The sequence below is a fragment of the Pleomorphovibrio marinus genome (assembly GCF_003347495.1).
Classification (GTDB): domain Bacteria; phylum Bacteroidota; class Bacteroidia; order Cytophagales; family Cyclobacteriaceae; genus Pleomorphovibrio; species Pleomorphovibrio marinus.
Map to the genome: position 1 here is coordinate 692057 of NZ_QCXY01000002.1, position 57671 is coordinate 749727.

The following is a 57671-nucleotide window of genomic DNA, read 5'->3' on the forward strand; positions in this document are numbered from 1 at the left end:
ATTATGGGGTGAAAAGTGCGGGAATTTTCAAGTTTTAAATAATTAATTGTAGCGTTTCGGCTAATGTTGACGTAATGGTGCTGAAAGCTAATCACAAACTAATGAAGTACTACAGCAATATGATGAATCAAAATCAGCAGAAATTTTCAGGTTATTTAGGTGCCTTCGCCATGGTAATCTTGTTGGGCTTGAGCGCCTGTTTCAATGACGACCAATACGCACAGGTCACTCCCATTGCCTATGTGTCTTTTTACCATGGCTCACCCCAAACCGAAAACCTGACCATCACTGTGGACAACAGGATCTATAATCACCAAACTTTCGAATTTGGGAGTTATTTGGATTATGGAAACTTCTACACCGGTAACCGTCAGTTTTCTTTTAAACCCGCACAGGCAGCCAACTCCTTGTTGGACACAGCATTAATGCTCAAGCCAGATATTGCCTATTCGGTGTTTTTGACGGATAGCGAACAGGAGGTGGCTCCATTGGTGGTGCAGGACAGCCTTTACCGACCTGGAGAAGGGAAGGCCTTGCTGCGTCTGGTCCATTTATCCCCGGATACGCCGACGGTGAATCTGGGACTCCATGAGGAGGATGATTTCTTGTTTGAGGAGTTGGGGTTTGGCGAAGTCACTTCCTATCAAAACGTGACCCCTGGCAACCTGCACCTAACCTTGAAAACCAGTGCCGAGGAGGAAGCTGTGGTTTCCGCCTCCAATGTAAGCCTTTCGGCAGGGCGAATCTATACCTTGGTGGTAAGAGGCTACCAAGAACCCGGCTCGGCAAACAACAAAAGCCTGAGCCTGCAACTGATAAGGAACTATCCCAACTTTTAATTTTGTACCGTAGAAAGGCCTTCCTAATTGGAGGGCTTTTTTTATTTTCATCCCTTATTCCCGATTTTTAGAGAATACCCTTAATTTTGCAGCTTCATTGTCACAAACAGGGAAAAAACTACACCCATGGAACTCAACCCTCTCACCGCTGTATCATCCATTGATGGCAGGTATGCCAACAAAACTTCAGAACTAAGACAGTACTATTCCGAATTCGCTCTTATAAAGTATAGGGTAAGGGTGGAGGTGGCCTATTTTATTGCACTGTGTAAACTACCCCTCCCCCAACTGAAGGGTTTGGATGCCAGTAAGTTTTTGGCCTTGGAAAGGCTGGTGACGGACTTTAGCGAGGCGGATGCCCAAAAGATCAAAGACATAGAAAAGATCACCAACCATGACGTAAAGGCGGTGGAATACTATATAAAAGAGGCTTTTGAGGGGTTTGGGTTGACCGAGTACCAGGAGTTTATCCATTTTGGGCTTACCTCCCAAGATATCAACAATACCTCAATTCCCCTGATGATGAAGGAATGCTGGCAGGAGGTGCTTGCACCAAGGCTGAACAAAGTAATTGATTTGCTGAGTGCCGATGCCGAAAAATGGGCTCAGGTACCCATGCTGGCTAAAACCCATGGTCAACCTGCTTCCCCCACTCGGCTGGGGAAGGAGATCCGGGTTTTCGCGAGCCGACTGCGAAAGCAGCTGGAATTGCTGGAACAAATACCCTTTGGGGCAAAGTTTGGAGGAGCCACTGGCAATATGAACGCGCATTACGTGGCTTACCCCTACCAAGACTGGCATGGCTTTGCCGATGCTTTTGTAAGCAAAGACCTGGGATTGAGCAGGAGTTTCCCTACTACACAGATAGAGCATTATGATTGCATGGCCGCCCAGTTTGATGCGCTTAAGCGCATCAATACCATACTTTTGGATTACTCCAGGGATATCTGGCAGTATGTATCTATGAATTATTTTAAGCAAAAGATCAAGGATGGGGAAATCGGATCTTCTGCAATGCCCCATAAGGTTAACCCCATTGACTTTGAGAATGCGGAGGGAAACCTGGGTATTGCCAATGCACTTTTTGAGCACCTTTCGGCCAAGCTGCCGATCAGTAGGTTGCAAAGGGACCTGACAGATAGCACGGTGTTGAGGGTAATAGGGGTGCCAATGGCACATACCCTTATAGCTCTGGACTCCTTAATTAAGGGCATAGGTAAATTGGAACTCAACGAGGCTGCATTACGCAAAGACTTGCAGGACAACTGGGCCGTTGTGGCGGAAGCCATCCAAACAGTGCTCAGAAGAGAAGGCTATCCGAAACCCTACGAGGCACTTAAATCCCTTACCCGGACTAACCAACCTATTACTGAGGACAGTATTAGGGAGTTTTTACAAAAACTGGAGGTTAAGGAAGAGCTTAGGCAGGAACTATTTGCTATCAGCCCGTTTAATTACACTGGAAAATAATTGGGTCATTGAACCCTGGAATACTTATAAAGTACGGGTTGAATTCTCATTCTCTTTTCACTAAGAGTGTAATAGTTGTGGCCATTACTGGAAAATGTGATGGCTTCTCCCTGTGGTTCTGGATTGTAGGGCAACAGAACAGGGTCCCTCCTCATGGCTGCGGGGATGGTTTCCCCTGGCATTCTGTTCCAGTGGTAAACCACCCAGTAATTTTTTACCAGGATTTCACTACCGTCTTTTGAAATATCTCCTCCAGTGGACATGGTGATTGGGTATTTCCCGATTTTTTCGAGGGTAACCTCGGTATCAGGGTTGATTTGCGCTGCATTTGCCCGGTAAAGGGTATTGCTGGAGTCCCTTTTGGTAAGGATGAACAGGTCCCCGCTTTGCGGATCCACCATCAGTGTTTCTGCATCCCTCGGACCGTCGGGGTAATTCAGGGTAATGATTTCCGGAGTGATGGAAATGTTCTGGGTAAGTTTTTTAGGCTCCTCAAAGCGATATAGAAAAATCTGCTCATGTTGGGCATAGTTGTCGCCGATTTCACCCACATATACATAGGAGGTGTTCTTATTCGGCCCAGGGCCCACGGCAATGTCTTCCCAGTCCCGGTTGTCCACGCCTTCCAACAGGATTTTACCCCTATAGTCACCCAAAGTATCTATCATATAGATAAAGGGCTCTCCACCACTGTCGTTGTGGGTATATAAGATATCTGGATGAAGCCAGGAATGAGCTAGTCCACTGGCCTCGTCGATTTCTTTGTTTTCCAGCTCTTTTACCGCAGCAGGGGAGGAGTACAGCGTGTCCACCACCTGTGGATGTACTTTTATGGCATACTTTTCATTAAACTTCTCCGAGATTAGGAAGGGTAGTATGGAAAGCAAGAAAAGTAGTTTGTAGAGAAACTCTATGTAAAAGCGCATGCCGGGGAAAGTTTCAAATAAATAAACATATTGTATGCCAGTAACGTAGCAAACGCTTTTTAAGTTTTATTTGGGTCTTAAATTCAATCCTTTAGGATTTATTTTTAGTGGTCATTCCGAAAGCTCGGGGCATCCCTGCCAATGAAAAACAATTCAAGCGTTGAGTAATCTCTGCGAGCCACCAAATGTCATTTCCTTTCAGTAAATGCCAATTTTTAGAACTAAATATGAGGATCCCGGCATGTTCGAATTCATGCCTATCGCCTAAAGATTAGTCACTTAGTGGACCTGGATAGTAAAAAAGAATTAAACCATTTAAGACATATTAAGGAATCAGCACCTTTTTTATGCCCTATATGGTTTAATTATTACCTCTTGGCGAAACCAAAATCTGCCGAAGCCCTACTTTGTCACCAAATACACTTTAATGGCCTGCGACTAAGTTGGGGTCAAATGCCAACCTTGCCAGGCGGTATTTCTTCTTGTGCATACCATACACCACCATTTCGTGATATCCGACCTGGGAGTTTACCGGGGTGATGGTCATCAAGTTGCGGTTGTTGTACATGGATAGCGCACTTCGGTTGATGTTTCCTTGGCTATCCACTTTCACAAAGGCCATGACTTGCTCCTTGGGCTTTTTCGGGTTAAAGCGCTCTACTTTTCCCTGGCCCTTATAAGCCACGTTTTTAATGTGGTCGTTATAAATAAAATACAGGTTGTTGTTGATCATGGAGACGGAATACGAAAAAAAGAAGCCTGCGTCATCGGCGGATTGTTGGTCCTTTACCACTTTTTTAGCCCATTTTCTATTACCGTTGCTGTCAAATTCTGCTACTATGATGTTTCCGTACCTGTATTGATGCTTAGGGGAACCTGATGGACCTGCTGTGCCACTTCCTATACCACTTCTTACGACATTTTCAAGGCGATCTTCACCTACAAAGGCAATAGCTCCGTCTTCTTTGAGAAGTATTTGATCCAGTTGAAAAAATGAGTCTTCCACCCCTTTGCCCTTGCTAAGTTTCTTGGAAGTTTTTCTTGCTTTGGCATTACTTAGCCCACTGGTGAGAAAGGCTGCATCAAACTCATCCATTTTCTGAACGATCACTTGTTGGTCATTTCCATTAAGTTTCAAGAAATAGGTCCCGCCTGCGCTTTTGTTCCCTTTTGCTTCCGTAAAAAAACCTCCAAAATAGACATGGCTATACTCGTCCGATTGGATCTTCGCCTGGTTGATTTGGTGATTTCCTAACTCCATTTTTTTATGAAGAGTTTTGTCGCCATTATTCACGACACTGGTGAGGGTGAACAGTGATTTTTCACGGTTAAATACCGATTTAGTGTTTTTTATTCTATCTTCACTGAGTAGATGCACATTGCCATTGGCATCCAATAGTGTGTTTACCATACTCAGGTTGTCGGAATTTGCCAATAACTTTTCTTCCTTTTTCCAAATAGGGTTGAACTGGGAGTCCATCACCAATACGTCGATGAGTTTTTGATTATTAGAGATGCCTGCGTGCTCATGTACAACCAGAATTTTTCCCTGATCCTCATAGGTGGTAATATGGTACTGTGACCTATTGGATTTTAAACCATAACCCATCGCGTAAAGAAGGGGTTTTCCATTTTTTTTGCCTGCGGCAATTACAAACTGGCTTTTTCCTTTTGGCTTAAGAGATTTGGGATCAATGGCTACCCGGTAAAGTCCTTCCCTCTCACCTTTACCTGGGTCCGTCATAAAAAAGAGCCATAACTCTCCTTCCCATACCAACAATTGCTCAAACATTGGCGTTCCGGGTAGGCCACCCCTGGAAAGGTCCACGGACCTGACGAAGTTGAGGTTATTGTCGTATTTCTCCAGAAATGGAAGTTTTGCCGAACCGCGCATTTCCTCCAATAATTTTCTTTTAAGGATATAGTGTCCTGTTTCATCGCTTGCTGCTAACTCAGTCAGCGTCATTTTTTTATTGAACTTTTGTTCTTGTCCCCACTTCACTTGGGTGTTGTCAGGAAGTTTTTGCCCAAACAAAAAGGAATGGGCCATAAGCAGACAAAAGAAAAATGTTGCCTTTTTCATAATTTAAAGATTTAGTAAATAAATGTGACAAATAGTATGACTAAAATATGTTGCTAAAAAACATGGTGCTTATTGCCAAATGGAGGCTAGGCTTAGATCCAACTTGGCCCATTTGTATTTCCTACGACCATGTTGGCCAAAAACCAAGAGTTCACATGCCCCGGTTTGGTTGACCTGTGAAGGCCTGATCAAAAAATGATTTGCGTCCATATAAAGGAGGCTTCTCTTTTGATTGGCATCCTGATCCAGTTGTACCAAGGTTACTGCCTGTTCCTCTTTGTTCATCAGGGCGTTGAAGGTATGACCATCCTCCTCCTCATGATTTTTGCGGTGGTCGTTAAAGATCAAAAATAGTTCCCCATCAAGAATAGATGCGGAGTAGGATGAATAGAGTCCCAAATCTACCTCGGATACCTGTTTTTTGGCGATCTCCCTGGTCCATTTCTGTTTTCCGTTAGGAGTATAAGAGGCTACCAGAATATCTCCATAATAAAAAGTGGGGACATAGTTGCCCCTTTTCTTGCCCATGGCTTTTATCAACTCAGGCTCCAATTGTTGTGGAGAGGAGAATTTCTCTCCTACAACCAGCATACTGCCATCCTCCTCTACAAAAACCTGATTAAGAGCTACTTGTTCGGGTATTTTCAGGCAAGAGGCTGGAAGAGCAGCAGCCTCATCAATTGTATTTGAACTGAGTTTAAAAGTGGAGGGGAAGTAATCCAAAGTGATGCTTTTTAGTTCCTTCTGTAATAGACACACTTGTAAAATAGATATGCCTACTTTGTTTTCCTCTGCCTCTTTATGAGAAAACATTCCCATTATGGATAAGGAAAATGGGTTCGGGAAAACCATTTTAAACTGATCCACATAAATGTCTTCTATATGCAAGGGAAGAAAATTGACCCCCTCATGTTTGGGAGACACACTGCAAAGTGTGAGGTGGGTAGCCCCAGAAAGGGAGGTTGTTGAGTGCTGCAATAAAAAATAGGCGTTCCCGGTTTCATCCAAGGCTAATGCACTCAGCTTTTGTACTTCCATTCCGGCAAGAAATGGTATGTCTTTTTCCCACTCATTTTCCAAGTTGGCATCGAAATACCATGCCTTAAGGGAAGAACGGTGCTGCCAGGCGTTGTTCTTGGGAGTTGTGATCAGGAGGGAGTTTTTACCTTCTGAGAGATGAAAATCAAACGAGGACAACTCTTCTTTTTTTCTCTTTTTTACTAGGGGCAACCAACTTTTGGATTCTGAGTTTACTTCTGCCACCTTTCTGAAATCCCCTTTGCCACCCAGGCTTTGCTTGTCTATTTCCACTCCGTATAAACTCACTTTTCCTTTTGGCTCCAATTGGGAAACAAACAAATAAATCCGCTGGTCCATAAATAGGAGTTTTTCGAAAACAAAGGGATCCGAAGTATTTGGTTTGGACAATTCCTTTCTGTCCTTTAGCCTTAGGGCTGAATCATATTTCTCTATAAATGGCCAACCGTTGTTTCTCTTGGGGTCTATTTGACTGATAAAAGTATTTTCTCCATCCGCTCCAATAATTTCTCCCATGGATTGATGACTTTCTAGTTTGAGATCTTCTCCCCAAGTAATAAAAGCTTGATTTTGTGCCCACCCCACATTTATTAAAGAGCTCAATACAACCACAAACAATAACCTTCCCATGCCCATCAGATTAAATAATAATTAATTCAAAAAACAATTTAAATGCAATAAAATGCATTTTATTGAATATAAAAAATTATTTAACAAAAAAATAGGGTCCTGAGACCCTATTGATAGCAATTGTTGTGTGTATTTTAGGCTTCCACCTGTCGATCGCCAGCCAAAATATAGTCCGGATCATCCTCGGTGTAATTGACGTGTATGATCTTGTTGGCTTTCTCCAATAGGGCCTTGCTGCTATTGCTTAGGTGCCGTACATATACGGTCTTGCCCAATTTATGGTACCGTTCTGTAACCTTATGAACCGCTTCCATTCCGGAGTGGTCCACGATTCTGCTCTCTCTGAAATCAATGACGATTTCCTCAGGATCATTGAGTGGGTCAAATTTCTCCCCGAAGGTAGTGGCAGAGGCGAAGAATAGGGGGCCGTAGATTTCATAGTGTTTTACGCCTTCCTTGTCCACGGTTTTTCTGGCCCGAATCATTTTGGAATTTTCCCAGGCAAATACCAGTGCAGCTACGATTACCCCCACCAATACAGCCAGTGCCAGATTGTGCAGGAAGACGGTGATCAAGGTGACCAGTACCATTACAAGTACATCTGACTTGGGCACCTTCCTAAACACCCTTAAGGAGGCCCATTCAAAGGTGCCAATGGCAACCATGAACATCAGCCCTACCAAAGCAGCCATGGGAACCATCTCTATATAAGTAGAAAAGAACAGGATAAAGGCCAGGAGCCCAAGTGCCGCAACTATACCCGAAATCCGGTTTCTTCCTCCTGCGTTTACGTTGATCAAACTTTGGCCTATCATGGCACAGCCTCCCATGCCGCCAAAAAAGCCGGTGGTGAGGTTGGCCACGCCTTGGGCCACACACTCCTTGTTTCCACTTCCCCTGGTTTCGGTAATCTCATCTACTAGAGTCAGGGTAAGCAGGCTTTCTATCAACCCTACTCCAGCCATAATGGCCGAATAGGGCAAAATGATCATTATTGTTTCCCAGTTGATGGGCACCATTGGAAGGTGAAACTCTGGTAGTCCTCCGGAAATGGAGGCCAGGTCTCCCACCGTCCTGGTGTCAATATTTCCAAAAATCACGATTAAAGAAACCGTAAGGATGGCCACCAACGCAGAGGGCACAGCCGTAGTTAGTTTAGGCAGAAACTTAATGATGACCATGGTAAGGACTACCAAACCCAACATGAGTAGAAGGGGAGTGCCACTCATCCAGGAGAGGCCACCATCTGGGGTGCTAACCTTAAACTGGTCAAATTGTGACATGAAAATAATTATGGCTAGGCCATTTACAAACCCAAACATGACGGGGTGTGGGACCAGCCGAATGAGTTTACCCAGCTTTAGGACACCCACGAGTATCTGAATCAAACCCATCAAGATTACCGCAGCAAAAAGGTATTCCACTCCATGATCGATCACCAAAGCAACTATTACCACTGCAATTGCACCGGTCGCTCCTGAAATCATTCCGGGCCTACCTCCCAAAATGGAAGTAATCAACCCAATAATAAAAGCGGTATATAATCCTACTAAAGGGCTCACACCCGCAATCAAGGAAAAAGCAACTGCCTCAGGAACTAAAGCCAAGGCAACGGTGAGTCCGGACAAGGCTTCATCCTTCAAGGTGGATTGTTTAGGCCTAAATAAGCTATAAAAGAGTTGTGTCATATTAAAAGGGTGTATTTTATTCCTGTTTTGGTGAATTATGCTTTAGGTACCTTCATTTTGATGGACTGAAAAAAAATGGAGGGTACGAGGATTTAGGGCATGTTATTGGCTTGATGCTCAAATAGCTGCAAAGGTAAAATTTTTTTAATTTAAAATAATGTTCTGAATTAAAAAAAATACAACCAGGAAATAAAATATTCTTTCACTTAGGTATAAAATGCTTCTATAGAGTCCTTTGTGGAGTGCTATTTTGGTTCTCCAAAACTTCTGGTGATGGAATATGCCATATAGGGTGACTAATCCTAAAAGATCCGATTGCCTAAGAACTCCAAATTTCTTTTGCACAGTAGGTTTACCAACAATCCAAAAAATATCACCCATAAAGTAGTAGTATGCCTTTCATACGATTCTTGGTTGTTGGGAATAAAATTTGGTAATAACTTTAATATACTCTCTTAACACTTACTTAACACATTAAAAACATGTTTCAGGGAAATAATATATTATTACTTTGGTTTTTGTTATTTTTTTCGACACCCCTGTTGACACTTGCCCAAGAGACTACCATATCCGGTAGGGTAAGGGATGTGGAAACGGGGAAAGGCCTTGAATTTGCCAATGTTGCCATCCTTGACCCATCCGATTCTTCCTTAGTAACTGGAGCCACCGCAGATTTTGATGGTAGGTTTTCTTTTGCCTCCAAAAATGGGGAGTTTTTGTTAAGGGTAGGCTATATTGGGTATTCCATGAAATTTGAGCAAATCCGCCTGGAGGGAGGTGAAAAAAACCTGGGTAACCTAAGGCTGACCTCCGAGGAGCAAACCCTGGATGAGGTTACCGTGACAGGGGTTACCTCCATGTTTGAAAGCGATATAGATAAAAGAACATATAACGTGGAGAACAGCATTTTGGCAGAGGGAGCCACAGCATCTGAGCTGCTGAACACCCTTCCCTCTATACAAATGGACGAAGACGGAGGCATATCCATGCGGGGAAGCGGAAATGTCTTGATCTATATCAACGGAAGACCCACCAACCTGAGCAGCGAGGAAACCGAAAATATCCTGGCGCAGTTTCCTGCAAACAGTATCAAAAGCGTAGAGCTGATCACCAATCCCTCTTCCAGGTATGACGCACAGGGGGTAGGAGGAATCATAAATATCGTCCTGAAAAAAGACGAGCGGATCGGCACAAATGGTCAGGTTAACCTATCGGCCGGTACCAGGGATAAGTACCAAGCAGGGTTCAATGTGAATTATGGAGGGGAGAAAGTAAACTATTTTGCCTCCTACAATTACCAATACAGGGATTTGTGGGAGGAAAGTGAAAGCTTAAGGCAAACCATTGACCCTGGTGTTTCCCCATTTTTAGATCAGGATTTCAATACCCGCAACTGGAACCAAGGTCATTTGGCAAGGGCAGGCTTCGATTATTATATCAACGAAAAGGTCACATGGGGAATGTACGGGCAATTTAATTATTCGCACAGGGACAGAAGAAGAATCTACAATCAAAGGCATCAAGATATCAACAGAAGCTTGGATAGCCTATTCGTCCGTACCCTAACCGAAGATCAGTTTGCCAGAAATATAGAGGTGGGCACCACCTTGGATTATGACATCGATTCACTGGGGCAAAAAATCTATTCCTCTGTAAGTTATGCCAACAATTTTCAACGTCGTGTGGAGTTTTTTGACCAACTGTACTTTGATGGCAACACCCAGGAAATCCCTGGGAAAAGACAGGATCAAATCTATGGTAGGCCCTTGGAATCCGAACTGTTTATTGCCCAGCTCGATTATACCAAACCCTTTGAGGATGGAGGACAATTGGAAACAGGTTTAAAGAGTACACTTTCTTATTTCCGGCCAGCCCAAACTTTTGACCAGCTCAATCTTGAGACCGGGGAATATGTACAAAACGATACCATTGCCAATCGGTTTGATTTTGATGAGCTGGTATATGCAGGATACGCAATATACCGCAACAGTTTAGGAAAAGTGGCCTTCCAGGCCGGGTTGAGGGCAGAACAAACCAACACTACTGGGTATGACCATAATTCGGACTCCACTTATATCAACAACTACTTCAATCTATTTCCCAGTCTGTACATCACCTATGAATTGGCGGATCAAGAAGAGTTTTTGGTCAATTACAGCAGAAGGATCAATCGCCCCAGCTGGGGGCAGATGGCACCCTTCTATAATGCACAGGACCTGCTGAACACCAGGTTTGGAAACCCCGTTTTGCAACCTGAGTTTACGGACTCCTATGAGTTGGGATATAACAAAGGGTGGGATAACCTGCTCTTTACGGGAACCGTTTATCACAGGAGGACCACGGATGCAATGACCCGTGTAATTAGCTTGTTGGAAAACAATGCGGCAGTGCAGTATTGGGAGAATGTAAATATAAGAAGGGATCTTGGACTGGAACTAATCAACCAGTTTGAAATTGGGTCCAATTTTGATGCTACCCTTTCGGGTAACTTCTTTTATTCGGAAGTGGATGGACGCAATCTAAGGGAGAATTTCTTCAACTCCAACTTCACCTGGACGGTGACCCTCTTGAGCAACTGGGTGATTCCGGACCTATTCAACGTGCAGTTGATGGCGGATTACAGGGGGCCTATCGTGCTTCCCCAGGGGGAGATAGATCCCATTTATGGTGTAAACCTCGGGATAAGGAAAGATTTATTTAATAACAGGGCCACAGTCAGTCTCAACGTCAGTGATATTTTCAATACCAGGGTATTTCGTATACAGACCGATGACCTGGAATTTTCGCAAATGCGGTTTTTCAACCGGGAAACGAGGATTGGCACCCTTTCCTTCACTTATAGGTTTGGAGGGTTTAAGTCCAAAGAGGAAAAACCATCCGTGAGGTATTCCGATGACCCGTTTTAAAAAAGAAAGATATTGTTGTCAGAAGCCTGAATATTGTAAAAGTTTTAGATGGCAGTTTTTCAATTCCCCAAAATAAAAGTAGGTGAAATTAGCCAATAGTACCGGAAAACTAAGGAGTAGGTCCCTTATTGTTCCCACGGGGTTTAGGATCCACTGAAATCATTGTTGGTATCCACAACGTTCACTTGATGAACCTGTTTTTATTTTTCTTCTACCATGTTGGTTTTGATTCAAGTCAAGGAAAGAAGCTCCGGATTGCGCACATTTCCAGGCTGAGTTGCCACAGTTTATGGGCATCCTCTTTGTCCTCGGCCTTTTTCGAAGGGGGCTTGGGTTTGCATTTGTCCCAATATTTTCCTGAAACACCCTTTACTTCTTCTGAAATAGCAAGGTAAACTGAGGTTGCAGCCCCTTTTTCCGGAGACACACCCAGCCAACGGCGGATTTTCCACATCAATCCATGAAAGGAAATGCTATGCTTTAACCCAATATCTGTTTTGACCAGTCCCGGCTGCACGGCATTGATGGATATATGTTCAAAACCACTTGGTTTTTTCCGTTCAAATTCAAGGGTAAACAGGACATTGGCCAACTTGGATTGTGCATAGGCACGGAGTCCATGGTAGTTTTTGCGAAGGCTTACATCCTTAAAATGGATCTTTCCCTGAAAATGGCTGTCGGAACTTACATTGATGATTCTGGGATCATCCGATTTTTGCAATGCCGTAAGCATTAAATGGGTAAAGAGAAAATAGGAGAGGTGGTTGATGGCCCACTGCCGCTCAAATCGGTCTTCGGTAAGGTCAAAATCAGAATACCAACTGCCTGCATTATTGATGAGTACATCTATTTTTGGGTAACGCTTCAAAAGGTCCCTGGCCATTGCCCCTATCTGTTTTTGGGAGGAAAGGTCAGCAATCGCAAATTCAGCTTTGGCATCTGGTATATCCTGCTTGATTCGTTCTATGGCTTTTTCGGCTTTTTCCTGAGAGCGGCAAACCAGTATGGTAGTGACACCCTCTGCACACATCAACTTAGTGGTTTCATAACCTATTCCGGAATTTGCTCCGGTGATGATGCAGATTTTTTCCGTTAAAGCTGAGTTTTTGTTTTCTATTTTCATTTATCCCTTTTTTTTGGGATGCTACCCCTTTGAAAATATGTTTTTTAATTTTTCCCAGGTAAAGGAATATTTTTCCGTGCCTCGGTCGCTTAAAAGAAATCCTATAGGTTTAAGGGAGCTTATGTTTTCACAACATATTTTAAGCATGGCAATGATAGGAATAATTAAAAGCATTCCTGCTACGCCCCAAACCATACTTCCAAAAATAAGGCTTATTATGGTAATAAATGGATTCAAGTTGACATATCCTCCAGTGATATTGGGTGTAAGGATATTGTTTTCGATAAACTGAATAACAATAAAATAAATCAACACAGCTACTACATAACTGGACCCTTCCATGCCTAAAAAAGCATAGGACAAAGGCAATATGGCACCGATAAGGGTGCCAAAATAAGGAATGAAATTGAAAAAGGCAGCGGTAACCCCAAAAAAGACAGGATAATCCAGCCCGATAATGGTAAAGGTAACAGAATGGACTATGGAAAGGATCGTCACCACTATGACCACCCCTGTCATGTACTTTCTGGTGACAAGGTTTATCTCGGCAAGAATATGTACTGCTTTTTCTTTGTTGCCATTGGGGGTCATCATGATGATAAAATCATGAAATTTATTTCTGTAGTATAAAAAGCAAAAAATAAAGACGGGCATCAAGCCAATATTCACCAGGGTACTGGTAGTGGCTGAGAATAAAGTCTTGACCTGGGAAGAAGCTTCAAATAAATTTTCGGTGAATTCTTCTTCCCAATCTGTGAATTGTTCGGTGGAGATCCCAATCGCCGAGGACACTTGCTCCCTCATGCTCTGCATGTTTTTACTTGCCTGTTCCTGAATTTCAGGGAGATCTTCTATAAAAACCCCGAATTGCTTGGACAAAAAATTAACAGCTAGGACTATTACTCCAGCAGCTATGATTATGGCGACCAAATTGGCAATAATTCGGGGAACCTTGTGCGCTTCCAGAAACCTTCCGATAGGGTACAATAGATAAGACAAAAGTATACCTAAAAATAACGGGACGACAAATTCCCTTGACTCAATAAGACCTAGTATCAATAAAATTAGGAAAAGGAGAACAAAGGTGATTTTTTCCAGAATACCATAACGTGCCCGTATTTTCATAATTAGCCCCTTTTTTCTATAATTATAGTCATTTTTTCTCTTTTACATTTCAATACTTTCCTTTCATGCACAATGATCATGCAAATTTGAAGATAACTGGTGAAATATGGGAATTATTTAGGGAGGATCTAAAAGGGGGTCAAAGTTTCGATGAATAGGTTTCCCGAACCTTTTAATTTAGCAGGTTCATTTGTTCAAATGCCTTAAAAGTTACATCTATTCTTTGCTGGATAAATGTTGCATAGTCAAAATTCAATTTTGGTTCTAGGTTTGTCGCAAAAATATAGCTGGATGTTTCCAATTCAATATACCCAACAAACCATCCATTGTATATTCCTTTTACTATGGATAGTCCAGTCTTACCACTTAGTTTATATCTGTCATTTTCCTCTATCACCATAATCCCTTTCATTATTTTTTCGGTTTGTTCCGAGATCGGAAGTTGGGACCTGTAGAGCCTAAGTAAAAAATTAATCTGCTGCATTTGACTAATCTGAGAATCCCCTTCTAACCAGAAGGTATCAATGTTTGCCGAATCCACTTTCATGTCTCCATAACTCAGATTACGGAGATAGTCATTCATCCTTTTAGCACCAATTTTTCTGGCCACCTCCTGAAAACAGGGGACACAAGAATAGTGAAATGCATCCTTGAACACTAAATCTTGTTCCCAGCTTTTTAGTCCCCTTTTTTTTCCATCCCATTTGAAAATAGCACTATCCCTTTCAATTACCCCAATTTCCAGCCCAATAATGGAATTGGCGATTTTAAAGGTGGATGCAGGCAATTGTCCCTTCTTGACCCAAGTAAAGTCATTGGAGTAATAGGTGTTTTCTTGAGGGTCGTAAACCAAAATAGCTCCTTCAACATTAGCAGCATCCAGGATGCTTTGAAAATTGGGAGCTATGATTTCCTGATCTTCATAGCTATCCCCTTTATTTTCAGCGTTTTTTGTTCTTTCTGAGCAGGAATATAGCGGCATCAGTATCACTAAAGTTAAGATAGAAATTTCTTTCATGTGTTTATATTTTCTTTTCAATGGCCACATAGCTTGCCCCGAACTCGATTCGGGGGAATCTCGCAACGATAATCACCCCGGTGTGTGACGTGCTCGTCATGCCCTGACTGCCGTCAGGACAGGCTCGATTTCATAGGTTGTATGGGTTAAGTGGTTATAAGATGAGGTAGTGGGGATTTTGGTCTGTTTTTCCTTAGTGGATTTGATCTCCTCTGACCCTTCACTTTTTTGCCCGAAAGTACCTTGGTGAAGGCATGCTACGGATGAAGCACTGTCCGCGAGCTAATGAAATCGCTGATCGGAAAACTCAACTTGGGGTTCTTATTTTCACTCAAAGATAATTTGCCTGGTTTTTTGGGATGGTGAAATGAAACACAGTACCCTTACCGAGAGTGGATTCCAGCCAAATTCGCCCACCCCAGAATTCCACATGCTTTTTAACAATTGCAAGGCCGATCCCTGTTCCATCATAGTCATCCCTGTTATGCAGACGCTGGAAGATAATGAAAATCTTTTCATAGAATTTGGGATCAATCCCAATTCCGTTGTCAGCGATGGAAATCTTCCAAGCATCCTCTAATGCTTCTGAGGATATGTCTATACGGGGAGACTGACCTTCTTTGGAATATTTCATGGCATTGTCAAGCAGACAATGCATGGTTTGGATAAGCGCAGCTTTGTATGCGGGTACTACAGGAAGTTTGTCACAGTTTATTTTGACGGATTTTTCAGCAATCACTTTCCTTCTCAATAATTTGTACTCTGCCAATACTTGATTGATATCCACCTCTTCTATAGCCTCTGCTAATCTTCCGGCCCTTGAATATTCCAAAAGGTCCAGAATAATTTGCTTCATTCTCCTTGCACCGTCGGTGGCAAAATGGATATACTGAAGTGCTTTTTTGTCCAATTGGTCACCGTATTTCCTTTTCAGTTGATCCAGAAAACTGGTTATCATTCTCAGAGGCTCCTGTAAATCATGGGAAGCGATGAAGGCAAACTGCTCAAGTTCTTCATTGGTAAGTTCTAGTTCGTGGGCGTGATGCTTTAAAGAATCATTGAGATCTATCAGTTGTTGCTCAAAATGTTTTCGCTCCGTAATATCATTCATGGCACCTATTACCCGTACTACTTTTCCTTTGCTATCTCGTATAAATATGGCACGATCAATTACTTCGGCAAATGAACCATCGGCTTTCAGGAAGCGGTATTCCTCAAACCAGTTTTTTAGTTTTGGGTCTGCCATATACCGATTCACCTGATGGATAATACCCTCTCTGTCATTTTCATGAATGAGGGATATCAATAAATCGAAAGAGGGTTTAGTTTCTTCTGCATCATACCCAAACAAGGTGTAAAACCCCTTGCCCCAAAAAAGGCGTTTGTTCAGCGCATCGTAATCCCAGATGGCGTCGTTGGTAGCTTCTGTTACTTTTTCGAAGCGTTCGTTGGCTTCTAGGACTTTTTGTTCCGCTAATTTTTTATCGGTGATATCTCTAAAAAACACACTGATACCTTCGGGTGAGGGATAACCATTGGCTTCATACCATTGATCCAACGGCTGGAAATATTCTTCAAAATGAACAGGTTCCTGCTTTTTAAACGCCTTTTCGTATTGTCTGAAAAAATCTAGATCCTTGGCTAATGGAAATTTTTCCCATAAATTATATCCAATAAGGTCCTCCCTTGAAATGCCAATGATTTCCTCTGCCCGCTTGTTCCAATAGGTAACTTTCCAATCTTTGTCCAGCGCAAAAAATGCGTCACCAATTCGCTCCAATATATTGTTCTTTTCTTTATATGCTTCCAATAATTTTTTGTCTGCTTCTTTCTTTTCCGTTATATCTTTAAAATAGATGGATAAGCCCTCCTTGGACGGGAAGGCCGATACATCTAACCACAGTTCCAGTCCTGACTCATATTTATAGAATTCCTCAAAGCGTACGGTATCCCCAGTTTTCATGGCCTTTTGATATTGTCGTCCAAACTCCATGTCGATGGCATCCGGATATACGTCCCAAATGTTTTTGCCTATGATATCCTCTCTTTTGAGGCCCACCAATTGCTCAGCTTGCTTGTTCCAATAAGTGACGATCCAATCCCTATCTACTGCATAAAATGCATCACCAATACTTTCGAGTATGCTGTTTTTTTCCTGATAGGCCTTTTCAAGATTTTCTGCTGCTCTTTTGCGTTCATCAATATCCTTAAAGTAGGCAGATACCCCACCGTTAAAAGGGTAAGCATTCACTTCATACCACTTTCCATCCCCTCGTCTCAAATACTCAAATGATTCAGGATTCCCATCTTTAGCAACCCGATAATAGATTTTTTCCAATGGAGTATCCAAAACTGAAGGAAATATTTCCCATATGTTTTTTCCGATAACCTCGGTTGCACTGCGGTTAAGCAGTTTCTCCGCCTCCATATTGAAGTAAGTAAACTCCCAATTACTGTTCAGGGCATAAAAGGCATCAGATATACTCCCTAAAATCTCCCGGATCTGAATTTCAAGCGATTTTGAGGCATCAATATCCTGAAAACTACCGTAAATTTTGATGCATTTGTCTTGAACACGTTCGCTTTTTCCTATGCACCGGATCCATTTTTCTTTTCCGGGTGCTGTTACGATTAGCAGTTCTTCATCAAATTCTTTCCCTTCATGTATCAGGGTATCTACCGCTTTCTTAATACGCTGCTTGCTTTCTTCTTTATAAAATTCAAAGCCCCCTGTAAGAGAGGGGTCGTATGACTCATCCACTTCCAATATTTCCCTGGTCATGGGTGACCAATACATGGCATCCCCGTTCTGATTGATCAGGTCCAGTTCCCAACTGCCGATTTTGGCCATTTCAGTGGCCTGTGTCAAAAGGGCCTCATTTTTGGCCTCTTGGGTAATATCAAAGATCACGGCATTAAAAAGCACACTGCCATCAGGCAATAGTGAGGGCGTACCGAAATTGACTTGGGTTTTTAGTTCTCCATTTGGCATTAGGTACCTCCAACGTGTTGAAAACTTCGACTGGGACTGAATGGCCTTTTCCATAACAGCCCTAAGCTTATCAAAATCACCTCCTGCTTTCACCTGATGCCACACCAAATCAAGCTTACCCATTACCTGTTCTGCTGTATATCCCCATAATTGTTCAGCACCTTCGGTGACGTATAATACCGAATCGGTTCCGTCAGGATATATCATATATTGAAGTGCAACCCCAGGTAGGTTATCGGCTAGGGAACGCAGTCGCACTTCAGCTTCTTTTCTTTCATGAATATCCTGAAAACTTCCATAAATGCGGTGGCACTTTCCATTAATCATCTCCGCTTCACCAATGGCCCGTATCCACCTTTCCTGCTTTTTGGCGGTCACCAAAACTGCCTCGAAATCGAAAGGGGTACCCGTTTCCACACATTTGTTTACTTCCTCTCTTACCCTCTGGCGAAAATCTTCCCGGTAAAAGTTAATGGCGGTTTCCAAATCAGGTACGAATGTTTGCGGTTCAGTTTCGTGAAGCTCATAGAGCATTTCCGACCAAAATAACTTATTCCTTACCAGATCGATTTCCCAACTCCCTATCCTGGACAGTTTGGAGGCCAATCGGTTGAGATCACGTAATTTCTTCTCCGCTGTAATATTTCTGGCAGTAGCATAGATTAGACCTTCTTGCAGACTGGAATTACTGGTCCAACTGAGCCAGATAATTTCACCGCTTTTTGTGATGTAGCGGTTTTCAAAACCAATTGTTTTTCCACCCTTTTTCAGTTTTTTCAAATCATCATTTGAGGGTTTCTGGTCTTCCGGATGAACAAACTTCTCAAACTTATGATAGAGAATTTCGAATTCACTACACCCGATCAACTCACATCCAGCCTTGTTTATCTTTAGGAATCTACCTTGTAAATCGGTGATACAGACTAAATCGGGTATGGCATCGTACAAGTGTTCCAGGTCATTTACAAGCTTTTTACGGTTGATTTCAGACCCGATAAATTGCTTGAGCTGCTCAAACAAATTTACATGTTTATTTAAATAGCTGCTTTCCTGTTGCGTTCCAATAAGCAATACCCCCACCACTTCTTGATTGAAAAAAAGAGGCATACCCAATACCGATCTAATTCCTGCTTTTTCAGCCGCTTCGCTTCTTGTAAAACCTGTCTTTTTACTAACATCCTCCCAAAGGACAGAGGATTTTTTTTGCCATATAATACCCGGTAAACCCTCGGCTAAAGAAAATGAATCGGCTTTTTTACTCCACTCATAAAAGATTTCAGCATTGGAAGTTAATGCCTGATAGGCAAACAATTTAATTTCTGTGTTTTCAAGGTTGGGCATCCATAATTCGACCCAGTCAAATTTACCGAAGTCGCAGATGGAATTGCAGAGGCGCTTGGTAGAGGATGCTAAATCTTGTTCGATATTAAAATCCAGGTTGATTTTACTCAACAACTCCTTTTCAAATTCCTTTTGCTTAAGTTCGGTTATATCCCTTTCTATGGCAATAAAGTGAGTAAAACACCCCTTTTCATTGGCAACAGGGGACAACGAAATGTTTATCCAAAATTCCTCCCCATTCTTCTTGTAGTTGATGGTAGTGATTTCACAGTCCTCCCAATTTTGCATGGCCCTTTTTAATCTTGCCAGTTCAGTCCTGTCAGAATTAGGACCTTGAAGTATTCTGGGAGTTTTGCCTATCACCTCATCGGCTGTATATCCAGTCATTTTGGTAAAGGCCTTATTAACATAAATTATTTTGGGTCCCGGTTTTTCAATCAACTCTGCTTCAGTGATCATCACGGCATCATTAGTATTAGTAATGACGCTTTCCAAAAGTTTCAATCGCTGTTCTTCTTCTTTGCGCTTCGTAATATCTTCGCAGATGGCCACAGTGCGTATGGGATTGCCATTATCGTCCCTGATAAACGCAACATGAATACGAACCCAAACAATGGTGCCGTCTTTTTTTACATAGCGCTTTTCATTTCTATACTCTCCTTCACCACGCGCTGCCTTGCTGAATATTTCCCAATCTTTTTTTCTGTCATCGGGGTGGGTAAGTTCACCAAAAGTCATTTTCAGGAGTTCATCAGTCTTATAACCGGTAATGGACTCATAATAGGAATTAACCAAAATTATTTTGCCATTAGAGGGGTCCACCTGTGCAATTCCCAGAGAAGCAATCTCAAAAATGGTCCTGAACCTGGCTTCACTTTCCCGCAACGCTTCTTCAGCCAATTTACGTTCCGTTATCTCCTGGGTAAGAATGGCAATATCATCACCCATAGGCACAATCACGAGCCGGAGCCATTTAGGCACTAAAACGATCTCCCCCACATAGACTTCTTCTAAAATCTTAGTTTTACCCGTATTCGCCACATGGATATAGGAATCAAAAAGTGCTGTATCACGATGGGTGGGAAACAGCTCAAGAAGCCGCTTTCCTAGGACATCATTTGGATCAGTTCCATTAATATCCGCAATGGCTTGATTTTCAAAAACCCATGTAAAGTCAACTATCTCGCCCTCCTCGTTTCGTAATGGATGCAATATGGTAAATCCATCGGGAGACATTTCCTGAGAAATCCTAAACCGACTCTCACTTTCCCTAAGTTTTTCGCTGATTCTGTTAAGGCGCTGCTCGGCATCTTTCCGTTCGCTGATATCCTGGACCGTTCCCTCAAAAGCTATTTTCTTTCCATTTTCATCCTTAACCAATCTTCCCAATTCATGTACCCACTTAATGCTCTTATCCGGCAGGATGATCCTGTGAATGAAATTTAGCTCCTTTTCGCCTGCAAACGCTGCGTTTTGCTCCTTCTTGAAGGCTTCCTGATCATCAGGGTGGATGGATTGAAAAAAATTCTCAAAATTTACCTTAAACCTATTTTTATCCTCTCCCCAGATGGTATAAACCTCATCGGTCCAGGAAAGGGTATTGGCATCCAACTCCAACCTCCAATATCCCAGTTTTGCGATTTCTGAAGCCGCCTTTAATCTTTTTTCTGAAGTTTGGTGTAGCTTAAGCTGATGCTCTTCTTCAGTGACATCCTGTCCTACCAGCATCATACTTTCTATGGCCAGATAGTCCTGTTTGTGCCCGTTGATTTTCATTCGGATAAGGTCACCGTTCTTTTTTTGATGGGAAAAAACCCCAAAATAAATATTCCCCTCCCGGTTTTCTACGTTCAAATGGAGTTCATCTAATTCGGGGATTTCTTGTTTGAGGCGAATGTTATTAATGGTCATCCCTAAAAATTCCCCTTTGGAGTATCCGTAATGATCTATCGCAGCTTGATTGACATCCAGGATTTGAAAAGTATGCAGATCATATACCCATGAGGGCAGGGGGTTGAAGTAGAAAAAGCTGCTGAAATCGGGTTTATTTTTATTCATCTGCCATCTATAAAAACTTTGATCAACTGGTTTTTGGAAAGGGGTGATAGGCTATTAAAATCAATTTAAAAAAAAGCTATAACAAAGTGAATTTTTAGAAAATAAATGTTGATGAATGGGCCTTTTTTAAGCATTTAAGTCCAAGCTTCCGGCTTGTTGGACAAATAAGCACTGGGGGTTGAGCCAACGGAGTATAGTATCCACAAGCTGTTGGGTACCCATAAGATTGGTAGTATCATATCAGGGTTTCAACCCTATATGTTTACTTATCTGATCAAAGTCAGCATCGGTATCACCAACAATCAAGGGAATTTCAACGCATAGTAGGTGATATGGCAGTGCTTACTTTTCCTGATGGTGACCCCGATTTTTCGTAAAAGCCAATCGGTAGTTTCGAAATCCTTAATCTAAAATCTAAAATCCAACCTAATTCTTTTCAAGCCCAACAATACCTGCTAACTTGTATAAAATTAAAAAAAACTATGAAATTTCAAATAAGAATTAATTCCTTCAAAACATTGGAAGAGGTTGTCGATTATTGGTCCAAAGAAGACTATGTTGAACTTTTAGCCCTATTTGGTTTTCCGGATGGAGAAAGTGCCAAGGAGGACACGCTGAAGGAATTGTTGATGATGGCCATAACCGACCATGAACCTAATGAAGCTGCTGCAATAGTATTGGAGTATAAACTGAGTGATCAATTGAACAGTGGCCAGATCGATCAGATTTCCAATGACATGCTAATGGATAAAATAGCGGAAGAATACCCGGAAATCAACCTTCACAGCACCCTTTTTCACGTGAACCAACTATTGTATAAGGCTTTTAACGGCAAATTCCCTAACATAAAGGCAAGTCAATTTGAATGTACCATTACCCCACTTGAAAAAAACGGGAATATTGAACTGACCAAGGAGGTCACCCTTAAATTACTGAAAGAGGGGCTTTCGGATAGCAACCTGATCAAAAGATTGTTTGGGGAAAAGATGAGCGGAAATATCCCTTTTCCGGAAGCAGAGGATATCCTTTGGGACTTGGAAACCAAGGATGGACAAAACTTTAAAATCCTGACTTCAGCATATTGGTTAAGCCAAGAGGATTTAATAGCCGAGGAATTTGAAGGGGAATATGAAGAGCCTGAAGAGATTGACGAAGATTAATTTCATTTATTTGGTAATTTCACTGTGTTCGTCCAATAATTTTTAAGTGTTTCGGCAATAGTGTCCAATTCAAAAATATCATCTGGCTTCACGATATAAGAACTTGATTGTCCTTTGTAGGCCTTTAAAATGTCCTCCTTCCTTGATGAGGTGGTCAGCATAATGATTGGGATATGTTTAAGCCTTTCCAAGGACTTAATTTTCTTTAAGGCCTCATGACCATCCATTACGGGCATGTTTATATCCATCAGAATAAGGTTGGGTTCTTCCACCTCCTCATAAGGCTTTTCCTTTTTCAAAAAACTGACTGCCTTAGCGCCATTTGGCACATGATGGATTTTTTTCACAAATCCTTGATCTTCCAGTGCTTCTTTTATAAGATAAACATCTTGATCATTATCTTCAACCAATAAAATTATCAATCTGTCCATCAATTTGTGTATCTCTTTTTATTTTGGTAATGTAAATTTAAAGATAGTTCCGTTAGGTTTGTTAGCCTCATACCATATTTTTCCACCTAAAGCTGTTACTATTTTTTTACAATTTGCCAATCCAATGCCAGTCCCGGGGTATTCAGAATCAGCGTGTAAACGCTTAAAAACCTCAAACACCCTATTCTGATGCTCTGGAGCAATACCAATTCCGTTATCAGCCACACATATGGTAGTCCAGTTTGTCTCATCTTCTTCGGCATCAATTATAACTTCCGCAATATTCCCTTTAGGCTGATACTTAATGGCATTGTCAATAAGATTGGTGAATAACTGGATTAAGGAGTTAGCGTCACCGGTAATTACAGGTAAATTGGATTTGGTGAGTTTAGCTGGGGCGTTGGTATTTTCCTTTTTGTAATTGGAAAAAACGGCATCCAATAATTCATTGAGGTTTACTGGATCATGGCCTACAGTGCCGGTCATGGAAAATTCCAGAATATCGGTGATTAATATTTTCATTCTTTGGGCACTTTGGTAGGCATTATCAATATAGAAATGGGCTTTTTTATCTAATCGTTCACTGTATTTTTTTTTAAAAATAGATAAATAGTTGGTGATTCCCCTTAGCGGCTCTTTCAAGTCGTGTGCTGCAACGTAAGCGAACTGCTCCAAACCTTCATTTGCCTCCTTTAGTTCTATCTGACTTCTTCTGAGCTCCAAGAGCTTTACAGTTTGTCTTGCCAGGTGTTTAAGTTTCAGCAATTGCTCATCGTCCAACTTCCCGGGCTTATCATCTATTACACAAAGTGATCCTAAGGGAAAACCATTGCTATTGACCAAAGGAATTCCTACATAAAAAATCACATGGGGATATCCAGTGGTATATGGATTGTCAAAGAAGCGAACATCGGTCCTGGCATCCTCGACGATAAAAGGTTCTTCAGGGTTATTAATTGCATGTGCACAGAAGGAGTAATCTTTAGAGGATTCTTTGATCTCCAGACCATGGTGAGAAAGAAAGTATTGCTTATCAACTGTCACCAAGGTGATGAGAGAAATTTTTGTCCCACAAATTTGGGCAGCCATGGCAGTAAGAAAATCAAAATCGTCTTCTTTAGCTGCCTCGATAATATTGTAGGCATCCAATTCCCTAAGCCTTGCCTTTTCGTTCTTTGGAATTTCTGGTTTCTGCATTTCGTGTAATTAGTATTAGTCTGGGATTAAGGGCGGGGGCAATTACAAGGCTGTTTTCTCCTTCCTTTTGTCAAACTTACTTAAATAACCCAACATACATTTTAATCGGCTCCGTTTATTTTCTAAAACCAATTTTTCCCAATCTCCTGTTAGGCTGCCTTTCTTTGGTAGGTGTCTTCGTCTGAAAAATAGTTACCAATACTGTCCTTCTTTTCTTTGGGAATGTCAGCCAGAAGGTCCCTGTTGATTTTACCAACAAGTTGAAGAAGTTGCTTTTTATTGAGGTCGAAGAATCCTATTTTTTATTTTCCCCTACTTCACTTTCTTAAACGCACAAATTGCAAAAATAAATCCTAGGTTTCTTCGCATTTCAATACCCGTATCCATTGAACGGAAATGAGGTCAATTCCCCTCCACAAAATACTGGTGAATCTCAAAGAGATTGGGATTGGAAGGGTTGACATGGATGTTTACCGCATGCATGTCCCTGTCCCCAAATACCTGCACCTGGGTGAAGTTGGTCATTACCCTTCTTTCCCCGTCCATCAAGGGTTTGTCCACCTGGAAACGGTGAAAATCACCATATACCAGTAGCACAGGCTTTCCGAACTCGGGAACCAGTTCCCTCAATAGATTCACGAAGCTCTTGTGCCCATTATTGTCCTCTTGGCTTCTGTAGTTAAGCCCGGCATGCAAACTCAGGACTATTCCTTTATGTCCACTTTCCTCGGCCTTTTTAAAGCTCTCCCTGAGCCAAAACAGGTTGGCCATCTCCCGCTCGTAAAATTCATCATTTAATGCTTCTGGATCCAACAGCAGGTTGTTGTTTGACCCTACCACATGTAAGGTGGCGAAAGAGATATCACCTTTGGCCCAGTAGGCATTTTCCACAAACTTCTCGAAACCCTCGTACTCGTTTTGGAAAGTCAGCTCCATGGGATTTGCACCTAAACTTTTACCACTGCTGAAAAACAGAGTACGTAGTTTATCCAGCCGTTCCTCTGGATCATATTCCCCACAGGCCTCCCTATGGCAGTCCGTCCACTCGTTATCCCCGGGGGTATAAATTAAGGGTTGTTCGAATGTTTGAAAATATTCGTGTATTTTTTCAAAATACTCATCGGTGCAAGGAGTGCTACCGGATTTGATGTCACCTACATGTAGGGTGAAGGCAGGTTTCTCGCCATTGATGTCCCTAATCATATTTTCGAACCTCCCGAAATCTTCCGGAAGGTGATAGGGGACATCCCCTATAGCCATAAAAGAAAACTCCTCTCCTTGCCTTGGCTCCTGGCAAGCCCATAAAAACCAACAGAGCAATAAAGGTAATATTAACAGCTTGGGCTTAATCATTTTCCGTTATTTTTTCCACTTCCACCAATTCTATCCAGTGTTTGGCCTGATGTCCTGTGAAGTGTGCGATCTGATGCCTACAACTAAAACCGTTTGCAGCAACTTCTGCCCCAGGTTCCAGCGCCCTTACTGCGGGAAAAAGAATTTCTTCACCTATTTTCTGGGAGATTCCATAATGCTCCTTTTCGTAGCCAAAAGAACCTGCCATTCCACAGCAACCCGAAGGAATTTCATGCACCTTTTCCCCCTGCTCACCTAGACATTTCTTCATAGCCCCTGTACCGTAAAGTGCTTTTTGATGGCAATGACCATGGATATGAAGTTTATCGGTGCTGGAATTAATTTTCACTTTTATCTCTCCGGCCGCCATTTCCTTGTCCAGAAAAACATCTATCATCATTACGTTTTCCTTTAGCAGCCTGCCTGTTTGCTCGTCCTCCAGCAGATCTGGGAAATCGTCATTCAAGGCTGAGGCACAGCTGGGTTCACAGACCACCACTTTTAGCCCCTGTTGAATGTAGAAAAGAAGCTGATCTACGGTGGATTGCCCTTCTTTCTTGGCCTCCCTCAGAAAGCCATGGGAAATCTTTGGCCTTTGACAACAACCTACATTGGCAAGTATCACTTCGTATCCACATGCATTTAATACCCGAAGTGCAGCTTTTCCAATTTGGGGTTCGTGGAAATTGAGGTAAGTGTCCGCAAACAAGACCACCTTTTTTCCAGTCGCCGGATTTTTGTCTCTGTTTTTTTCAAACCAACGGAAAAAGGGCTCCTTAGCGTAGGGAGGGAGGGTTCTCCTAGCGTCAAACCCGGAGGCCTTTTCCATGGATTTTTTAAATATTCCAGAGCCTTGAATACCATTGATGAAGCCTGCCATTTTTCCTGAGAAACGCTTGGCAGCCTTGGACGAATCCCTGATCAACTTGTCCCTTAGGCTTGGGCTGTGCTTGTCGTAATACAACTGCATTACGTCGCTTTTCATCTTGGCCATATCCACGTTGCTCGGGCATTCGGATTTACAGGCCTTACAGCTTAGGCACAGTGCCAAGGTTTCCTGGAGTCTATCACTGGCCAACCCCCCGTGATTGAGTTGCCCAGACATGGCCATTCGCAAGGCATTTGCCCTGCCCCTGGTGGAATGCTCCTCATCCCGGGTGGCCTTAAAGCTAGGACACATAGTACCACCCAAAAGTTTACGGCATTCCCCAACCCCCGTGCACATGTGCACGGATTCCTGGAAACTCTGCTCGTTGCGGTACTGAAAAACCGTTGGCACGGAATCGTCTTTATAGGCGGCACCATACCTTAGGTTATGCTCTATGGTCTGTGCTTCTACTATCTTTCCGGGATTCATAAGGTTTTCAGGGTCAAAGAGCCTTTTCACCTGGATAAAAGCCTGATATAGCTCCTTGCCGAAAAACCTTTCGTTGAAGGCACTTCTGACCAGACCGTCTCCATGCTCCCCACTCCAGGAACCCCCATATTCCATCACAAGCTCAAAGGTGTCTTCGGCGATATTTTTGAGTTTTTCTATGTCTTCGGGCTGCCTAAGGTCCAGGATTGGACGCACGTGTATGACTCCCACACTTACGTGCGCGTACATGGATACATCCGCGCCGTGCTTTTTGCAGATCTGCAAAGTGCGGTCTATGTATTCCTTCAGCTTTAGGGTGGGAATGGCGGCATCCTCGATAAAAGGAAGCGGTTTTTTCTTTCCTTTAATCCCCAACATCAAGCCCAAACCTTTTTTTCTCACTACCCAAACATCCTCATAAGCTTCCCCTTGGGGAAACAAAGGATAGGCATATCCTAAGCCCTGTTCCTGCAAGTCCTTTATCATTGCTGTGGGCCTGTCCATTACATCCTCCATAGTTTCCCCATAAAATTCCACGATAAGGATGGCCTCTGGATTTCCGGCGATAAAGTGGCAGTGTCTTTTTGTGATGAGGTTTTCCCTGCTGAGATCCACCACAATTTTGTCCAATATCTCCACTGCGGAGGGATTATACTTCAAAATAGGAGTTACCGAGCCAATGGCCTCCAGTAAATCCGCAAAGTGAACCACACACACGGATTTATAGGTGGGCAGCGGCTCCAGGTTCAGTTTCAGCTCTAATGTGGTGGCCAATGTACCCTCACTTCCGGTGATGAGCTTAGCCAGGTTCCAGGTCTCGGTATGGATAAACTCGTCCAGGTTGTATCCTCCCACCCTGCGCATCACCTTAGGGAATTTTTGGTCGATTAGTGTCTTTTTTTCTTGTATCAGGGATTTGAAACTGCTGTAAATTTCTCCCTCACGATCGGATTGTTGGCATTTCCCTTCGTACTCTTCTGGACTTAGCGGGCCAAGGGTAAGCTCTGTACCATCTGCTAGCAGCACCTTGGCCTCAAGGATATGGTCCACGGTTTTGCCGTAGATGATGCTTTTGGTGCCGGATGAGTTATTGCCTACCATCCCCCCTACATTGGCGCGGCTGCTGGTGGCGGGATCCACGGGAAAATGTAGGCCTAGAGGGGCAAGTTCATCGTTCAGGACGTCTCTGACCTTGCCGGGTTGAACCCTAACCCATTTTTCCTCTGTATTTACCTCCAGGGTTTGGTTCATGTATTTGGAAAAGTCCAGGATGATGGACTCCCCCACAGTTTGCCCAGCCAGACTCGTTCCCCCACCCCTAGGTAGAATGGTAACCCCGTGCTTCCTGGCCAATTGAATGGCCTTTTTCACGTCACTTTCATCTTTTGGAAGTACTACGGCCAGTGGCTTGATTTGGTAAATGCTGGCATCCGTGCTGTACATGCCCAAGGAATAGGCATCGGTGAGTACATCTCCTTGAATTTGTTCGGAAAGGGTTTCGGCTATAGGTTGGATATCTTGTTTTATTTGGGACATGGGTTTTTGGTTTATTATCTTATCGACTATATCCAAAGATATTGTTTTTTATGCCTGATTTGCAAAATCTCCTTCACCCAATCCTTATAATTTCTATTTTTGGTGTAAAAGATGTTTGATTTCGTAAAGGCATATCGTATTTTGTCACGATTCAAAAAAAAACATCTGGCTTTGCCCTCATCTGCTTGCATAGTCAGTTAAACCCATGTACTACAATGTCAAATCAATTTTCATTTCCAAATAGAAGGTCCTTTATCAAATCCACGGGGACTGCACTGCTTGGTTCTGCTTTTATTCCCCTTGCGGTGGGATCACCAAAACCGTTACGGAGGGAACCCCTAAAGGTGGGATTAATTGGTTGTGGGGGACGTGGCACCGGAGCGGCTGCCCAAGCCCTGAAGGCTGACCCGGACGCAGTCTTAACTTGCATGGCCGATGCTTTCGAAGATTATCTCGAGGAGTCCTATCAATCCTTAATAAAGATAAACCCTGAAAGGGTAAAAGTGGATCAAGCGCAAAAATTTGTGGGTTTTGACGGTTTCCAAAAGGTGATAGATGCAGACGTAGATGTGGTAATACTTACCACTCCACCAGCCTTTCGCCCCAGTCATTTTAAGGCTGCGGTGGATGCCGGAAAACATGTCTTCTGTGAAAAGCCGGTGGCCGTAGATGCCCCTGGCGTAAGGAGTGTCTTGGAAACTGCCAAAAAGGCAAAAGAAAAGAACTTATCCGTGGTTTCGGGTTTTACTTTCCGGTACGATTTTCCCAAAAGGGCGCTGTTTAAGCGCATCCAGGATGGGGATATTGGAGAAGTAAGAAGCGTATATACGGTACGGAATGGCGGAGGGCTGTGGTCCAAACCCAGGCAGGACAACTGGAAAGAAATGGAATACCAACTCCGAAACTGGTACTATTACGACTGGCTTTCAGGTGATTATCTTGTGGAAATGATGGTGCACAGCCTGGACATGATGTCTTGGGCTCTTGGCGATAAGCTGCCCCTAAGTGCCACAGGCACCGGAGGCAGGCAGTCCAGGACTGAAGCTATATTCGGAAACATTTATGACCACTTTGCCATTGAATACGATTATGGTGACCATATTAAGGGGTTTCACCATAGCCGCCAACAAAAAGGATGCTCCAACGCCAATAGGTTGGAGGTTACAGGACGGGAAGGCAATGCAGTGGTGGATATTGGAAAAAGGATTCATTCCACCTATGGCAAGCACGATTGGAGCTATGATGGGGAATCCAACAATCCCTATGAAACCCAACACGAAGAATTGTTTCAGGCCATACGTTCCGGAAAGCCTATGAATGAGGGAGAGTTGATGGGAAATAGTACCATGCTGGCAGTGCTAGGAAGAATGGTTGGTTATAGCGGGCAAACCATCACCTGGGAGGAAGCCCTAAATTCCAACCAAACCCTTGGTCCTAAGCCTGAAGAATACCATTGGGACCTCCAATGGCCGGTGCCACCTGTTGCCATTCCCGGGGTTACCAAAGTTGTATAAATGATAGACCTCAGACTAAAAATGTATATAGATTTAAATAAAGTGGGCCTGGGAGTATTGGCTTTTCTATGGATGGTCAGCTTTTCAGCCAAGGGTCAGGAATACCTCTTTGAGTTCGGCAATGAGCAGGACTTAGGTACTCTAATAAAAGGGGAAAGCGTGGAGACCGCACCAATCAAGTGGTACAATGTGAATACCGAGGAAGATACCTGGAGATTCGAAGGGGACAAACTGGTCTGCGAAGGCTTGCCCATAGGAGTGATCCGTTCGGAGAAGCAATATGAAAATTTTGTCATGTACATAGAATGGAGTCATCAGGAGGCAGGAGGCAATTCCGGGACTTTTGTATGGAGCAGTGCTGTGCCTGGAGGCAACAGGCTACCCGATGGGGTAGAAGTACAGATGCTGGAATTGGACTGGGTGAACCAGAACAAAAACGATAAAGGTGAACTGCCACCCATAGCCTATGTGCATGGAGAACTTTTCGGGGTAGGGGGAGTGGAAACCATTCCGGACAATCCCAGGGGAACCAGAAGTAAATCCATCGAAAACCGCTGTCTGGGAAAGGGCGAATGGAACACCTATGTGGTGGTATGCGTGGATGGCGTCATCAAACTCTCCGTAAATGGCAAATTCGTTAATGGCATCCGAAATGCCTCCCAGAAAAAAGGGTATATCTGCCTGGAATCGGAAGGAGCCCCCATACATTTTAGGAACATGACCATCACCGAGCTTCCTCCAGGGGTTACCAGTGCGGATCAAATAGCCCCTTTGCTTTCAAACCAATGATAGGAATACCATGACTAAGGATTTGTCAAAGATTCACCGACTGATCGGGGATCTGTTTCAATGGCCACAAAGTGACCAAGAATGGGATAAATACAAACTCAGTGAAGAGCAGATATCCTTTTTTAAGGAAAATGGTTATTTGGCCAACGTGAAACTATTGGAGCCCTGGCAAGTAGATCGTTTGAATGAAGAATTAAGCGAACTGCTGGATCCCACTTACCAGGGTAGCGAACTGTTCTATGAATTTAATTCCAACGAGTCTTCGGACCCCAACGCAGTCTTGTTCCACTCCTTGGGTCATTGGCGTATCAAGGAGGGGTTTCATGATATACTCTGGAATCCCGCTTTTGTGATGGCAGCAAGCCAATTATTGGGCAATCAGCCTGTAAGGTTTTGGCATGATCAGCTTTTTTGCAAGCCGGCCCATCACGGAGGGGTAGTAGCCTGGCATCAGGACTACTCTTATTGGACCAGAACTGTTCCCATGCAGCACCTAACCTGCTGGGTGGGGCTAGACGATGCCTCAGTGGAGAATGGATGTATCTATTATGTACCCAAAAGTCACGAATGGGGATTGCTGGATAAACCCGAGTTAGCCGGGGAAATGGAGGGACTTATGGAATCCCTTACAGAGGAACAAAAACGGGCTTTCAAGCCAGTTCCCATAGAGATGGAAAGGGGGTATGCCACCTTTCACCATCCCCTTACCGTGCATGGTTCCTATGAGAACAAATCCCCAATGTCCAGGAGGGCTTTTGTCCTGAATGTGTTTGCAGATGGCACGGAATCCAACACGGATGGGGAATTGTTGGCCGGGGTGCCGATAATTACCAAGGGTAATAAAATGGAAGGGCAGTTTTTCCCTCTTTTGATGGATTAAGGATGCTTAAATTTCCTTTTTATCCATCCTTATTTTCCCTTGCTCATTTCGGTGTGTTATGCATTTCTCTACTTCTTACTTCAGTTACACTTTCAACTGCCCAGCATTCCAAACTAAAGCAGTTCTTAAAGGCCTTGCCCGAGGAAATCGAGGTGTCCTTACAGGTAAACAAGGAAGATGAATCCCTATTGTATGCCCAAAATGAAAACAAACAAATCCCCTCTGCAAGTATCATAAAGGTGCCTATACTTATTTTTCTTTTTATGGAAGTGGATAAGGGATCCTTGGATTTGGATGAAAAGGTGGTATTGGAAGAAAAGGACAAGGTGGGAGGGGCAGGCATGCTAAGGGAAAACCCGGATGGCTCCAGTTTCACCTGGAGATATTTGGCCACAGAGATGATAAGAATAAGTGATAATACCGCTACCAATATGCTAATCAATAGGCTGGGTAGGACAAGGATTCAAACCTGGCTAGAAGAGGAGGGGTTTAAGCACACAATTCTAGATCGATTGATGATGGATTTTGAAGCTATCGCAGAGGGCAGGCAGAATTTCACAAGTCCCAATGACACCAACCGGCTTTTTATGGGATTATACAATGGACAATGGCTCACCGAAAATAGCAAGGTAGAAGCTTTGTTTATGCTGAAAAACTGTGCGGATAATACCTGTATTCCCGGGCAGTTGCCTCCAGGAGTTGAAATTGCCCACAAAACAGGAACCTTGGATTATGTGCGAGGGGATGCAGGAATTGTCTTTGGCACCTCGCCAATTTTCCTTTCCGTGTTTGTGGAGGGGTTTAAGGAGCTCACCGAGGCCGAGAGCATCATAGCTGAGATCAGCAGGATAGTATTTGAGGAGCTGGAGGAGTAAAGGTTTTCATAGCCGATTTTTGGGGCTTTTTTCCCGTGGATTTTATAGAGCGGAAATTTTATAAAGATGTTGGCAAAAATGGGAATCCCCACTTCGATGAGGAAAACTCTTTTGTAAAAGGGACTTGCCCTGGAAGCCCGTAGTGCTACCCGCATCATTGATGAGGTAAGCATATCGTAAAACTTTTGTAGGAAAACCGCACTTTTGGCCATTGTTCCGGTACGGTGAAAGGGGTAAGAGGATTTGGAGACCGTTTTCCAATCCCTACGGAAAGGGGAAAAAGGATATTCCATCAATCAGGTGGGGAGAAAAAGGCCTATTGACCGGCAAACTGCCAGTCTTGTGCATGGATCTTGTCTAAAATGTTATCGGCAATCTTGTCCCCTTGTTTAACCCCCTCCTCTATGGCGTCCCTAAAATGGATTCCCCCATACAACCTAGAGATTGCTGCTTCTTCGGAGGCCTGTAAAAAAGACTCGAAGGCTCTTTCGGGAAGGCCAAAATAAACTTCTGAAGTATCTATGAAATCGAAGTTTTCTCCGAAATAGGCGGTTAGGATCCTGGCACTTATCCGTGATATTACACTATGGCCAGAGGTGTATTCCGGAAATGGTGGGGTTTGAAGTGGGGGTTGCCAGGCAGGGTCCAGGTGTTTGTTAATGGCGGTGATTGGCCTTATCCTGTCGCTGTGGTATTTTTCCTTCCAGCAGTTTATAAAGCCATCGTGAAGTCCCATGGCCACCATAGTGTGGATCCTTATGGCTTCTCTCAAAGACAGCCCCGCTTTTTGGGCTGCTATTCCCGTAATGCCTATCCAGTGGCCCCCGGGAGAGATTTTTTTGTGCCCAATTGCCATGTGGCCGCTGTAACTTACGTGGAAGGGGTTGCAATCCCAGAAATTCGCAACCAGAAGTTGTTCCTCATCTAAGTTGTTTACGGTTTCGAATACTTCTAGAAGTTGTGTGTGAAAACTGCTGCCTTCTTCCATATCAAATGGGGCGGGGGGACGAGGAATATATTTTTCTTGTTTTTCGGTAAAAAAAGGCCTTATTGTCCGCCATTCCGGATCGATTGCTGCCATATAGGAAGGAGGAGTGGGGTACCATCTCCCTTCTTCTTTGATGTTTGGGCTGTACCTTTTTAGGGTGCTGAGTTTGTTGTATCCATCGGAGGAGGCGTACTTGACCACCTGTGCAGCCATCTCTTGGGAATAAGCAATTTGGGCGTTTAGTTCTCTCTTTTTTAGGATTTTCCCCTTGAGAAATTGAGTGATTAGTTCATCCTGTACAGCTTCCAGCCTCATCCCGGAGGGCATGATTTTTTTACCAATTTCCAGCATGCCATACATGCTACAGAAAGCCGGATTTAGATTTTCCTTAGTTCTGCCCACAGGCTCAGGGCTAAAAGGATGGATAAAGTAATCAAAAAGCGGTGCTTGGTGCTGTGGTTCTGCCAAATCCTCATAAATCACATGGGCACCCAAGAGGATGTAGGAATAAAACCTTGCCGCACCGGTAGGGGAAGCCACATCGGAAACCATGACCTCCGTGGCTGAAAAAAGATGATCCAAAAATTGATCCAGGTGTTTGTCTGTATTTGTCCCTGGACCCGCGGCACTGACTAGGAATATCGAGCAAAGGATTATTATACAGGCTTTTTTCATATGTTTATAATTGATTTTCAATGGTCAGATGGAATCTCGCAATCTTTAATCATCCCCCCGTGTGTCGCTTGCGTCATGCCCTGACTGCCGTCAGGACAGGCTCGATTTCATCTGTTTTTAATTTGTTTTTCAGCGGTCAGATGGAATGCCCAGATTAATCATCCCCCTGTGTGAGAATACTTTCTCATGGGCATTTCATGTGTTTAAAATTTGCTTTTCAAAGGCCATAGCTTCTCTCTTCCCGAAAGCTATCGGGGTAATCTCTCATGCTGCCCCATAGATATAGGGGCATCTCTCGATGTGAGGATATCGTCATGCTCGACTTTATATTATAGGTGATGATACTTTTTGCCTTTATAACGTAACAAATGTACCCAAAATTTCCCTTCATCTCCAATTTTACAAATTTTGGGGATTGAGCCAAGCACAAAAATCAATAGTAGGAAGGTGTTTTGTAATTGTTCTCGGAAAGTAAGTAGGCTGACTCTTCCACCAGGGCAATTGCTCCAAGGATTGCAGAATCATCTAATTCCGACACATACACCCTAACATTTTCGGAAATGGACTTATAGGGGAATTCCGAAAGGGTTTCTTTCATACTTTCTTCAAAATAAGGGAATGCTTTGCGAATGCTTCCCCCTATCACTATGGCCTCAGGTGAGTATGTAAACAATATTCTGTTGATTAGAAGACCCAGGTTTTTTCCATATTCCCTAAAACTCCCCAATGCATTCTCATCCCCTTTTTCTGCTGCTTTTGCGAGTTGCTTTGCACTTTCCCCATATTCGTTTTTAAAAAACTTGCTTGAACAATAATCCTCAAAGGTAGAGTCTTTGAAGGGTACACCTCCCCATTCTCCTGCTCCACAGATATATCCGGTATAGAGGTGACCGTTGGCGATGATGCCTGTTCCGATACCCGTGCCCAGCGTAATACCCACAACGTGCCGGAGATGCTTGATGGTGCCAAAACAAAACTCTCCCAAGGTAAAACAGTTGGCATCGTTATTTACCACTACGGGAACCTTGAACCGGTCCTCTAGAAAGGTCTTTAACCCTACCTTTTGAAAGGAGGGAATATTGGCCAGGTTATAGACGACACCTTGATCTGGATCCACCAAGCCCGGAATGCCAATTCCTATTGCCTTAAACTTATTAGGAAGATATGTTGCTATCTGGGCGGCGATGGTATCCAGGATGGCTTCCTGAGAATCTTTATATGGGGTTTTAATCTCTTTTCTTTCAAAAATTTTTCCCTTGTTGTTGAGGCCAGAACTGATTTTTGTGCCTCCAATGTCCAATCCCAAAACAATATCTTGCGTCGTCATCCAGTGTTATTTTTATGGCTGGTTTTTATAGGTTGATAAATTAGGCTCCAAGTATAATCAAATAGTGGCTTACTTTCACCCGATTTTATGTAAAAGGGAAAACTTCTGGCTGTTCACAGCCAGAAGTTTAAAGTTACTTAACAGCTTTCTGCGCTTTGACCTATAAAGCCCCTTCTGTTGATTTTTCCAACTCCCTAGCTTCTTTAAGGAATTCATCAACTCCCATTTCCCTGAAGAAGATTAGCCCATGACTGGATCTTACCCTTGCAGTTTCATGCTGGTAGAAGTAGTTTTTGCCCAACAATAATTGAACATCACTCAATTGGTTTACCCAGGTGATCCTGGCCAGGGTGCTGAATTTGCCGTTATGGGCATAACTAGGGAAGGAAGCATTTACCTGACTGAGATAGCAGTTGGCAAAGGAATCCTCCATGACAGACATGTCCCCAAGGGACACAGGAACGATAACATTGGATTCGGCGGCATCGAATTTAAACCAAACGTTTCGATAACCAATAATCTTGAATTTGCTCAAATCCTCTTCCTCACTCCATTGTCTTACGGCTTCTGCGGTAGCCTGCAAGACTTTATAATGCGTATCCGGACCGCTTCCCTCAGGATCCAGCGTAAGACTGAGCTTGGTGGGCTTGATGTCCCGGAGCATATTGAGGATGGGTTCCACGTCACGCTTCTTGTCGGGTTGTTCCGTGAAAATGTCCCCGGTGTAGAACCCCAACCTGAGGTGATGTACGTTCTTTACCTGGACCCCAAAATGCGCCCAAACCAATTCCTCTTCAAATTCCCGAATCATTCCCTTCAGGGTTTGGATGTTTTTCGGGTTCTTTTCGCCATCATAGGAGTTTTTGAGGACCGTGATGATCTCGTTGATCTGATCGCGGAGCTCCATGGTGCTTTTTATCCCAAAGATAAAGACGATGGCCCTGACTACCCTGTGGCATAAGCCCCTTATTCTCTCCTCGGCATTTTCGGATGCCACATTGGTAAGATAGTGATATACGTCCTTGTCCATCTTCAGCTTGTAGCCGGATTGGAAAAAATCGTCGAATTTCACCATTTGTATCCGCCCTTCATCCAAGAACCGCTTGGTGTTTTTGAGGGTATCTATCACAAATGTGTTAGTCACAGCAGTGAACCCTGAGGTCAAAACAGAGAAATGAGCGGAGTTGCTGTTTTCATGGAGCTGCCGGGTTATATGTGGCAAAATCCCAAGAGATATGTCGTCATGATGGGGGCCTGTATGAAGTAGCACTTGGTTTTTCTCCTCTGCCAGCCCCTTGTCCAGCTTTTTGGAAATACTTGCTATAACCTCCTGGACCGTATTTTCATTCAAACCAGGAATTTGGGCAGTGTATTTGTCGTTTTTCAGATCCTCTAAGGTTAGCCTGTGACCATATTTGCCCAGTTTTTTGCACAATTCCATCACGGATCTTTCCGTTTTTATGGCCGACCACTCACCCTTCGCATAAAAAGCATCTACGCTGTCTTCCAGTTTTGATGCAGCACCCTTGGTGAGGTAGAATCTCCCGTTTTTTAGTTTTTGCAAAACCGTTGCCGGATAAACGTTAGTCATATCCTTCTCCAAGGAGTTTTTCACGATGGGAGCTTTTGCTTCCCCTGCTGCAATAATGATGGAAACTGCATCTGGATTGTGTACAATGGTGTCCAGTCCAATAGTGATCACCAGTCGGTTGGCGGAGATCTCAATTCCTCCTAAGTCCCCTGCCGCTACAGCCTGGGTTTCAAAATTGGTTTCAGTGAGCCTGGTGGTGGAGAAGAGGTCGGATCCCCTCGTGTTGAAGGCTATGTGCCCATCTGGCCCTATACCCCCAAGGAAAAAGCCTATTCCTCCCTTTTCCCTTATCTTGGACTCGTAATCGGAACACCATTTGTCGATTAAATAAATGGACTCCTGCTGCAATTTTTCTGCTTCGGTATTGGCTTCCCTAAATCTCAAGGTTAGGTCCACCTTCAAATCTGGGAAGACCTCCCTATAATTCTTGCCTTGTGCCAAGGGAATTCCGTCAGAGTTTATCAACAGGGCTTTTGAGGGGTCTAGCCCGAAGCCCTCTATATAAAACTTGTTGACATAATGGTAAAAGCTGTTCTTTTGGGAGGAAGAGATGGGATAGAATTCATCAATTTGAACAAATTGAAGTCCTTTTAAGACAGGCTTTTTGACTTTGCCCAAACCGAATTTCTCCCTGATTTCCAAGCCTTTTTTCTTGTCCCAGTTCTCCAAGAGAAATTGGGTCCATTTGATGAAATACTCAGGGGTTTTTCCCGTAGGTAAGCTGATCACGCCATCGGGGTTTTCCGCAGCCCATTCCAAAAATCTGCAAGCCGTCATTAACCCAAGTTTGGGGAAATTATCTACCACTAAATAAGGGATCTTTGTGGTGATTTTCTCCACACCTGAATCCCTCAGGAATGCCTCTTCTGTAGCTGATAAAGGATAGTTTTCTAACATAATGGGATGATGTATATTTTTATTTTTATGCGGTTTTAATTAGTTATAATTGATGGTTTCCTCAAAGATATACTCATTCACTATGGCAACAGACCCCATCAAACCCACTTCTTTTCCTAATTTCGAAAGGTGGATCTCGGATTTCTCCCTGAGTTTTGCCATGCTGTAAATATTGAGGGCCTGCTGTATTGGAGTGGTAATGTATTGGTTGGCTTCTGCTATTGCTCCGCCCAAGATTATTAATTCAGGATTAAGCAGCTGGATGAGAATGGCGATGCCCCGGCCCAGGTCAAGACCCACGTCCGACAAAATGCTTATGGCCCTTTGGTCACCTGCAATGGCTGCCTCCACTACCGTGGAAGGATCCAGGTTTTGTCCATTTTCCTTGGCCATCCTAGCCAGAATGGATTCCTGATCCAAGGCAATCGCATCTTTAGCAAGCCTCACTACTGCGGTGCCGGAGGCTACGGATTCCAAACAGCCCCTTTTGCCACAAGAACAACTTATTTCTTTGCTATCGAAAAGAGGGGAATGACTGAATTCGCCTGCGAATCCGGAGTACCCCCGGTACAGCTTTTCGTCAATGATGATACCGAGCCCTATTCCCCAGTCCACAAATATCCCAAGCACATTCTTGAATTCCTTTTCTTGGCCAAAGCGGAATTCTGCCAGCGTCTTGGCCCTAGCGTCGTTTTCTATAAATACCCGTCTCCCAAATTTCTTTTCCAATTGTTCCTTGAGGCTTTTTTTTCCTGGCTTAAGGTAGGTATGGTTTATTCCGGCTAAACCATCTACCAAACCGGGCATGGAAATCCCCACAGCTATCACTTTTTCCTCAGGAATACCTGACGCTTTTAGGCACTCTATGGCAAAAGTATGAATGGTATCTATGGTTTTGGCTTCATTGTTCAATGGAATCTTTTTGGTTTTTATCTCAGACACCCTTTGGTTCTTGGTGTTGTAAATCGCCACTCTGGTGAGATACTTGCTCAGGTCTACGGCCATGATGTAAAAAGAATCTGGGGCCAAGCCATAGAGATCCGGTTTACGTCCTCCCTGCGATTGCCCCCTTCCTTCCTTAATCACAAGCTTTTCCTCCAATAGGTCTGCAAGCAATAAATTGGCGGTGGGCAAACTTATTCCCACCAGTTGGCAGATGTTACTCGCGGTGTTGCTCCCTCCAATGTATAATTCCTTGATAATTTTGATCTTGTTGACGTAGTTTTTGATTTCAACTACTCCCTCTTTCTTTTCCAGTACTGATATAGGGTTGATGAGATGCATGGCCTCTGGCATAGGGGTGCAAGTTAGTAAAATTTTTTATTAATTATCTAACACTTATTTAAAAATTTCTCTAAGGCGGATACCTTTGTTTTTGTATTCGCCTTTTTACCATTCAAGATTAAGAGAAACCAAGGATATTTTCCGTAATTAAAATTTAAGATATTTAGAAAATTATCTAAAGGCAAATGATTATTAAAAAAAAATTATATTAGTTTGTCCTTGTAAATTGTAGTTTCCTCATATAATCCAAATCCGTAATGAAAGGTAGAAGAAAATTTTTAAAAAAATCCCTGCTCAGCACCTCATTGTTGCTTCCCATCGCTTCCCACACCAAACCTATTTTTCGGGAGTACCCTGCAGGGGTCAAACCTATGATTCTCTCCACTTGGAACCATGGTATGCCTGCCAATGACAAAGCCTGGCAGGTCTTGTCGGAAACGGGGAACATTGTGGATGCAGTGGAGGAAGGAGTAAAGGTCACCGAAATCGACCTGGATAACCTTTCCGTAGGATTGCAGGGATTGCCGGATAGGGAGGGCATCGTAACGCTTGATGCCTCCATCATGAAGGGAACTGGAGAATGCGGCTCTGTGGCATTTGTGAGGCAGGTAAAACACCCCATTACCTTAGCTCGAAAAGTCATGGAAAACACCCCACATGTAATGTTGGCAGGGGAGGGAGCAAGGCAGTTTGCAATCAAGGAGGGTATTCCTTTGGAGGAGGAAGTGCTGTCTCGGAAGGCGGAAAAAGCCTATCAAGAATGGAAAAAGAAAGCCAATTATCAACCCATTATAAACATAGAAAACCACGATACCATTGGAATGATTGGTATCGATGCTGAAGGAAAGATGGCGGGTTCATGTACCACTAGTGGCTTGGCCTATAAAATGCACGGCAGGGTGGGGGACAGCCCTATTATTGGTGCAGGCCTATATGTGGACGATGAGGTGGGTGCCGCAACGGCCACAGGATTGGGAGAAGCGGTAATCCGCATCTGTGGTGCATTTCTTATTGTGGAATTGATGAGACAAGGATGGACCCCACAGGAAGCCTGCGAGGAGGCCGTAAGGAGAATGATCCAGAAACATCCGGACATTGCTGATATACAGGCTGGATTTTTGGCTATCAACAAGGAGGGTGAACATGGGGCCTACGCTGTGCAGCCTGGGTTTAATTATGCCAAACACAGCACCAACGAAAAAATATTGATTGATGCTAAAAGCAGCTTCAAATGAGTAGAAAAATTATCATGGAGACGCCTGTTTATACCGCAGAGGCAGCGATAGCTGCCCAGGAGGCCGGGGTGGACAGGATTGAACTTTGTGCGGATTACGGGGAGGGGGGTACCACGCCTAGCCTTGGGCTTCTTACGGTATTGAAGAAAACCTTGCACATACCTATTTTTGTAATGGTTAGACCCAGGGGCGGGGATTTCATTTACAGTGAATTGGAGTTAAGAGTGATGAAAGAAGACCTTACCTTGATGAAGGAAAAGGGTGCAGATGGATTTGTTTTCGGGGTGCTGAACCGGGATGGCAGAGTGAACATGGAAGTTTGTAAAGAGCTTGTGGGGCTTGCCGCGCCATTGCCCTGTACCTTTCACCGTGCCATAGATGTTTCCTTGGATATAGAAGAGGCACTTGAACAAGTTATAACCTGTGGATTCAAGAGGATTCTGAGTTCTGGTGGCAAGCAAACGGTAGGAGAGGGCATAACCAAACTTCTGAGCATGTATGAAAGGGCTGCGGACAGGATCCTCATAATGCCGGGTGGGGGAATGGAACCGAAGTGGATTCCGGTCTTTCTCGAAAAAGGCAATCTCCGGGAGTTTCATGCCAGTTGCAAAAGTTGCAGACCCAGTAGTTCCGATTTTATACACCCGGAAGTGAGGCTATCCACATCTGGGGAATTCGTCCCTCAGATTTGGACAGTGGACAAGCAGAAGGTCCATGCCTTTAAACACGCCCTTTATCAATAGCCTATCCAATCTCTAAAATAAGTGGTTTATTGGTAGTAAAAGGATTAAATTCCTGTATATTTTTGTTTTTTCCAATAAAAATCATTACATTTTTCATCCAAACATAAACCCTATATACCATGGTTAAAAGTTTCCAAGGGGTAAGAGAGGCCCCAGTTAAACATTCATCCGACCAAGCCATTCAGGTGAGGGATCACATGACAACAAACCTAATCACCTTCCATCCAGAGGATACCATAGATCATGTAATCAATGTCTTGACGAAAAAAAAGATATCCGGTGCCCCGGTAGTGGATGCAGAAGGAATGCTGGTGGGTATGATTTCCGAGGGGGATTGCTTGAAGGAAATCATAAGGGGCCAATACAACAACACCCCAAACTTTCCGGCCCCTGTGTCGGATTATATGACAAAAGAAGTCATCACTATGAGCCCGGAGCTGACGATTTTTGATGCTGCCCACCAGTTTTTGGAATTAAAAATCAGAAGGTTTCCCGTAATAAAAGATGGACAATTACTGGGACAGATCAGCGTGAGTGACATAGTGCGTGCTATCCCTTCTCTCAAGGCGTCCACCTGGAGATAAGTATACGAATTTTTTGATTGGCAATTGTTCAAAAAAAGTGGATGGGCTAGATATATCCCACAACGAGATATATCAATGTTCCCATCCACTCCTTGAATAGTTTGTGCCATAAGGCAAGAGCCGTAGGGCTTGGCTGCAAAATACCCTTAAGGTTCCAAATGCCGTCGCTCCCGTAATAGTCCACAGGAAATCCTTCCACCCTCATATTTACCTTCTCAAAACAACCCAAAGCCCTTTTCATATGGAAGGCTGAAGTGATGACAAGGTATTTTTTGGAAAGGTCATAGCCACGTTCCTCCAATGTTTGTTTAGCGAACAGGGCGTTTTCCCGAGTATTCCTTGCCTTATCCTCTATATATAGGTGACCTGGATCCACCCCTGCCATTACCATAAATTCTGCCAGTAGCACTGCTTCTCTTTGGTCCCCCACGGTGGTGAGTCCCTGTCCCCCAGTGATGAGGATTTTGCCCAGCTTACCCTCCTTATAAAGCTGAACGGCATGAGTAGCCCGGTCCGCACCCCTGTCGAAAAAAGTCCGGTCACCGGACACCTTATTTAAATTTGTCACCCCGGTAAGCACAATTCCCACTTCATGGTACTCCAAATCCGCAATCGGCACCAAAGGCGTCTCATACCAATTCATCACATAATTGCAAATCGCTCCATTGGAGAAAAAAAACAAAAGGGCTAGCCCGAGGATCAACATCCTTTTGCCCATGTCCCTTTTTACCCAAATAATCCCGGCAAGCAGCAGTAGCAGGCATACTGTATAGGGCATGAGTAAAAAGCTAAAGAATTGCGATAAATAATAGAACATCTTTTAAAGTTGGATTTTTTTTGTAAAATTCCTTATTCAAATGCTCAAATGAAAGTCTGGGATCTTTTTTTCAACTCTTTTATTTCAATTGCTGTAGGTACAAAGGATTTGGATGTTAAATGGATGCAAGTAAGAATCAAAAGCTAGTATGGAAGAAGTAAGTTTTGAATTTTGGAAATTCTTGGCCGGAATAGGGATTTTCCTTTGGGGAATGCAGCAATTGGAGCATTCCTTAAAGGAATTGGCCGGAAAATCATTTAAAAACCTCCTACATAAATTCACGGATAAACCCTGGAAAGGAATCCTGATTGGCACCCTTATCACGGCTATTTTACAAAGCTCCTCATTGGTGACCCTGATGGTGCTTGCCTTTTTAGGAGGTGGCATGATAAGTTTGGGTAATTCCCTGGGCGTGGTGCTAGGAGCAAACCTTGGCACCACCTTCACGGCATGGATCGTGGCTACCCTGGGATTCAAAGTGAGTGTGGCGGATTTTGCCTTTCCCTTTTTGGCCCTGGGTACATTTACTTACCTGTTTATTAATAGCCGTCCTGTGTTGAGAAATCTCGGTGTTTTTATGGTGGGGTTTGGGCTTTTGTTTTTGGGGCTGGATTTTATGAAAACTTCCATAGAGGACATGGCCGGGCAGGTGGAATTGAGTGAGTTTCTCAGCTACGGTCTTTGGGTTTTTCTATTGATTGGCATAGTAATTACGGCCTTGATCCAATCGAGTTCTGCCATGATTGTGATTGTGCTGAGTGCACTCAATGCAGAGGTTATTGGCATGACACATGCACTAGCGCTGATAATCGGGGCAAATATTGGAACCACCTTTACCCTGGTCATAGGGGCCTTAGGGGGCACTGCGGATAAAAAGCGGCTTTCCCTTGCCAACTTTATCTTCAAAATTATAGCGGGGATCGCCACCTTTCTTTTGATCGATCAGATGATTTGGCTGGCCCTGGAATTTTTCAGAGTAAGCGACCCACTTATGGAGCTTGTACTGCTCAATACCCTCATCAATATCTTTGGCATTCTGCTATTTTACCCCTTTCTGGGTACCTTAGAAAAATGGCTTAAGAAAAGGTTTCTGACTTCCGAGCCTGCTGGGGTTTCCCGGTATATTAAAAATGTGGAACCCACCTTACCAGGTGTGGCATTGCTGGCTTTGGAAAAGGAAATTGGAGAGGTATATGCACATACCTCCGAGTTTATTCAAAAGGTTTTGATAGGTACAGTCGCCACAAAACAGGAGCGTTCGGTGTGGAAAAGGTTGGTTTATCAGCCCAGGGACCTCATGAAGGATTATTTAAGCCTGAAACAATGGGAAGACGAAATCACAGCTTATACTATTCAATTGCAAGAAATTAAGCTAACACCAAGCGAGGCAGCGAAATTAAATGACTTTATGGATGCACTAAGGACCCTGATTTATGCAGCAAAGGAGATCAAAGACATCATTCATAATATCCGGGAGATGGAAAACTCAGAGGAAGTCTTGGTAAAGCAACTGCTACTTGAATTGAGAAAAAGAACCAGGGAGTATTTTTCGGCCTTGAGTGAATACCTTGCACGGTACCCCGAGATGACCAAAATACCGAAACAGGTCAGAAAGTTCAATGTACGCTATAATAAGTTGATTGTTTCCCTGTATCAGGATCTGAAGGAGCAGAAAACAGATGTGCCTATCTCTACCCTTACCAATGTCATCAAGCAGACCATTTCAGGACTAAGCTTGATTGGTGAGGCTGTGCAGCATTGGAAGAAAGTAGATGAAATCGAGCAGGATACAATCAGGCATACAGAGTATTAAAAAATTGGCATTTACAGAAAGGAAATGACATTTGGCTTTTCGTAGCCCTGCCCTTTTTTAGATGGCCGCAACAAATCCGCCATGCTTGTTGCCAGAAATTATTACTTGCCATTGGTAGTAAGGCGCTCAGGGTTGGCCGCTAAAAATCACTAATAACCCTTAAAAATAGAGGTCACTGAAAATAACAGTTTCCAGTGACCTCCCCAACTCCAATACATCTTTAGCGCTCGAATTTAACACTGAGCACAGGCACCTCTGTTTTGTACAAAACAGTTTCGGTGACCCCGATTTGATAAGTCGAGTTGGTTTTTCTTGTATTTGAAGCCAACCCAATCAAGCCCGCTTTTTGGCTTTCTGCGAATGCCACAATTCCCTTTTCTGCCTCATCATGGCTGAAAACATGTTTATGAATAACCAAATCTTCCTGTCCTGCTGCATAGGTGCGCATCAATTCTTCTGCTTTCAGGCTATCGGTAAACTTGGAAGGGGTATTGATGTAGAGAAAATGAACCGATGCACCCGCCAATTTGATCAAAGGCTTCATCCTAATGAAGGCAGGTTTACTTTCCTCATTGAAGAGTGCGGCAAAAACCATCTTTTTCATGGCTCTTCCGTCAACCACCTTTTTTACTGCCAGTACTGGGCAATCCGCATGCCTTAGGACTTTTTGCATGGTGGATCCAATAAATTTTCCTTCCTCATGCCCGGCTCCGTAAGCACCAATTATTACCAGGTCCGCAGCCTGTTTATAGGCAGTGTCCACAATAACATTTGATGGGACACCTACCTCAACTACACCCTCAACCGGGTTACCCGACACCTTGTGGTCCACGATGAAGGCATTGAGTTTGTCCTTGGCCTCTGCCAGTTTGTCCAGGATTTCCTGGTGTTTGCTTTTTTCCTTTTCCGGTAAGTTTTTCCAGTCTAAGGAACTGTTTATTGCATTTACGCATGTTATGGAGGCATCCCCCTTTGCGGCGATCTTCACGGCGCTAAGGAAGGCATTTTCTGAATACTTGCTGAAATCTACGGGAACAACAATCCTTTTCATGATATTTTGGTTTTATTATGTGAGATTAACTTCCTGTTGAATATGATCCTCAACGGTCTTTTATCCTTTAGTTGATACCACAAAGTAAACCAAGACATCCTACATAAACCCTGACAAAAATCAGTAAACAGGATGATTATTTTCGTTCGAATGGGTTGCCAACTCCTTTCATATGATTATAATTTGTTTTTTAAAGGCCATATGGAATCTCGCAGTCTATAATCATCCCAGTGTGTGACGTACTCGTCATGCCCTGACTGCCGTCAGGACAGGCTCGATTTCATCTGTTTATAATTTGTTTTTCAGCGGTCATATAGCCTGCCCCGAACTCGTTTCGGGGGAATGCCCTGGATAATCATCCCCATGTGTGAGAATTCTTTCTCATGGGCATTTCATATGTTTATAATTTCTTTTCAGCGGTCATATAGCCTGCCCCTGCCTGCCCCGAACTTGTTTCGGGGGAATCTCGCAACGATAATCATCCCAGTGTGTGACGTGCTCGTCATGCCCTGACTGCCGTCAGGACAGGCTCGATTTCATCCCTTTTTTTTTAACTCATTACCCTTTAAGTACATACACGATCTCGGAACTTAGTATTAGTTTCTTAAATGTCCTGATATTTTTGATTGCCCATTTTCCAGCTAATAGGAGGGAGAGGCTTCAAGGAAACCATAAGAATAGCTCGGGTAATAATTTTTTAGGTTTATAGGGTCAATAATTGTGATTTCGGAAGGAATAAAAACCTTTTCCTTCTATTTTTGCCTTTTGTGACTTATGAAAGATTCCAAACTCGTCATCATACCGACCTATAATGAAGCTGAAAACATTACCGACCTGATCCCGCAGGTTATGGCGCTTGGGGGCGGATTTGAGGTTTTGGTAATTGACGATCAATCTCCCGATGGTACTTCTGCCTTGGTGAAAGGCATTCAGTCCAGTTATCCCGGCAGGGTACACTTAAGGGTCAGGGAGGGAAAGCAAGGATTGGGCACCGCCTATATTGAAGGGTTTATTTATGCCCTGCAAAGGGGATATGAATATATTTTTGAGATGGATGCCGACTTCAGTCACAATCCAAAGGACTTGGTGAGGTTGTTCAATGCCTGTTCTATAGAAGGGTACGATATGGCAGTAGGGTCCAGATATATTACTGGGGTCAATGTGGTAAACTGGCCTATGGGAAGAGTATTGATGTCGTTTTTTGCCAGCAAGTATGTTCAGTTTATCACGGGCATTCCGGTAAAGGACACCACGGCCGGGTTTATTTGTTACAGGGCTAGAGTTTTGGGGCATATTGACCTCGAAAAAATAAAATTTATCGGATATGCTTTTCAGATTGAAATGAAATTCACGGCTTGGAAAATGGGGTTTAAGGTAAAAGAGGTACCCATCATTTTTACGGACCGCACCAAGGGAACCTCCAAAATGTCGAAACACATCTTTAGAGAGGCAGTAATTGGCGTGATTTATATGAAGCTCAAAAGTTTATTCAAACCCTATCGGAAGGTTAGTCAAACTTGATGGACTTAATAGGGTTTACATTGCTGATGATCATGGCTGGAATAAACAATACGGAGGTACTAATGATCAAGATCAAGACGTTTAGCCCAATAAAGACGGGCCAGTCCCAATAAATGGGCACAAAACTCATGTAATAGTTTTCAGGGTCTAGCCGTATGACTCTTGTTTTTTCCTGAAGGAAGCCAAATGCCAGCCCCAGTGCGTTTCCAATTAGCATCCCCCTACCTATAATCCTCATGCCGTTCCAAATAAAAATTTTACGGATCTGCTTGTTTGTTGCTCCCAAGGCCTTAAGTATCCCAATCATCTGTGTGCGTTCCATGATAAGGATAAACAAAATGGAAACCATGTTAAAGGATGCTACGAATAAAATTAGCCCCAAGAATACATATACATTATTGTTGAGCAGCTCAAGCCAGTCAAAGATTTGCAGGAATTTGTCGGTGGCCTTTACCAGCCTAAGGTCGTAGTCTAAAAGGTCATAAAGCTGTACGGCATATTGGTCGATTTTTCTTCTGTCCTCCACGAATACCTCGAATCCTCCTACTTCATCCTCATCCCAATCATTGAGCACTCGGATGGTCTGTAAGTCCCCTAGAATAATCTTGTCATCAAAATCCTCCAGGAAGGTCTCGTATAGCCCCACGATCTCCAATCTTCTGAACCTGGGTGGTTCCTGAACAAAATAGATGGTTACCCTGTCCCCAACATCCAGCAGCAACTTGTTGGCCACTTTGGTGCTCATCACCACCTCATTGCTGGAGGTTCCGTCATCGCTGAAGCTTATAAACCTGCCCTTTACCATGGAGCCCGAAAAGCTCAAGCTGTCGAAATCCGGGCCAATACCCTTCATGATCACACCTTCTACTTCCTCGTCTCCCTTGAGTAGGCCGGGTTTATTGGCATAGGCCTGCACATGCTTGATAAAATCAAAATTGGGGTAATGGGTATAGAAGTAGCTGTCCTTGCTGGTAGGCGAATCTTCCAGGGATTTACTCAAGACAAATCGGTGTACTTGGTAATGTCCGGTAAAAGAAAAGACCTTTTCTGAAATGACCGACTGAAAGCCCCCCAGAATCATAAAGGAGATCAACATAATGGTAAGTCCTATAGCGATGCTTGCCACAGCTATCCTATGGATAGTACCAGTGAATCCCCCTGTCCGTTTAAAACTAATTCTTTTAGCAATGAAGTAGGAAAGGTTCAATGAAGTCGTTTATTTTGTTAAAAGAAATGCAAAATAACATGAAGCAGATAAAATTAATATTAATATGTGCATTTTTGTTGGTAGGGTTCAGCTTTTGTAAAAATGGTTCTGAAAGCCAACAAGCCGATTCCACCCCTGTTTCCCCTGCGCCTATCCTAGTGGGAGCGGATCGTCATGAGGTATACCTCCCTGAACTAGAGGGGAAAAGAGTGGCATTGGCAGTAAACCAAACCAGTGTTCTTACCTCCCAGGACAACCTCCATCTCGTGGATTTTCTTTTGAGCAAAGGGGTTGACATAAAAAAGGTTTTCGTGCCGGAACATGGGTTTAGGGGGGATGCAGATGCCGGGGAAAAAGTAGAAAACCAAATAGACCCTAAAACCAAGCTGCCATTGGTCTCCCTTTACGGGGATTCCAGAAAGCCCTCCAAGGACGCTCTAGAAGATGTGGATTTGGTGATTTTTGATATCCAGGATGTGGGAGTGAGGTTTTATACCTATATAAGTACCCTCCATTATCTGATGGAATCCTGTGCCGAAAACAACAAGCCCTTGATGGTAATGGATAGACCAAACCCCAACGGCAACTATGTGGATGGACCGGTATTAAAGAAAGGGTATACCAGTTTTGTGGGCATGCACCCCATCCCTGTAGTGCACGGCCTCACAGTGGGGGAGTTGGCGCAGATGATCAACGGGGAAGGCTGGCTGAAGAATCAGGTAAAGGCCGATCTCAGTATCATAGAGGCAGATAACTGGAACCATGATCTGCACTATTCCCTTCCCATAAAGCCATCTCCAAACTTACCCAACGACGTGGCCATTCGGCTATATCCCTCTCTTTGCTTTTTTGAGGGCACGGATGTAAGCCTAGGGAGAGGCACCCAGTACCCCTTTCAAGTTTATGGGTATCCCGATCCTAGTTTTGGGGATTTTACCTTCACTCCGGTCAGTATAGAGGGGATGTCAAAAAACCCTCCCCAACAGAATAATAAATGCTACGGGAGAGATCTAAGGGATACCTCCCTCTCTCACCAGTTTACACTTGACTACCTTTTGCATGCCTACCAAAAGGCCGACAAGGGAGAAAAATTCTTCAATGACTTCTTTGATAAGTTAGCAGGCAGTGACCAGTTAAGGAAAGACATTCTGGCAGGAAAATCCGAAGACCTTATCCGCCAAAGTTGGGAGGAGGACCTCAACAATTACAAAAGGATAAGAGAAAAATACCTGATATACTCCTAGTATGGACAAATCGATGCGAATCATTTACATGGGAACCCCAGACTTTGCTGTACCGGCCTTGGAAAAGCTGGTATTGGGGGGATGGAATGTGGTAGCTGTGATTACGGCACCCGACAAACCTCAGGGACGTGGCAGAAAACTGGCGGGATCACCCGTAAAGCTGGCCGCACAGCGTCATAATGTTCCTGTATTACAGCCCACCAACCTGAAATCCCCCGCTTTCCTGGAGGAACTAAAAAGTTATGAGGCAGACCTACAGGTGGTGGTGGCTTTTCGCATGCTTCCAGAGTTGGTTTGGGACATGCCTACCAAAGGTACTTTTAACCTGCATGCTTCACTCTTGCCTGATTACAGGGGGGCAGCACCCATACATTGGGCGATTATTAATGGGGAAACAGAGACCGGGGTGACCACTTTCTTCATCAAGCATGAAATCGATACGGGAAGCATTATTTTTCAAGAAAAAGAACCCATCCTTCCGGAGGATAATGTGGGTAGCCTCTATGAAAGGCTGATGAATAAGGGTGGCGATTTAGTAGTGAAAACGGTGGAAGCCATAGCCGCTGATCAAGTTGACCCTAAGCCCCAAGACCATAGTTTGGCCAAAAATAAAGCTCCAAAGATCTTTAAGGAAACCTGTGAAATAGATTGGAACAAACCATCTACGGAAATCCACAACCTAATAAGGGGCCTTTCCCCCTATCCCGCAGCATGGACAAGCCTCAATGGCAAAATCTGTAAAATACTAAAATCCGCTGTAGTGGATGGAAAGCAGATTGCAGTGGCTCCTGGACAATATGCCACCGACAACAAAACCTACCTTTATTTTCAATCTGCCGACCAGCCCATTTCCATCCTTAGCCTGCAGATGGAGGGTAAAAAGAAAATGGAGGTACACGAATTTCTAAGGGGCAATACCTTATGAGTTGGATGGTTAAGGGTATCCGAGGGATTTGCCATTAAACCTGTAAGGAACTTTTCTGTCTAAAGTCCAGATGACGCCAAATAACGACCTGCAGATACTTTCTTTGATAAGTAGCTCCTCGACTAGGGATAAGGGCTTTAGGTTGCTTATGGAGCAATACCAACAACGAATATATGGAGCCATCCGAAAAATGGTGATTATTCATGAAGATGCCGATGATGTACTGCAAAATACGTTTATCAAGGCCTTCAAGCATATCCATAAATTCAACAAGCAGTCTACACTGTTTACCTGGCTCTACAGGATTGCCATAAATGAAAGCCTAAATTTTCTTGAAAAAAAGAAAAGGCGTTTCTTTGTCCCGCTGGAAGACCATGATATGGCTATGATGCAGTACCTTGACAAATCCCCACTGATAGACGGGGATGCTATCCAGAAAAAGCTTCAGAAAGCCATATTGAAACTTCCGGAGAAACAGCGGCTAATTTTCAACATGAGGTATTTTGAAGACCTTCCCTATAATCAAATCAGTGAAATCACGGAAACATCGGTAGGGGCATTGAAGGCAAGTTACCATCACGCGGTAAAAAAAATTGAAGAAGAAATTAAATTAGAATAAACCTTTGACCAATACTACTGTCTAACAAGCAATGAATCAGTCACAAAAACATACAATTTTCAAGGTTCCAGAAGGCTATTTCAACGAATTGCCAGAAAAGATCTTGAGGAAAAGGAAATGGAAAACCAGAAAGGCTTGGATCGGTAGGGTTGCCGCTGCTGCTATTCTCGTCATTGGAATGGTATTCTTTTTGGGGGAGAATTCACTATCCACAGCCGATTATTCCGCTAATATAGAGGAGGAAATGGAACTTTGGATCAGTGCGGGTTACTGGAACGAAGAAGATATGCTATTGCTGGCTGAGAACCCCGATGAGATACTTGAGATTATGCTTCAAGAAGCATGGGACTACGAGGATTGGTATGAGGAGGATCTATTGTATCACAACGAAATTTGGTAATCATGTTAAGCGCAAAAAAAATAATTTTATTGATTTTTGTCACCCTCTTGGTCTTTGAGAGTTGGGCTCAGAGGGGAAGAGGTGGCCCAGCGGACAGGGAAAAGCTGGAGGCAGCCAAGGTAGCATTTATCACCAAAAAATTGGACCTAAGTCCGGAACAAGCCGAGAAATTCTGGCCCTTGTTTAACCAACACGATCAAAAGCGCCGGCAACATATGAAGGCCATACACCAATTGGGTAGAGAGGCAGAAGAGGGTGTTAGCGACCAAAGGGCCAAAGAGCTGATCAGCAAGAGATTTGAGCTTCAGGAAAAAATCCTACAGCAGGAAAAAGCCTTTATACAATCCCTGGAGGGTATCCTTAGCCCAATGCAAGCCTTGCGGCTTCATGAGGCTAACAGAGAATTCACTAGACAAATTTACCGCATGCAGGGAAGAGGCAGGTCAGGCCCAAAGGGGAACTAAGCCACTACTGCATACCGGCATGACTTGCCGGTTTCTTCTTTTTTATTTTTGGATTGTGCCGAAGGTCTCTATCATTTTTTCTTAATTTGCCTTATGCAAAACTCCCTAAGACTTTTCGAGCTGAACGCACTCATTAAAACTACACTGGACTTACACCTGGATCCCGGCTATTGGGTAGTAGCCGAAATCGGAGAGTTTAGGGATTCTGTAAGGGGACACGCCTATTTGGACTTGGTAGAGAAGGAGGAAGGTCAACTGTTGGCCAAATTGCGCGCGAATATTTGGTCCTATACGTATCAAGGAATTCGCAGGAAATTCGAATCCGTAACCGGGGAGCAGTTAAAGGCGGGTATGAATATTCTGTGTTTAGTAAGTGTCCAGTTTCACGAAATTTACGGATTAAGCCTAAATATTAAGGATATTGACCCTTCCTATACACTAGGGGAAAGGGCGCGGCGAAGGCAGGAAGTAATTGATAGACTCAAAAAGGAAGGCTTACTTGAGCTGAACCGACAATTTCTACTTCCATTGGTTCCTCAAAGAATTGCCGTTATCAGCTCGGTGACTGCTGCAGGTTATGGGGATTTTATCAACCAGCTGGATCAAAATCCCTATGGCTTTAAAATCAGTCATAAACTTTACCAGGCCTCCATGCAGGGAAAGGAAACCCCCTCCTCCATCACCAAGGCCATTTCCTTGGTGGAAAAAGACATGGTCACCCATGGGTTTGACCTTTTGGTCATCATAAGGGGAGGTGGTGCTCAGACCGATATGGATAGTTTCGATGACTATGAATTAGCCAAGTCCATCGCAGAAGCTGCCTTGCCAGTGGTCACTGGCATAGGACACGAGCGGGATGAGTCCGTGGCAGACCTGGTGGCGCATACCCAGATGAAAACACCAACTGCCGTTGCGGCATTTATACTTACCGGCTTCAAGGACTTTGAAGATAAGCTCAAAATGTCCCTGAACCGGATGGAAAGAGCATGTCGCAACCGTTGGCAAAGGGAAAAGGAAGCACTTTCTGGGAAAGAATTCCTGCTTCTGCGTCTTTTTTCTGGGGTACTTTCCGAACAAAAGGATAGGATTGACACCCATAAACTTCGCGTTGCATCTGTAGCAAAATACGCGCTGAAATACCAGCTTCTGCAAATTCAAGGAGTTGAAAAGGGAATAAAGAAAAGTGTGGGAGATTTTTTGCACCAAGAACAGGTTCGATTGTTACATTTGCAGAACAATTTAAAATTGTCAGACCCTGTAGGTATTCTCCAGAAGGGTTACACCCGTACGGAGTTTGAAGGGAAGCCTTTACACAGGCATTCCCCAAGGCCGGGGGATGAAATTATCACTTTCACCAATAAAGAAAAGATCAACTCTAAAATAACCCGGGTAAATGAGTATGAAATCGAGCCTGCCTACCGGACAGGCAGGCATAACGAAAACGTCACGCGGGGAGACGATTAGGATTGCCAGATTCTCTCGAAACGAGTTCCCCGATCCCAATAAAGGTACGGGGCAGGAATCCCTAACCTGCGGTGCAGGACAAGTTATGACCATTAAGAAAAAATTATAAAGAGATGAAGAATAATAAAGTTTTCAGCTATGATAAGGCCATGCAAAGGATAGAGCAAATTGTGGAGCAGCTTGAAGGGGATGACAAGAGTATCGATGAGCTGGCCGATTTGGTTAAGGAAGCCAGTAGCCTGGTTAAGGATTGCAAGAAGAAATTAAAAGACACCGAAGGTGAGATTTCCAAGGCTTTTGAAGATGAGGACAAGCCTGAATAACAGAAGAATCAATTAAAAAAACCATCCACCCAACATGGTCAAAGTGAATAATCAGGATGAAGCCGCCAAAAGGATAAAATCCCTAATAGCTACCCTAAACTATCATAATCATCTCTATTATCAAGAAGATAGAACGGAGATATCTGATTTTGATTTTGACCAGTTGATGCAGGAACTACAATCCTTGGAGGAGAGGTTCCCGGAATTGAAAAGCGAAGACAGCCCTACACAGCGTGTGGGGGGCACAATCACCAAACAATTCGAAATTGCGACACATTCCGTGAGGATGCTTTCCTTGGGGAACACCTATTCTGAAGAAGAGCTTTTGGCATTTGATGAGAGAGTGGCCAAGGGACTGGGACACAGGGATTATTCTTATTTCTGTGAACTTAAGTTTGATGGTGTTGCTATTAGTTTGGTATACGAGAATGGCAGATTAGTAAGGGCGGTGACTCGCGGAGATGGATATAAGGGAGATGTGGTCACTGAAAACGTAAAAACCATCCGGAATATTCCTCTGAGGGTTGAGGCAAAAGATGTTCCTGAACGGTTTGAGGTCAGGGGAGAAATATTCATGCCTAGGAAGGCCTTCGATAAAATCAATGCCGAGCGTGCAAAAAACAATGAGCCACAATTGGCAAATCCAAGAAACGCTGCATCCGGAACAGTGAAAATGCAGGATTCTTCCATAGTTTCAAAACGAAGACTTAACTGCTATCTATATCAATTAATTGGAGAAGACTTGGGGGTGACCAAGCATCACGAAGCCATTGCCAACCTGGAAAAATGGGGGTTCAATGTTTCCCAGACCTACCAGAGGTGCAAGGATATCCGATCCGTGTTTTCTTACATTGACAAATGGAGAGAAAAAAGGCTTACCCTACCCGTGGATACCGATGGAGTGGTGATTAAGGTCAATGACTATGAGCAACAGGAGGAACTCGGTTTTACTGCAAAGATCCCAAGGTGGGCCATATCCTTTAAATACAAGGCGGAAAGTGCCGAAAGTGAATTGCTATCCATTACTTACCAGGTGGGAAGGACAGGAGCCATTACACCTGTGGCTAATCTTTCCCCAGTTTCACTGGCAGGTACCACGGTGAAGAGGGCTTCCCTACACAATGCCAACGAAATAAAAAGGTTGAATCTTCATGAAGGAGACAGGGTTTTTGTGGAAAAGGGGGGAGAAATAATCCCAAAAATCACCGGTGTCAATACGGGAGCAAGGAGAAGCGGTGCTGTAGCAGTACACTATATCACCCATTGCCCAGAATGTGGGAGTGAATTGGAGCGGAAAGAAGGTGAAGCCAAACATTTCTGCCCCAATACAGCTTCCTGTCCTCCCCAGGTATTGGGGAGGATTGAGCATTTTGTCTCCAAACGGGCCATGGACATAGATTCCCTGGGTACCGAGCGGCTGAGGGCCCTGATCAACCAGGGGTACTTAAGGGATCCTTCGGATATATATGCTTTACCCGAGAAAAAGGAGACCCTAATTGGGTTGGAAGTTTCTAGTGATCCATATTCTAAAAGTAGTGAGGGATATCTGTTCGTGTCCCTGAAAAAAGCCCTTTTTGCACTCACGGATGGGATATCTCTAGGTGCTATTGAAGAATTTTTGGAAGGAAAAGCCACAATGGATCAAGAGGGTAAGCTAAGAGACTTCGTGGATTGGATAGCATCGTATGGAAAAAAAGTAGACGAGAACCAACATCAAATTAGGAGTCTTATGGGGTCTCTCTCTGAAAATGAATATGACAGGGTGGAGGATTTCGTTCCGGTGCCTGTAGTGTTATCCCAATTGGGTGATTTACCATCCGAATTAGCCGAGAACCTAAAAAGGTTGGCACAGGAAAAAAACACCATTCACGATATCGTTTCCCCATACCATGGGAGTGTTTTTGAGGATATCAGGGAGAGGATAAATAAACTGAAGGGTAACACTTTTCAGGAAGGAGTGGTTGGCAATATGATAGAGGGAATAATGCAATCCAAACAACAGCCTTTTGAAAAAGTTCTTTTTGCCTTGGGAATCAGAAATGTGGGCGAAAACACCGCTGTACTGTTAGTGGAGCATTTTCCAGACATAGATAAGTTGCAAGCCGCCGATCCCGATGAGCTTTTGGCCATCAACGGTATCGGGGAAACGCTTGTTAACAGTATCAAAGCATTTTTTTCCGATACAAATAACTTGGAAATCATCAAAAGATTAAAATCGTACGGTTTACAATTTGAATCGAATAAAGAAGAAACTATATTCGTAAGTAGGAAGCTGGAAGGGAAAAAAATCCTTGCATCGGGAAGACTCAACCACTTCAAGAGGGATGAAATCATTGATTTCGTTCAATCCCACGGCGGCACCTATGTAAAATCTGTCTCCAAGAGTTTGGACTTTATTATTGAAGGTGAGGAAATGGGACCCAGCAAAAAGGAGAAAGCACAAAAATTGGGGGTGCCTTTAATTTCCGAGGAGGAATTCTTAAAATTGGTTGACCAATGAAAGCATTTATCTCCACTTTGGTGTTTCTGTGTACGGGTACCGATATTCCAGGCCGTGCACCCTAAATCCCAATCTATTGCCATAGGTTAAGATTCCACTAGGAATTTAAGCCGAAAACAATGTTTCTGTGCCATCCAACAATTAATCAAGCAGCAATCTATGAAGTGGATTAGGGAATATTTCATCAAAAAAGCGTTGATGAAGAAAAACAAGAAAGGAGTAAATAAAGAAATTTTAGTAACCGACAAGATCAAAAAAGTAACTGTAATCGCAGATAACTTGGAGGATTTGGAAGTGGTCTTTGAAGTACTTAAGGAATCATTTGGTCAGGACATTGCATTGAAAGGGATATACTATGATGAAAAATCCCAGGATCAAAGGGCATTTGGATTCAGGGATTTTTCCTTATTCGGTAAACCCGGCGAAAAAGTTGCAAACTTTCTTTCAGAAAAGCAAGATTTGATTATATTTACTTCTGAATTATTGAATAACTTCACACTCTATCTACTCCATCAAATGCCCGAGCCTTATACCATAGGTTTTTACAGCAAGGAGTTGAAGCCCTACTTGGATTTGATGCTTAATAAGGAGGTAAAGGATATAAAAGCAGGTACAGAACATCTTATTAAATACCTAAAGCAGATCAATTAACATGGAAAAACTCAAAGGGGTAGGTGTAGCGTTGATAACTCCTTTTAAAAAGGACTTGAGTGTGGATTATGACTCCCTAAACAGGGTGGTAAGCCATGTTATCTCCGGGGGAGTGGATTACCTGGTAGTGCAGGGCACCACAGGGGAGCCGGCCACCTTGACCAAGGCGGAGAAAAGGGAAAACCTGGATTTTATAAAAAAAATCAATAGAAATAGGTTGCCCTTGGTTTACGGTATAGGAGGAAACAATACCCAGCAGGTTATCGAAGATATCAAAGATACTGACTTTCAGGGTGTGGATGCCATACTCACAGTAAGTCCATATTACAATAAACCCAGCCAAACGGGTATTGTGCGGCATTACGAGAAAATTGCGGATGAATCACCCGTCCCGGTCATCTTGTATAATGTTCCGGGCAGAACCATGTCCAACATGAGTGCAGCTACCACGCTTACCTTGGCCAATCACCCAAACATCATTGCGATGAAAGAGGCAAGTGGTGATATCGAACAGTGTATGCAGATAGCACATAAGAAGCCTGAGGATTTTTTGCTGCTGTCCGGAGATGACATGATGACACTGACTCTTAGAGCCATGGGTGGAGTAGGGGTAATTAGTGTAATTGGCAATGCCTATCCCTCAAAAATGGTAACGATGATGCACGCCAGCCTAAAAGATGCCAGGGAAGCTGCATTTAGCCTTTTAGAAATCAACCCTTTACTTTACGAGGAAAGCAACCCAGTAGGGGTTAAAACCTTGATGCATCATATGGGTATTTGTGAGCCCAATGTGCGACTTCCCTTGGTCAATGCGAGCATGGGTTTGAGCAAAAGGATAAGGGAGGCTGCAGCGAAAATCCCTTCGGACAAGGACCTGATAGGACTATAAAAAACGAAAAAGGGTAGTTGTTTAACTACCCTTTGTTTTTTTATGAACTAGAATTTTTCATGTCTTGAACTTCTTTTCTGATATCTTGAGCCAAATTTTTTAAATCTTGCATACCTTTTCTCACTCTCGT

General features: G+C 43.5%; 43 protein-coding genes (1 of these 43 cut by a window edge). 23 read left to right on the forward strand and 20 right to left on the reverse strand.

Going from position 1 to position 57671, the window contains the following annotated elements; translation table 11 throughout:
- The first annotated feature begins 101 nt into the window (after positions 1-101).
- Both DB520_RS08880 and purB read left to right on the forward strand, forming a co-directional pair.
- Positions 102-839 carry a DUF4397 domain-containing protein gene (locus tag DB520_RS08880; protein WP_157971992.1) on the forward strand — a complete coding sequence of 246 codons (738 nt, stop codon included), beginning with the start codon at positions 102-104 and terminating at the stop codon, positions 837-839.
- 126 nt (positions 840-965) lie between these two features.
- Positions 966-2309 carry an adenylosuccinate lyase gene (gene purB / locus DB520_RS08885; protein ID WP_114749326.1) on the forward strand — a complete coding sequence of 448 codons (1344 nt, stop codon included), beginning with the start codon at positions 966-968 and terminating at the stop codon, positions 2307-2309.
- Between the two features lie 5 nt (positions 2310-2314).
- Here purB and DB520_RS08890 read toward each other — a convergent pair whose 3' ends face one another.
- The 4 genes from DB520_RS08890 to DB520_RS08905 form a co-directional block, all read right to left on the reverse strand.
- Complete coding sequence (locus DB520_RS08890) at positions 2315-3235, reverse strand: hypothetical protein (RefSeq protein WP_114749327.1); 921 nt, start codon at positions 3233-3235, stop codon at positions 2315-2317.
- A gap of 424 nt (positions 3236-3659) precedes the next feature.
- The gene (locus tag DB520_RS08895; protein WP_114749328.1) at positions 3660-5318 is read right to left on the reverse strand and encodes a hypothetical protein; all 1659 of its coding nucleotides are present in this window, start codon (positions 5316-5318) and stop codon (positions 3660-3662) included.
- A gap of 69 nt (positions 5319-5387) precedes the next feature.
- A complete protein-coding gene (locus DB520_RS08900) occupies positions 5388-6986 on the reverse strand; it encodes a hypothetical protein (protein WP_157971993.1) in 1599 nt (532 codons plus the stop codon).
- Between the two features lie 134 nt (positions 6987-7120).
- Positions 7121-8674 carry a SulP family inorganic anion transporter gene (locus tag DB520_RS08905; RefSeq protein WP_114749330.1) on the reverse strand — a complete coding sequence of 518 codons (1554 nt, stop codon included), beginning with the start codon at positions 8672-8674 and terminating at the stop codon, positions 7121-7123.
- 482 nt (positions 8675-9156) lie between these two features.
- Here DB520_RS08905 and DB520_RS08915 point away from each other — a divergent pair, with 482 nt between their 5' ends.
- On the forward strand, positions 9157-11580 hold the full coding sequence (locus tag DB520_RS08915; protein WP_114749332.1) for a TonB-dependent receptor domain-containing protein: 2424 nt from the start codon (positions 9157-9159) through the stop codon (positions 11578-11580).
- A gap of 235 nt (positions 11581-11815) precedes the next feature.
- Here DB520_RS08915 and DB520_RS08920 read toward each other — a convergent pair whose 3' ends face one another.
- From DB520_RS08920 to DB520_RS08935, 4 genes are all read right to left on the reverse strand, one after another.
- Complete coding sequence (locus tag DB520_RS08920; RefSeq protein ID WP_114749333.1) at positions 11816-12703, reverse strand: SDR family oxidoreductase; 888 nt, start codon at positions 12701-12703, stop codon at positions 11816-11818.
- Positions 12704-12724: 21 nt separating this feature from the next.
- A complete protein-coding gene (locus DB520_RS08925; protein ID WP_114749334.1) occupies positions 12725-13828 on the reverse strand; it encodes an AI-2E family transporter in 1104 nt (367 codons plus the stop codon).
- A 172-nt stretch (positions 13829-14000) separates the two neighbouring features.
- Complete coding sequence (blaOXA, locus tag DB520_RS08930; RefSeq protein WP_114749335.1) at positions 14001-14846, reverse strand: class D beta-lactamase; 846 nt, start codon at positions 14844-14846, stop codon at positions 14001-14003.
- Positions 14847-15177: 331 nt separating this feature from the next.
- On the reverse strand, positions 15178-21237 hold the full coding sequence (locus tag DB520_RS08935) for a PAS domain S-box protein (RefSeq protein ID WP_114749336.1): 6060 nt from the start codon (positions 21235-21237) through the stop codon (positions 15178-15180).
- A gap of 482 nt (positions 21238-21719) precedes the next feature.
- Between DB520_RS08935 and DB520_RS08940 the strand changes: the two genes are divergently transcribed.
- Positions 21720-22397, forward strand: a complete 678-nt coding sequence (locus tag DB520_RS08940; protein WP_114749337.1) for a hypothetical protein — start codon at positions 21720-21722, stop codon at positions 22395-22397.
- A gap of 2 nt (positions 22398-22399) precedes the next feature.
- On the opposite strand, the gene DB520_RS08945 is transcribed toward DB520_RS08940, so the two are convergent.
- From DB520_RS08945 to DB520_RS08960, 4 genes are all read right to left on the reverse strand, one after another.
- Complete coding sequence (locus DB520_RS08945; protein WP_114749338.1) at positions 22400-22828, reverse strand: response regulator; 429 nt, start codon at positions 22826-22828, stop codon at positions 22400-22402.
- Positions 22829-22846: 18 nt separating this feature from the next.
- The gene (locus DB520_RS08950) at positions 22847-24025 is read right to left on the reverse strand and encodes a sensor histidine kinase (protein ID WP_114749339.1); all 1179 of its coding nucleotides are present in this window, start codon (positions 24023-24025) and stop codon (positions 22847-22849) included.
- Between the two features lie 402 nt (positions 24026-24427).
- Positions 24428-25378 carry a metallophosphoesterase gene (locus tag DB520_RS08955; protein WP_114749340.1) on the reverse strand — a complete coding sequence of 317 codons (951 nt, stop codon included), beginning with the start codon at positions 25376-25378 and terminating at the stop codon, positions 24428-24430.
- Complete coding sequence (locus DB520_RS08960) at positions 25371-28271, reverse strand: FAD-binding and (Fe-S)-binding domain-containing protein (RefSeq protein WP_114749436.1); 2901 nt, start codon at positions 28269-28271, stop codon at positions 25371-25373. The genes DB520_RS08955 and DB520_RS08960 overlap by 8 nt, the downstream gene beginning before the upstream one ends.
- 215 nt (positions 28272-28486) lie before the next feature.
- Here DB520_RS08960 and DB520_RS08965 point away from each other — a divergent pair, with 215 nt between their 5' ends.
- The 4 genes from DB520_RS08965 to DB520_RS08980 are packed head-to-tail and all read left to right on the forward strand — an operon-like array spanning position 28487 to position 32329.
- Positions 28487-29785: a Gfo/Idh/MocA family protein gene (locus DB520_RS08965; RefSeq protein ID WP_114749341.1), complete on the forward strand. Its 1299-nt coding sequence runs from the start codon at positions 28487-28489 to the stop codon at positions 29783-29785.
- Entirely contained in the window at positions 29786-30574 is a 789-nt protein-coding gene (locus DB520_RS08970; RefSeq protein ID WP_232834892.1) for a 3-keto-disaccharide hydrolase, read from the forward strand.
- A gap of 10 nt (positions 30575-30584) precedes the next feature.
- A complete protein-coding gene (locus tag DB520_RS08975) occupies positions 30585-31454 on the forward strand; it encodes a phytanoyl-CoA dioxygenase family protein (protein WP_114749342.1) in 870 nt (289 codons plus the stop codon).
- 2 nt (positions 31455-31456) lie between these two features.
- The gene (locus DB520_RS08980) at positions 31457-32329 is read left to right on the forward strand and encodes a serine hydrolase (RefSeq protein ID WP_114749343.1); all 873 of its coding nucleotides are present in this window, start codon (positions 31457-31459) and stop codon (positions 32327-32329) included.
- A gap of 316 nt (positions 32330-32645) precedes the next feature.
- Here DB520_RS08980 and DB520_RS08985 read toward each other — a convergent pair whose 3' ends face one another.
- The 4 genes from DB520_RS08985 to DB520_RS09000 form a co-directional block, all read right to left on the reverse strand.
- Positions 32646-33992: a vanadium-dependent haloperoxidase gene (locus DB520_RS08985; RefSeq protein ID WP_114749344.1), complete on the reverse strand. Its 1347-nt coding sequence runs from the start codon at positions 33990-33992 to the stop codon at positions 32646-32648.
- Between the two features lie 433 nt (positions 33993-34425).
- A complete protein-coding gene (locus DB520_RS08990; protein WP_114749345.1) occupies positions 34426-35319 on the reverse strand; it encodes an ROK family protein in 894 nt (297 codons plus the stop codon).
- A gap of 160 nt (positions 35320-35479) precedes the next feature.
- Complete coding sequence (locus DB520_RS08995; RefSeq protein WP_114749346.1) at positions 35480-37807, reverse strand: glucosamine-6-phosphate isomerase; 2328 nt, start codon at positions 37805-37807, stop codon at positions 35480-35482.
- A gap of 39 nt (positions 37808-37846) precedes the next feature.
- The gene (locus DB520_RS09000) at positions 37847-39091 is read right to left on the reverse strand and encodes an ROK family protein (protein WP_114749438.1); all 1245 of its coding nucleotides are present in this window, start codon (positions 39089-39091) and stop codon (positions 37847-37849) included.
- Between the two features lie 257 nt (positions 39092-39348).
- On the opposite strand from DB520_RS09000, the gene DB520_RS09005 reads away from it, so the two are divergent.
- The 3 genes from DB520_RS09005 (at position 39349) to DB520_RS09015 (ending at position 41653) form a co-directional block, all read left to right on the forward strand.
- Positions 39349-40326: a N(4)-(beta-N-acetylglucosaminyl)-L-asparaginase gene (locus DB520_RS09005; RefSeq protein WP_114749347.1), complete on the forward strand. Its 978-nt coding sequence runs from the start codon at positions 39349-39351 to the stop codon at positions 40324-40326.
- Positions 40323-41069, forward strand: a complete 747-nt coding sequence (locus DB520_RS09010; RefSeq protein ID WP_114749348.1) for a copper homeostasis protein CutC — start codon at positions 40323-40325, stop codon at positions 41067-41069. The genes DB520_RS09005 and DB520_RS09010 overlap by 4 nt, the downstream gene beginning before the upstream one ends.
- A 119-nt stretch (positions 41070-41188) precedes the next feature.
- Complete coding sequence (locus DB520_RS09015) at positions 41189-41653, forward strand: CBS domain-containing protein (RefSeq protein ID WP_114749349.1); 465 nt, start codon at positions 41189-41191, stop codon at positions 41651-41653.
- A gap of 46 nt (positions 41654-41699) precedes the next feature.
- Here the strand turns inward: DB520_RS09015 and DB520_RS09020 are convergent, their stop codons facing one another.
- A complete protein-coding gene (locus DB520_RS09020) occupies positions 41700-42431 on the reverse strand; it encodes a YdcF family protein (protein WP_232834893.1) in 732 nt (243 codons plus the stop codon).
- A gap of 187 nt (positions 42432-42618) precedes the next feature.
- On the opposite strand from DB520_RS09020, the gene DB520_RS09025 reads away from it, so the two are divergent.
- Positions 42619-44283, forward strand: coding sequence for a Na/Pi cotransporter family protein (locus tag DB520_RS09025; RefSeq protein WP_114749351.1), 1665 nt, complete (start codon positions 42619-42621; stop codon positions 44281-44283).
- A 220-nt stretch (positions 44284-44503) separates the two neighbouring features.
- Here the strand turns inward: DB520_RS09025 and DB520_RS09030 are convergent, their stop codons facing one another.
- Positions 44504-45334 carry a universal stress protein gene (locus DB520_RS09030; RefSeq protein ID WP_114749352.1) on the reverse strand — a complete coding sequence of 277 codons (831 nt, stop codon included), beginning with the start codon at positions 45332-45334 and terminating at the stop codon, positions 44504-44506.
- Between the two features lie 774 nt (positions 45335-46108).
- Between DB520_RS09030 and DB520_RS09035 the strand changes: the two genes are divergently transcribed.
- The gene (locus tag DB520_RS09035; RefSeq protein ID WP_114749353.1) at positions 46109-46855 is read left to right on the forward strand and encodes a polyprenol monophosphomannose synthase; all 747 of its coding nucleotides are present in this window, start codon (positions 46109-46111) and stop codon (positions 46853-46855) included.
- Here DB520_RS09035 and DB520_RS09040 read toward each other — a convergent pair.
- Positions 46842-48062, reverse strand: coding sequence for an ABC transporter permease (locus DB520_RS09040; RefSeq protein ID WP_114749354.1), 1221 nt, complete (start codon positions 48060-48062; stop codon positions 46842-46844). The two genes, DB520_RS09035 and DB520_RS09040, sit on opposite strands and share 14 nt — an antisense overlap.
- 38 nt (positions 48063-48100) lie before the next feature.
- Here DB520_RS09040 and DB520_RS09045 point away from each other — a divergent pair, with 38 nt between their 5' ends.
- From DB520_RS09045 to dapA, 10 genes are all read left to right on the forward strand, one after another.
- Positions 48101-49306 (forward strand): exo-beta-N-acetylmuramidase NamZ family protein, encoded by a 1206-nt coding sequence (locus tag DB520_RS09045; protein ID WP_114749439.1) that lies wholly within the window; start codon positions 48101-48103, stop codon positions 49304-49306.
- A gap of 1 nt (position 49307) precedes the next feature.
- On the forward strand, positions 49308-50231 hold the full coding sequence (gene fmt / locus DB520_RS09050) for a methionyl-tRNA formyltransferase (protein WP_114749355.1): 924 nt from the start codon (positions 49308-49310) through the stop codon (positions 50229-50231).
- Between the two features lie 70 nt (positions 50232-50301).
- The gene (locus tag DB520_RS09055; RefSeq protein ID WP_114749356.1) at positions 50302-50850 is read left to right on the forward strand and encodes an RNA polymerase sigma factor; all 549 of its coding nucleotides are present in this window, start codon (positions 50302-50304) and stop codon (positions 50848-50850) included.
- A 31-nt stretch (positions 50851-50881) separates the two neighbouring features.
- On the forward strand, positions 50882-51250 hold the full coding sequence (locus DB520_RS09060) for a hypothetical protein (protein ID WP_114749357.1): 369 nt from the start codon (positions 50882-50884) through the stop codon (positions 51248-51250).
- A 2-nt stretch (positions 51251-51252) separates the two neighbouring features.
- On the forward strand, positions 51253-51714 hold the full coding sequence (locus DB520_RS09065; protein ID WP_114749358.1) for a periplasmic heavy metal sensor: 462 nt from the start codon (positions 51253-51255) through the stop codon (positions 51712-51714).
- A 93-nt stretch (positions 51715-51807) separates the two neighbouring features.
- The gene (gene xseA / locus DB520_RS09070) at positions 51808-53178 is read left to right on the forward strand and encodes an exodeoxyribonuclease VII large subunit (protein ID WP_114749359.1); all 1371 of its coding nucleotides are present in this window, start codon (positions 51808-51810) and stop codon (positions 53176-53178) included.
- 113 nt (positions 53179-53291) lie between these two features.
- The gene (gene xseB / locus DB520_RS09075; RefSeq protein WP_114749360.1) at positions 53292-53501 is read left to right on the forward strand and encodes an exodeoxyribonuclease VII small subunit; all 210 of its coding nucleotides are present in this window, start codon (positions 53292-53294) and stop codon (positions 53499-53501) included.
- Positions 53502-53535: 34 nt separating this feature from the next.
- Positions 53536-56001 carry an NAD-dependent DNA ligase LigA gene (ligA, locus tag DB520_RS09080; RefSeq protein ID WP_114749361.1) on the forward strand — a complete coding sequence of 822 codons (2466 nt, stop codon included), beginning with the start codon at positions 53536-53538 and terminating at the stop codon, positions 55999-56001.
- A 159-nt stretch (positions 56002-56160) separates the two neighbouring features.
- Positions 56161-56652 (forward strand): DUF6913 domain-containing protein, encoded by a 492-nt coding sequence (locus DB520_RS09085; protein ID WP_114749362.1) that lies wholly within the window; start codon positions 56161-56163, stop codon positions 56650-56652.
- A 1-nt stretch (position 56653) separates the two neighbouring features.
- The gene (gene dapA, locus DB520_RS09090; RefSeq protein ID WP_114749363.1) at positions 56654-57541 is read left to right on the forward strand and encodes a 4-hydroxy-tetrahydrodipicolinate synthase; all 888 of its coding nucleotides are present in this window, start codon (positions 56654-56656) and stop codon (positions 57539-57541) included.
- Positions 57542-57581: 40 nt separating this feature from the next.
- On the opposite strand, the gene DB520_RS09095 is transcribed toward dapA, so the two are convergent.
- Positions 57582-57671 carry the 3' end of a histone H1 gene (locus DB520_RS09095; RefSeq protein WP_114749364.1) on the reverse strand. 90 nt of this gene lie beyond the right edge of the window, so the window shows 90 of its 180 coding nt (coding positions 91-180); its start codon lies beyond the right edge, outside the window — the gene reads right to left on this strand; the stop codon is at positions 57582-57584.

Excerpts from the sequence above, each read along its gene's own strand:
- DB520_RS08880 (WP_157971992.1), top strand. The coding sequence starts at position 102 with ATGAAGTACTACAGCAATATGATGAATCAAAATCAGCAGAAATTTTCA.
- purB (WP_114749326.1), top strand. The coding sequence starts at position 966 with ATGGAACTCAACCCTCTCACCGCTGTATCATCCATTGATGGCAGGTAT.
- DB520_RS08890 (WP_114749327.1), bottom strand. The coding sequence starts at position 3,235 with ATGCGCTTTTACATAGAGTTTCTCTACAAACTACTTTTCTTGCTTTCC.
- DB520_RS08895 (WP_114749328.1), bottom strand. The coding sequence starts at position 5,318 with ATGAAAAAGGCAACATTTTTCTTTTGTCTGCTTATGGCCCATTCCTTT.
- DB520_RS08900 (WP_157971993.1), bottom strand. The coding sequence starts at position 6,986 with ATGGGAAGGTTATTGTTTGTGGTTGTATTGAGCTCTTTAATAAATGTG.
- DB520_RS08905 (WP_114749330.1), bottom strand. The coding sequence starts at position 8,674 with ATGACACAACTCTTTTATAGCTTATTTAGGCCTAAACAATCCACCTTG.
- DB520_RS08915 (WP_114749332.1), top strand. The coding sequence starts at position 9,157 with ATGTTTCAGGGAAATAATATATTATTACTTTGGTTTTTGTTATTTTTT.
- DB520_RS08920 (WP_114749333.1), bottom strand. The coding sequence starts at position 12,703 with ATGAAAATAGAAAACAAAAACTCAGCTTTAACGGAAAAAATCTGCATC.
- DB520_RS08925 (WP_114749334.1), bottom strand. The coding sequence starts at position 13,828 with ATGAAAATACGGGCACGTTATGGTATTCTGGAAAAAATCACCTTTGTT.
- blaOXA (WP_114749335.1), bottom strand. The coding sequence starts at position 14,846 with ATGAAAGAAATTTCTATCTTAACTTTAGTGATACTGATGCCGCTATAT.
- DB520_RS08935 (WP_114749336.1), bottom strand. The coding sequence starts at position 21,237 with ATGAATAAAAATAAACCCGATTTCAGCAGCTTTTTCTACTTCAACCCC.
- DB520_RS08940 (WP_114749337.1), top strand. The coding sequence starts at position 21,720 with ATGAAATTTCAAATAAGAATTAATTCCTTCAAAACATTGGAAGAGGTT.
- DB520_RS08945 (WP_114749338.1), bottom strand. The coding sequence starts at position 22,828 with ATGGACAGATTGATAATTTTATTGGTTGAAGATAATGATCAAGATGTT.
- DB520_RS08950 (WP_114749339.1), bottom strand. The coding sequence starts at position 24,025 with ATGCAGAAACCAGAAATTCCAAAGAACGAAAAGGCAAGGCTTAGGGAA.
- DB520_RS08955 (WP_114749340.1), bottom strand. The coding sequence starts at position 25,378 with ATGATTAAGCCCAAGCTGTTAATATTACCTTTATTGCTCTGTTGGTTT.
- DB520_RS08960 (WP_114749436.1), bottom strand. The coding sequence starts at position 28,271 with ATGTCCCAAATAAAACAAGATATCCAACCTATAGCCGAAACCCTTTCC.
- DB520_RS08965 (WP_114749341.1), top strand. The coding sequence starts at position 28,487 with ATGTCAAATCAATTTTCATTTCCAAATAGAAGGTCCTTTATCAAATCC.
- DB520_RS08970 (WP_232834892.1), top strand. The coding sequence starts at position 29,786 with ATGATAGACCTCAGACTAAAAATGTATATAGATTTAAATAAAGTGGGC.
- DB520_RS08975 (WP_114749342.1), top strand. The coding sequence starts at position 30,585 with ATGACTAAGGATTTGTCAAAGATTCACCGACTGATCGGGGATCTGTTT.
- DB520_RS08980 (WP_114749343.1), top strand. The coding sequence starts at position 31,457 with ATGCTTAAATTTCCTTTTTATCCATCCTTATTTTCCCTTGCTCATTTC.
- DB520_RS08985 (WP_114749344.1), bottom strand. The coding sequence starts at position 33,992 with ATGAAAAAAGCCTGTATAATAATCCTTTGCTCGATATTCCTAGTCAGT.
- DB520_RS08990 (WP_114749345.1), bottom strand. The coding sequence starts at position 35,319 with ATGACGACGCAAGATATTGTTTTGGGATTGGACATTGGAGGCACAAAA.
- DB520_RS08995 (WP_114749346.1), bottom strand. The coding sequence starts at position 37,807 with ATGTTAGAAAACTATCCTTTATCAGCTACAGAAGAGGCATTCCTGAGG.
- DB520_RS09000 (WP_114749438.1), bottom strand. The coding sequence starts at position 39,091 with ATGCATCTCATCAACCCTATATCAGTACTGGAAAAGAAAGAGGGAGTA.
- DB520_RS09005 (WP_114749347.1), top strand. The coding sequence starts at position 39,349 with ATGAAAGGTAGAAGAAAATTTTTAAAAAAATCCCTGCTCAGCACCTCA.
- DB520_RS09010 (WP_114749348.1), top strand. The coding sequence starts at position 40,323 with ATGAGTAGAAAAATTATCATGGAGACGCCTGTTTATACCGCAGAGGCA.
- DB520_RS09015 (WP_114749349.1), top strand. The coding sequence starts at position 41,189 with ATGGTTAAAAGTTTCCAAGGGGTAAGAGAGGCCCCAGTTAAACATTCA.
- DB520_RS09020 (WP_232834893.1), bottom strand. The coding sequence starts at position 42,431 with ATGCCCTATACAGTATGCCTGCTACTGCTGCTTGCCGGGATTATTTGG.
- DB520_RS09025 (WP_114749351.1), top strand. The coding sequence starts at position 42,619 with ATGGAAGAAGTAAGTTTTGAATTTTGGAAATTCTTGGCCGGAATAGGG.
- DB520_RS09030 (WP_114749352.1), bottom strand. The coding sequence starts at position 45,334 with ATGAAAAGGATTGTTGTTCCCGTAGATTTCAGCAAGTATTCAGAAAAT.
- DB520_RS09035 (WP_114749353.1), top strand. The coding sequence starts at position 46,109 with ATGAAAGATTCCAAACTCGTCATCATACCGACCTATAATGAAGCTGAA.
- DB520_RS09045 (WP_114749439.1), top strand. The coding sequence starts at position 48,101 with ATGAAGCAGATAAAATTAATATTAATATGTGCATTTTTGTTGGTAGGG.
- fmt (WP_114749355.1), top strand. The coding sequence starts at position 49,308 with ATGGACAAATCGATGCGAATCATTTACATGGGAACCCCAGACTTTGCT.
- DB520_RS09055 (WP_114749356.1), top strand. The coding sequence starts at position 50,302 with ATGACGCCAAATAACGACCTGCAGATACTTTCTTTGATAAGTAGCTCC.
- DB520_RS09060 (WP_114749357.1), top strand. The coding sequence starts at position 50,882 with ATGAATCAGTCACAAAAACATACAATTTTCAAGGTTCCAGAAGGCTAT.
- DB520_RS09065 (WP_114749358.1), top strand. The coding sequence starts at position 51,253 with ATGTTAAGCGCAAAAAAAATAATTTTATTGATTTTTGTCACCCTCTTG.
- xseA (WP_114749359.1), top strand. The coding sequence starts at position 51,808 with ATGCAAAACTCCCTAAGACTTTTCGAGCTGAACGCACTCATTAAAACT.
- xseB (WP_114749360.1), top strand. The coding sequence starts at position 53,292 with ATGAAGAATAATAAAGTTTTCAGCTATGATAAGGCCATGCAAAGGATA.
- ligA (WP_114749361.1), top strand. The coding sequence starts at position 53,536 with ATGGTCAAAGTGAATAATCAGGATGAAGCCGCCAAAAGGATAAAATCC.
- DB520_RS09085 (WP_114749362.1), top strand. The coding sequence starts at position 56,161 with ATGAAGTGGATTAGGGAATATTTCATCAAAAAAGCGTTGATGAAGAAA.
- dapA (WP_114749363.1), top strand. The coding sequence starts at position 56,654 with ATGGAAAAACTCAAAGGGGTAGGTGTAGCGTTGATAACTCCTTTTAAA.